The sequence below is a fragment of the uncultured Acinetobacter sp. genome, from assembly GCF_947624825.1.
Lineage (GTDB): Bacteria > Pseudomonadota > Gammaproteobacteria > Pseudomonadales > Moraxellaceae > Acinetobacter.
Map to the genome: position 1 here is coordinate 1 of NZ_CANQLZ010000020.1, position 45,292 is coordinate 45,292.

Here is a 45,292-nt window from a genome sequence, read left to right on the forward strand (position 1 = left end):
AATATGCTTTCAACTCAAATGATGAATATTTGCCAGTGGAAAGTGATTAAGCTTTCCACCACTTATTCCGTAGAGCCTGAATAAATAAGGGATATAGACCCAAGCTTGCATTATTTAAATAGATATGTTGGTTCACTCGCGCCACATGCACTTGACTCATGTGACCTTGGGCAATCACATGGGCTGCTTCCATTAAATCTAAAGGGATATTTAACACACGCGCTACATAATTAAAGGTGCCTAAAGGCAAAATACCCATCGGAATGGAGGTATGAATCAGATAAGACGCCACTGCATTTAAAGTACCATCTCCACCTGCGGCAACCACTACGCCATGTGATATGCTTTGATGACGGCTTAATACCTGTGCCATCATTTGGTGAAAATCCACCTCATGATTCATGGCAAAACTTTGAACGTTAAAGCCAGCTTCTGACCATAAGCTTATCAGCTGTTTGTAGAGGGCATCTTGTTGGTTGGCATGAAAGCCTGACTTAGGATTATAGATGATCGAAAGTGGTACGCTGGCATCTGGCATTGGTTTTTCCACCCATTTTTGCTTGACTTTTAAGCAATTAAACCTTAAAAAAAAGTGGCTTTATGTAAAATTTAAATCAGCATCATTTATTTAATCAATCATGAAATTGATTAAATAAATGACTGTAAATCACTGTTTTTTAAAAAAATAATATAAATAAATACCAAGCATAAAAAAGTAAAATTCACCTTAATTAGTGCCTTTAAAATTGTAAGCAATTGTTTTATAAAGCAATTAATGAATAAATCCTGCGTATGCAAAATATTTCAGGTCTATGCTTTAGTCTTATTTTTTTCGCCATTTTGTGCTTTAATAGCGCCACTTTTTTTCATATTGAGTTCAATTTGTGTGCTAGCACAGATTCGAACTGTAATTTTTGTACACTTTGTACATATTTGAGATAGGCCTCACCATGACCCAAGTGAACGCACCAGCATTCGTTCGTCACCCTAAGCTTATTGCATGGGTAGAAGAAATTGCACAATTAACCAAACCTGCAAAAATCGAATGGTGTGACGGTAGCCCAGAAGAGTATCAACGTTATATCGACTTGATGATCGCTAACGGCACCATGCAAGCACTTAACCAAGAAACACACCCTGGTTCTTACCTTGCAAACTCTGACCCTTCTGACGTTGCTCGTGTTGAAGGTCGTACTTACATCTGTTCAGAAAACAAAGAAGATGCCGGCGCAACCAACAACTGGGAAGCTCCAGCTGAAATGCGTGCGCGTCTTAACGGTTTATTTGACGGTTCAATGAAAGGTCGTACTTTGTACGTTGTGCCTTTCTCTATGGGTCCTTTAGGTTCTCATATTGCGCATATTGGTATTGAGTTAACTGACTCTCCTTATGTGGCTGTGAGCATGTCTAAAATGGCACGTATGGGTAAAGCAGTATATGACGTTTTAGGTACTGACGGTGACTATGTACCTTGCGTACACACTGTTGGCGCGCCTTTAGCAGAAGGTCAAAAAGACGTTGCTTGGCCTTGTAACCCAGACAAATGGATCGTTCATTATCCAGAAACGCGTGAAATTTGGTCTTACGGTTCAGGTTATGGCGGTAACGCATTGTTGGGTAAAAAATGCCTAGCATTACGTATTGCATCTTACATGGGTCGTGAGCAAGGTTGGTTAGCTGAACACATGCTGATCCTTGGCGTAACAAACCCACAAGGCGAAAAACACTACATCGCAGCGGCATTCCCATCTGCGTGTGGTAAAACAAACTTCGCAATGTTGATTCCACCAGCAGGTTACGAAGGTTGGAAGATTGAAACTGTAGGTGACGATATTGCTTGGATCAAACCAGGTGAAGATGGTCGTTTATATGCAATCAACCCAGAAGCTGGTTTCTTCGGTGTAGCGCCTGGTACAAATACCAAGACCAACCCGAACTGTATGGCGACATTAACAAAAGATGTGATCTATACCAACGTTGCAGTATCTGACAACGGTGAAGTTTGGTGGGAAGGTCTTACTAAAGAAGCACCTGCTAACCTTACAAACTGGAAAGGTCAACCACACACTGGCGAAGAAAAAGCTGCGCATCCAAACGCTCGTTTCACAGTTGCTGCGGGTCAATGTCCGTCAATTGACGCTGACTGGGAAAATCCAGCAGGTGTTCCAATTTCTGCGTTCATCTTCGGTGGTCGCCGTGCAGACACAGTGCCTCTAATTTCAGAAGCGTTTGACTGGGTTGATGGTGTTTACAAAGCTGCGACTATGGGCTCTGAAACTACTGCTGCTGCTGTTGGTCAACAAGGTATCGTTCGTCGTGACCCGTTTGCAATGCTTCCATTTGCTGGTTACAACATGGCAGATTACTTCACGCATTGGCTAGAAATGGGCGAGCAAGTTGGCGCGAAAGCTGCTGCAGCTGGCAACAAGCTTCCTGGTATCTATAACGTGAACTGGTTCCGTCGTGATGCTGAAGGCAACTTCGTATGGCCAGGTTTTGGTCAAAACATGCGTGTTCTTGAGTGGATCATTGACCGTTGTGAAGGTCGTGCAACTGCTGTTGAAACGCCAATTGGTTTAGTTCCAACTTACGAACAGTTGAACTGGACTGGTTCTGATTTCACTAAAGAACAGTTTGACCTTGTAACTTCTCAAGACAAAGATCAATGGATCAAAGAACTTGAAAGCCACACTGAATTGTTTGAAAAATTAGGTGATCGTATGCCTGAAGCGTTAAAAGCGCGTCAAGCAGAATTGATTGCTGCGGTTAAATCTGCTTAATTGCACATTTAATTCAAAAAAAGGTCGCGTAAGCGGCCTTTTTTTATAGCCGCACTAAAATAAAGCTACACCTTTAAGATCTATCCTCAGCTGCGCTAAAACAATACCACTTCATTAATAAAGACAATAAAACTTGGACTTTTACTCAGTTTTAATCATTTTATTGATTTTAATTTAAGGTTTAAGCTCATTTTTAACGGATGCCCTGTTTTTCATCAGCACAATAATTTCATCACATCATAATAACTTTATTAATGGTCGTATCAGGGGCATAGACCATTGATTTTAATCATTAAGGATAATCTATGAGCCAAGCTACGCCTGATTCAACACCCGTTACCATTGATCGTAAAACCCGGGTCAAATCCATTATTGGTGGTTCTGCAGGCAACTTAGTTGAATGGTACGACTGGTATGTGTATGCCGCTTTCACTTTATATTTTGCACCACGTTTTTTCCCTGAAGGCGATGACACGGTTAAATTACTACAAGCAGCTGCAGTGTTTGCTTTAGGCTTTTTAATGCGTCCAATTGGGGCTTGGGTCATGGGCATTTATGCCGACCGTAAAGGACGAAAAGCGGGCTTGTCACTTTCAGTGTCTTTAATGTGTTTAGGCTCATTGATGATTGCCTGTGCACCAACCTATGACAGCGCTGGCATGCTTGCTCCTGCCATTTTATTGTTGGCGCGTTTATTACAAGGTTTAAGTGTTGGGGGCGAATACGGCTCGAGTGCCACATATTTAAGTGAAATGGCAGGTAAAAATCATCGTGGCTTTTTTTCAAGTTTTCAATATGTGACCTTAATTTCTGGTCAGCTTTTAGCACTATGTACCTTAATTGTGTTGCAACGTACCATGAGCGAAGCTGCTTTAAGTGACTGGGGTTGGCGTATTCCATTTTTTATTGGTGCGATATTGGCAGTGGTGGTGTTTTGGATTCGTCGTGGTTTGGTGGAAAGTGAATCCTCTAAACAGGCACAAAAACAAGCCGCTGAGGGTGGCCCAAAATCAAGTGCGCTCGAATTATTTACCAAACATCCTAAAGCGGCATTTACGGTGATTTCATTGACCGCAGGTGGTACTCTTGCTTTTAATACCTTTACCACCTATTTACAAAAATACTTAGTCAATACTTCAGGCTTTGAAAAAACCACAGCAACTGAGATCACCACGGCAGCAATTTTTATTTTTATGCTGATTCAACCCGTGATTGGTGCATTGTCCGACCGTATTGGTCGTAAACCGATTATGATTGCCTTTGGGGTACTCGGTGTGGCCTTTACCATTCCTATTTTTAATGGACTTGCCAATACCTCAAGTGTATTTACTGCATTTATGTTGTGTATGAGTGGTATGTTGATTGTTTCAGGCTATACCGCCATTAATGCTGTAGTTAAGGCTGAATTATTCCCGGCACATATTCGTGCTCTTGGGGTGGCATTACCCTATGCCATTGCCAATACCTTATTTGGGGGTACGGCAGAACTGATTGCCCTGAGCTTTAAAAATGCCGGATACGAGCATTATTTCTTCTACTACATTACCTTTATGATTGGTATTTCACTCGTGACTTATATTTTTATGAAAGACACCAAAAAGCATTCCATGATTACCGACAACTGATATTTCTCAATCACATGCAAAAAAGCGCCACCTTATGGCGCTTTTTCTTTATGATGCAATGGCCCAATAATGATTGAATATGGAATAATATATGCACAATATTTATAAATTTTTAGCAGTGACTGGCGTACTGACGCTTGGTGCTTGTCAGAGCATACCGCAAAACTATAATGGCTCGACAGGTTATGAAATTGAATCTCAAACCGATCACACTGCGACATTGACTTATACCCTAGCAGGGCGTCAAAATCAGCAATTAGATGCCAATAAACTACAAGCAGCATGCCAAAAAGTGCTCGGTCATAAGCAACAATACCAAATCAAAGTCCTGAGTATTCAAGAAATTGCCAATCCTCAAAACCAAAATGACAGCTATGGTCGTCAAATTGGCAACACACGCACCACTTTTGGTTTGAGTAACACCAAAGACTTACACAGTGATCAAGACTATGCCACCCGACAGGCGCTAGAAGCGCGTCCAAGCACCTTGCACGTGGTACGTTATAGCTGTACGCGCTAAAGACGCTTACAAGGTCTTATAAAAGCTGACGTTGCGAAACTCAGGTGATTCATCTAAATCTGGCCATGTGGTGGCGCTACGTTCATCGAGCTTTTGATATTGCAGATGGCTAAAATTCTTTACACGGCTGTCTGCAACCCATACTTCGGGTGCAAATTTTAAAAATTCATCTAAGAAAAAACGGTTAGATTGGTCATACAGCACATCAGCGGCCAGCAACACATCCACTTGCTCGGCCTGATATAAATCCGCTAAATACTCAAGTTCAACCCCATTCAGCGCTGCATTGGCGCGGCAGGCACCTAAACTGATAGGGTCAATATCACAACAAATCACCCGTTTTGCACCTGCCATTTTTGCAGCAATTGCAACCACTCCTGAACCTGCACCAAAATCAAGTACCACTTTTTCTTTAACATGCTGTGGCTCTGTCAATAACCACTGTGCCATCGCCAAACCAGAGGCCCAACAAAAAATCCAATATGGTGTATCGTTCCAAATCCGTCGAATCACATCATCATCAAGTTTGTCTGTTGGAAATACCGGTGGAATCAGCCATAACGAGATGGGGGTGTTGGGCAATTGTTGGGCTTGCAACTGACACTGTGGAATCACGGCATGCAAGGCTTGAAGCAGATTTTTTGGGGCTTGAGGAAATTGCAAAGTACAGCTCATGGAAAAAGCCTTGATACAAAAATATCTGGATGAAACGCTATCCATCACATCGGATAGACTACCAAATCGGTGACAATGTACTGCGGGGAGGAAAAATTTAAAGATAAATAGATTTTACTCATGATCGTCATTTTGGCTGCTTTTGCCGTAACAAAAGCAACCAATCGGTCAATGTCATTGATCGTCACAACACTAAAACTAGGTGATGACGATTTAACTTTTAACCTAAAGCTTTTTCAGCGGCTTCTACAGTTTGACGAATCAAAGTTGTAATGGTCATTGGACCAACACCACCTGGCACTGGAGTATAAGCAGAGGCAATATCTTCAATACCTTGTAATTGAATATCACCTACACCACCACCATCACGTGGATGGAAACCAGCATCAACCACAACTGCACCTTGCTTAATCCAATCTTTTTGAATTAATTCAGCTTTACCTACTGCACCCACAATAATATCGGCTTGTTTAACAAAGCTTGCTAAATCTTGAGTACGTGAGTGGCAAATGGTCACTGTTGCATTGGCTTCAAGCAGCATTGCCGCCATTGGTTTACCCAAAATTGCAGAACGACCGACCACAACAGCATGTTTGCCTGCAATTTCAATGTTGTTTTCTTTTAAGATAGTCATAATGCCAGCCGGAGTTGCTGAACCATAAGCCGCTTCACCCATGGCCATACGACCATAACCTAAGCACGTTACGCCATCTACGTCTTTTGCCAATGAAATTGCATCAAAACACGCACGTTCATCAATTTGCGCTGGCACTGGATGTTGTAACAAAATGCCGTGAACATCTGGATTGGCATTTAATTTTTCAATTTCAGCCAATAATTGTTCCGTGGTGGTTTCCTTTGGAAGTTCAACTTTCAAAGAATCCATACCCACGCGGCGACATGCATTGCCTTTCATACGTACATAAGTGGCAGATGCGCCATCGTCACCCACTAAAATAGTGGCAAGGATTGGCGTACGACCTGATTTTGCTTTTAACGCTTCTACGCGTGTTAACAAGTCAGCTTCAATTTGCTTCGCTAATGCACGACCGTCTAAAACTAATGCCACGGCACTTCTCCCAAGTGTTGATATGAATCAATTTTGCACATAATACATGATATTTTTCAGTTTTTTTCGTTATATGTACGTTTTATAAGCATTCGTGCAATATCCCCTATTGCGTTTTTTTTCAGAGTTGCTAATATACGCATCAACAAGACGTGGCGGGGTGGCAGAGTGGTCATGCAGCGGACTGCAACTCCGTGTACGCCGGTTCGATTCCGACCTCCGCCTCCAATCTTGTTAAGCCCGAGTGGTGAAATCGGTAGACACAGGGGATTTAAAATCCCCCGCCCACAAAGCGTGCCAGTTCGAGTCTGGCCTCGGGCACCATTCTTCTACTACTGAAGATGGTGTAAATAAAGAACCCAGCGATAAGCTGGTTTTTTTATGCCTAAAATTTATAAACTCGATTATATTAGTTCTTATTTTTTGTTAGTTGGACACTATGCGGTCTACCCCCAACCCTTTGCATTATTTACAAGAACTGCAAAAAAAACACCCTCAAGCATTCCGTGCTCAATTTCTCCTCTATAGCGCAATTAAAACCAAAGGCATGTTAGATGAGCTTAAGGAACTGATTCCTTGGTTGCTCGGTGCACTCATTTTTATCCCCTTTTATATTTTAGTTAAAACCTATATCAGCAACTTAGGCTATGTACTACAAGCCGCGCATTTAGCAAGCTTAAGTCTGATGCTGTTGTTTATGCTGTATGTGCCTTTAATTTTAAAGCAAGCCAAACACAGCTCGCATTCGTTTTATCAGCAACAAAAACATGCACCAATTAAATTAACGGTATTGGTGCTGTTACAAGCACTCAATATGTTGTATCTCGATAGCATGCTCATGCTGTATCTCTTATTGTTCTTTGCCATAAGTTTTGGTTTTGTGCGGATCTATAAAGAAAACTTGTTTCGTGAACACACCACAAGCCAAGAGTACTATATTTTGCAGCAGATTCGTCGCGCCAGCTTTTGGAGTTATAAACAGACCCTATTGGCCAAATGGCGTTATCGCTTGCTCAAAAAAGGCTCTCAACAAGCCAAATTACAAAGTTTGCAAATGCAATATTATTTGAGCTTGCATTTAGAGCTGTATAAATACGAGCATGAGTTGTGCAAAAAATATAAACACATCGACATTGAAAAGTACTTAGATAGCTTAATGTAAGCTAAAATCGTGCTTTTATTAAACACAAACACATGATTTGCTTAAAAATATAGCAAATAACTCAAACAACGCTTGCCATATAAAAAATAGTTCTTTAATATGGCGCTCATGCCCGAGTGGTGAAATCGGTAGACACAGGGGATTTAAAATCCCCCGCCCACAAAGCGTGCCAGTTCGAGTCTGGCCTCGGGCACCATTTTAAAGTCGTTCATTAAAATGGTGCGCTAAGAGTTGAAAAATTCTTGCAAAAAAATTGAACGAAAAAAGCCCGAGTGGTGAAATCGGTAGACACAGGGGATTTAAAATCCCCCGCCCACAAAGCGTGCCAGTTCGAGTCTGGCCTCGGGCACCATTCTTCTTCTACTGAAGATGGTGTAAATAAAGAACCCAGCGATAAGCTGGTTTTTTTATGCCTATAAAAAAGCCCTGTTCATCACAGGGCAATCGCTAGACTACCATTCGCGATTAGACACCAGCTCTTCCATCTCAAGATCCATATAACCGTGATCTTGCGCCACCATCATCATGGCTTCGGCAATATAATCTGCGGCTGTATCATCTAAGCTTGAATCCAAATCCTCAAACTGGGGTTTCATTTTATTTAATTCCACCACAGTCAACTGTGCCAAAGCATACACTTCAGTTTCAGACAAATTACCTTTGGCAATTTTCTTGCCAAACTGTTCAACCAATTGCTTCACTTCAGCAACAAGGATATCTGGATAATATTCATCATCAAACATGGGGAGAAGTAAATCTGTAAACATACAGTACTCTATACACTCAATACTCTAAAGCGAGCTTGTATAACATAATTTGACCTAATCAACAAATCTGCATCATACGTTGCCAAACTTTAAGTGCGTCTACTGTGGCACGTACATCATGGGCACGTACTAACGATGCGCCTTGTTGCACACTAAGCAAATGCCCTGCCACTGAACCAACAACTCGCTGCTTGGCGTCTACCCCTCCTAAAGCTTCACCAATAAAACGTTTACGCGATAAGCCCGACAACATTGGATACCCCAAAGCATTTAAACGATATAATTCATTGAGTAGTTTAAAATTGTGTTCGGCATCTTTAGCAAAACCAAAGCCTGGGTCAATCATAATGTTGTGTGGCAATATCCCTGCAGCCAAAGCCACATCAATACGCTGCTGTAATTCTTGTATTACATCTTCAGTCACGTTGTTATAGTGCGCCAAATCATTCATAGTGGTCGGTTCACCACGCATATGCATAATAATGACAGGGATATTTAAAGCAGCAGCAGTTTGTAACGCTTGTGGGCGCGTTAAAGCACGTACATCATTCCAAATATGTGCACCTGCTTGCACAGCAGCTTGAATCACTTGAGGTTGTGAAGTATCAATTGATAACACCACAGGATATTGCGCCAAAGCTTCAACCACAGGTACGACGCGGTCAATCTCTTCTTGCAACTCCACCACACTTGCGCCAGGACGCGTAGACTCGCCACCAATATCAATGACTGTTGCACCCTCTTCAATCATCTGCAAAGCACGTTGTACAGCTGCTGCTTGAGCATGATGCTGACCACCATCACTAAATGAGTCTGGGGTAACGTTCAAAATCCCCATCACCTGTGGTTGCGACAAGTCTAATGTCAAATCACCAAAGGTCCATGTACGTTGTGGTAAAGGCATTAATTGCATAGCGCTCTCCTTATTTTCAGCGCCTTATTCTAACAGTGAGATATAAAAAAAGAGCCTCAATTGAGGCTCTTTTTCTTAGCTATTTGCACTTGGCAATGGCGGTGGTGTCGTTGGCGCCTCTGTTGGCGTTACATCGAGCACTGGATTCTCCGCAACATACACCTTTGGTGGCTGTGGCTCACGGCCTTCCATAATGTCACGAATTTGATCACGATCAATGGTTTCCCATTCAAGTAATGCTTTCACCATTGCATGCGCGATATCTTTATTGTTTTCTAAAATATCGCGTGCAACTTTATATTGGTCATCCAAAATGCGACGGATTTCACGGTCAATTTCAAGCTGAGTCGCTTCAGAAATGGTGCGACTGCCTAAACTGCCCATAAATGATTGTTGTGAATCATCTTCATAGACCATTACACCCATCTTGTCCGACATACCATATTTGGTGACCATCGCACGTGCCATTTTGGTTGCACGTTCAAAGTCATTTGAAGCACCCGTCGACATTTGGTTAATGAACACTTCTTCAGCAATACGACCGCCAAATAAAATTGAAAGTTCATTTAACATTTTGTCTTTGTAGTGACTGGTTTGGTCATGCTCTGGCAACTGCCAAGTCACACCCAATGCCCAACCGCGCGGCATGATTGTCACTTTATGTACAGGGTCAGTGCCCGGCAAAATTTCAGCCACAATGGCATGACCTGCTTCATGGTAAGCTGTAGCACGACGTTCTTCTTCACGAATCACCATCGATTTACGCTCAGGACCCATGTATAGCTTGTCTTTAGCATCTTCAAAGTCATGCATATCAACGGTGTTCTTGTTACGACGTGCAGCAAATAATGCAGCTTCGTTTACAAGGTTGGCTAATTGTGCACCTGAGAAGCCCGGTGTACCACGTGCAAGAACTTTAACATCTACACCTGTTGTAGAAGGTAACTTTCTTAAATGTACATTTAAGATTTGCTCACGACCTTTAATGTCGGGTAAACCCACCATCACTTGACGGTCAAAACGACCAGGACGTAATAAAGCTTTATCCAATACATCAGCACGGTTAGTGGCAGCAATGACAATAATACCTTCATTGCCTTCAAAGCCATCCATTTCAACCAGCATTTGGTTTAAAGTTTGCTCACGTTCATCGTTACCACCACCTGTACCTGAACCACGGTGACGACCAACAGCATCAATCTCATCAATAAAGATAATACATGGCGCATGGCGTTTGGCTTGTTCAAACATGTCACGTACACGAGATGCACCCACGCCGACAAACATCTCGACGAAGTCAGAACCTGAAATACTAAAAAACGGCACTTTGGCTTCGCCAGCAATCGCTTTAGCCAGTAAAGTTTTACCTGTACCTGGAGGACCAACCATCAGTACGCCTTTTGGAATCGTCGCACCTAAACGCTTAAATTTTGAAGGGTCTTTTAAGAAATCAACAATTTCAACCACTTCTTGTTTGGCTTCATCACAACCAGCCACATCGGTAAATGTTACTTTGATTTGGTCTTCGGTCAGCATTTTTGCTTTAGATTTACCAAAACTCATTGGGCCGTTTTTACCACCTGCACCACCACCCATGTTGCGCATAAAGAACATGAATAACAAAATGATTAAAAGTACAGGGAAACTTGCAATGAGAAGTTGCATCAATAAACCTTGACGTGCAGGCGCAGTACCTTCAACAATCACGTTTTTCTCAATCAGGCTTGGCATCAGTTCAGGGTCTTGGACCGCTGGGCGAATACTCTCAAACTGAGTACCATTGGTCTTTTCGCCACTAATTCTTTCGCCATCAATTGTCACTTGCTTAATTTGGCCAGCATCCACCGCAGCAACAAACTCTGAATAGTTCATCGCTGTCGGCTTGTCACTGCTACTGATATTACTAAAAATCAGAATCAGTACGCCAAGTATCACCAGCCACAATACGGCATTCTTGAAGAGATCGCTCAAAGCTTTATTCCCATATCAATCTAATTTGATCATGCCCGAAGCGGGTGTGATCCTAAAGGTTTCGCTGAAGATCAGCTGTCAAAGTTAAAAAAGTACAAAATGCACAATTTTTAACGGCTTGGCAAGTAGACTTTGTTTATTTAAACGCTTTCTTACGCCCTTGACCCAACAAGAAAACTTCTTTTGAGCGTGCGCGTGATGCCGCAGGTTTTGCCGTCTTTAATACATCAAAGTTATCGACAACTTGTTTACGGAACTCATCAAAACCTGAGCCTTGGAACACTTTAACCAAGAATTGTCCCTTAGGACCAAGTACTTTGGTGGCAAAGTCGAGTGCTAATTCGCATAAATAAATTTGACGGGGTTGATCAACAGCCTTGTTTCCTGATGTATTGGGGGCCATATCAGAAATTACAACGTCTACAGTACGACCATCTAAAATTTCTAACAATTTTTCAAATACTTCTTCTTCACGGAAATCACCTTGTAAGAAGGTCACATCAGGCAGTGCATCCATCGGTAAAATATCAGAGGCAATTAATAAACCCTTATCGCCTACTAATTTGCCCGCAATTTGTGACCAACTACCCGGCGCCGCGCCTAGATCAACCACGATCATACCCGGCTTGATCATTTTATATTTTTCTTGAATTTCAAGAAGTTTATACGCTGCGCGTGCACGATAACCTTCCTTTTGTGCTCGTTTGACAAAAGGATCATCAAGATGCTCTCGCATCCAATCACGACTACTTTTCGATAATTTTTGGTTGGTAATGCGCGTCGCCATAACTCTCTAAATACAAAAAACTTCTAATCTTTCATTGTACGTGAAAAACACGCTTTTTGCAGTAGACAAGTGTATCTAAATCGCGCCATTTGGCTGATTTTTCCTATTAACAAGATCGATTATTTATACAGTTTTTACAGCGTTTGATTGTGTAATTTGCTATACTAAGCCGTTTTTAAAATTAGGTTATATTTCATGGCGGCTTTATCTATTCAGGAACGCAAACGTTTACGTCAAATTGGTCACGCACTCAATCCAGTGGTGATGCTTGGCGGTCAAGGGTTAACTGAGAATGTCATTGAAGAAACAAACCGTGCTTTAAATGACCATGAACTGATCAAAGTTAAAATTGTTGCAGAAGATCGTGAAGCACGTGCAGCATTAATTGAAGAAATTGCGCAAGCAACTGAATCGCAAATTGTACAAACCATTGGTAAAATTGTGTTGCTTTATAAAAAAGCACCAAAACAAAACCAAAAATTATCTAATCTTGTGCGTCATGCACATTTGTCGAACTAATTTTTAACAGATGGCAAGTTACGAACTTTGCGCCTTTGAACGTCGTTTTGAAGCAATTTCGATTGTAGGTGCCATTGAGAGTTTAAGCCCATACACCTTAAATGTGGGTTTTTGGTTACGTGACCCAAATCAATGGATCATTTGGCCTACGCCTGTGGCAGGTTTGGTGCGTCAAGATTATCTTTGGCAAGACACTTGCTATGAGATTTTTATTGGGGTGAAAGGCGAAGATTATTACCGCGAAATTAATCTATCCCCAAGTGAAGCATGGCAAGCCTATCAATTTGAGGAATATCGTTATCCTGAAGATATGCCTCCTCAAGTTGCAACAGACATTGAGCTCAATAGCTTAAAGCGCACGCATTATGGCTTAAATGTGAGCTTGGACTTAACTGAATTTATGCTCAAACATAAACTCAAGTGGCAAGATCTCTTTATTGGTCTGACTGCAGTGATGCAGACCACGCAAGGTCAACAGCTTTATGCTATGCAACATAGCGGTGCACAAGCCGATTTCCACAACAAGCGCGATTGGTTACATGTATTTTAAAAAGTGAGCTTAACGCTCACTTTTTTTATGGCTTAAGCTTGAGGCTTACTGTCATCTTTAGCTTCAGATTTTGACGATTTACTCAAAGCCTCTAAAGTGTGTTCTTTAGAGCGCTTTAGAGTTTCGGTGAGTTGCTCTTTATGTTTAAGTGAAATTTCACTGACATCTTGTTTAAGCTCTTTACCCAATTTAGATAAGTCTTCAATCACAGCATTAAACTCAGCTTTTACAAATGCGCTAATCTCAGACAAGTCAGCCCCTTTTAAACCTTTAAGATCCTCCAAACGCTGTAATAGGTCTTGTTTAAGCTGAGCAATTTTCTCTTGCACTGTGGCAGGCTTTGCAACTTCTTCTTCTGCTATAGGCTCTAATGGTTGAGCTGATGCCGCTTGAGTTTCAACTTCTGCTTGTGTGGCTTTAGCAGTGACTTTATTGGCACTTGGCTCAACTTTGGTCGTGGTTTTTTCTTTGCCCTCTTGCAGCTTTTGATCAAGCTTTTCAGCAGTATCTTTCAGCACTGTTTTTGGTGTTGGGGTTTTGGCTGTATCGTTCATTTTTTGTTCCTGTTTTTTGTTTATGATGGGTGGAGCTTAATCCAAATTGATAAAATTTAAGTTTTGATTTGTTAGACAATTCTAAAATGCTTACATTTTTTTAAGCTTGTTCAACAAACAGACTTTTGAGTAAAAAGCAAGGCATTTATATTACATATTGCGCTAAAACAAAATAGACTTTAGCCTGTTTAGGGCGTATAATGCCGTGTTAAGTTCAAGCGAGCAGACAAGGGAGGGTAGGTTTAAAAAATAACCTTCCTTTTTTTTCGTCTTCTCGCTTTTTTACAGCCTAAATTTCAGGAGCTTTGGTTTGAGCACTCCCGCCATTTTAGCCCTTGCCGATGGTACGATCTTTAAAGGAACGTCTATTGGTGCATCGGGTAGTACGACTGGTGAAGTCGTTTTCAATACTGCCATGACTGGCTATCAAGAAATTTTGACTGACCCAAGTTATGCGCAACAACTTGTGACTTTAACTTACCCGCATATCGGTAACACAGGTTGTAATGAAGAAGACGCTGAGTCGGGTCGCATTCACAAAGTATGGGCCAACGGTTTAATTATCCGTGACCTTCCTTTATTACATAGCAACTTCCGTGCCGAGCAATCACTAGGTGATTACTTAAAAGCGCACAATGTCGTTGCCATTGCAGATATCGACACTCGACGCTTAACACGTATTTTACGTGACAAAGGCGCGCAAAACGGCTGTATCTTAGCTGGTGAAAATATCACAGAAGAACAAGCATTAGAAAAAGCACGTGCATTTGGTGGCTTAAACGGTTTAGACCTTGCAAAAGAGTGCTGTGATCCGACTGGTTTTGAATGGACGGAAGGTTCATGGGAACTTGGTCAAGGCTTTAAACAACCTGAACTTAAATTCCATGTTGTTGCATACGATTACGGTGTCAAAACCAACATCTTACGTATGCTTGCAGACCGCGGTTGTAAATTAATTGTTGTTCCTGCACAAACTCCTGCAGCTGACGTACTAGCGTTAAATCCAGATGGCGTGTTTTTATCAAACGGCCCTGGCGATCCTGCTGCATGTGACTACGCAATTGAAGCTGTAAAAACTATTGTAGAAGACGCTCGTAACGTACCTGTATTTGGTATTTGCTTGGGTCACCAAATTCTTGCGCTTGCAAGTGGCGCTAAGACCGTGAAAATGCCTCACGGTCACCACGGTGCTAACCATCCTGTACAGAACATCGAAACTGGCACAGTGATGATTACTTCACAAAACCACGGCTTCGCAGTGGATGCAGATAGTTTACCTGCTAACCTTAAAGCGACGCACAAGTCACTGTTCGACCAAACCCTTCAAGGGATTCATCGTACCGACAAGCCTGCGTTTAGTTTCCAAGGTCACCCAGAAGCAAGCCCGGGTCCTCATGACTGCGCACCATTGTTCGATCATTTCATCGAACTTATCGAAGCATCTAAGAAGTAATTAAGGAAGCATCATGGCTAAACGTACAGACATTAAAAGCATCTTAATTCTAGGTGCGGGTCCAATTGTGATTGGTCAGGCATGTGAGTTTGACTATTCAGGCGCGCAAGCATGTAAAGCCCTTCGTGAAGAAGGCTACCGTGTTATTTTGGTCAACTCTAACCCAGCGACCATTATGACCGACCCGACTATGGCAGATGCGACGTATATCGAACCGATTACGTGGCAAACTGTTGCAGCGATCATTGAAAAAGAACGCCCAGATGCAGTTCTTCCAACAATGGGTGGTCAAACAGCATTGAACTGTGCCCTTGCCCTTGATGAGCACGGCATTTTAGAAAAATACAATGTTGAATTGATTGGCGCGACCAAAGAAGCAATTGAAAAAGCGGAAGACCGTAAACTCTTTGACCAAGCGATGCGTAAAATTGGTCTTGAATGTCCAAAAGCTGACATTGCAGAGTCAATGGAAGAAGCTTTAGAAATTCAAGCACGCTTTGGTTTCCCTGTGATCATTCGTCCATCATTCACGATGGGTGGTTCAGGCGGCGGTATTGCTTACAACCGTGAAGAATTCATTGAAATTTGTGAACGTGGTTTCGATCTTTCTCCAACCAAACAATTATTGATTGATGAATCTTTAATTGGTTGGAAAGAATACGAGATGGAAGTTGTTCGTGATAAAAACGACAACTGTATCATTGTATGTACCATTGAAAACTTTGACCCAATGGGCGTGCACACTGGTGACTCAATCACTGTTGCTCCTGCACAAACCCTAACAGACAAAGAATTCCAACTTTTACGTAATGCATCTTTAGCTGTACTTCGTGAAATTGGTGTAGAAACTGGTGGTTCAAACGTACAGTTCGGTATTTGTCCGAAAACTGGCCGTATGGTTGTGATCGAGATGAACCCACGTGTTTCTCGTTCATCTGCACTTGCATCTAAAGCAACTGGTTTCCCAATTGCTAAAATTGCGGCGAAATTGGCTGTAGGTTACACGCTTGATGAGTTGAAAAACGACATCACTGGCGGTACAACACCTGCATCATTTGAACCAGCGATTGACTATGTTGTAACTAAGATTCCTCGCTTTAACTTCGAGAAATTCCCACAAGCGGATGCAACTTTAACCACACAGATGAAATCTGTGGGTGAAGTGATGGCGATTGGTCGTAACTTCCAAGAGTCTATGCAAAAGGCACTTCGTGGTTTAGAAGTCGGTGCTTCTGGCTTTGACGAAAAAATTGAAGTGGGTACTGAAGGCGCGCGTGAGAAAATCTTACAAGAGCTTAAAGTTCCAGGTCCTGAGCGTATTTGGTTTGTAGGCGATGCATTCCGTCATGGTTTTACCCTAGACGAAGTATTTGCTGCAACAAATATCGACAAATGGTTCTTGATCCAAATCGAAGACATCATCAAAACTGAAAACCAAATCAAAACTTTAGGTTTTGGTGATTTAAATGCCGACAACATCCGTGCATTTAAACGTAAAGGTTTATCAGATCTTCGTATTGCAGACTTGATGGGCATTTCACAAAAACAATTCCGTAAACACCGTTGGAACTTAGGCGTAATGCCAGTTTACAAACGTGTCGATACATGTGCTGCAGAATTCGAATCTGATACAGCTTACATGTACTCAACTTACGATGAAGAATGTGAAGCGAACCCATCGACTCGTGACAAGATTATGGTGATTGGTGGCGGTCCTAACCGTATTGGTCAAGGTATCGAATTCGATTACTGCTGTGTACATGCAGCCCTTGCTATGCGTGAAGACGGCTACGAAACCATCATGGTGAACTGTAACCCTGAAACGGTGTCTACAGATTACGATACATCAGATCGTTTGTACTTCGAACCAATTACACTAGAAGATGTGCTTGAAATCGTACGTATCGAGAAGCCTAAAGGCATTATCGTTCAGTACGGTGGTCAAACTCCTTTGAAATTGGCTCGTGCTTTAGAAGAAGCTGGTGCGCCAATCATTGGTACATCACCTGATGCGATTGACCGTGCAGAAGACCGTGAACGTTTCCAACAAATGATTCAACGTTTACAACTTCGTCAACCAAACAACAGCATCGTAAAATCTGCTGAAGAAGGTATGGCTGAAGCGTCTAAAGTAGGTTATCCGTTAGTTGTTCGTCCATCATACGTACTTGGTGGTCGTGCGATGGAAATCGTTTACAACGACGAAGAATTAAAACGCTACTTACGTGATGCGGTTCAAGCATCTAACGAAGCGCCTGTTCTTCTTGACCGTTTCCTAGATGATGCAATCGAAGTTGACGTAGACTGCGTATCTGACGGTAAAGACGTTGTGATTGGCGGCATTATGCAGCACATCGAACAAGCCGGTATTCACTCAGGTGACTCAGCATGTTCTATTCCTCCTTACTCTTTATCTAAAGAAGTTCAGGACGAAATGCGCCGTCAAACTGTTGCTATGGCAAAAGAGCTTGGCGTTATTGGTTTGATGAACGTTCAGTTTGCGGTTAAAGGCGATGACGTTTACATTTTAGAAGTGAACCCACGTGCATCACGTACTGTTCCATTCGTGTCTAAGTGTATCGGTGAATCTTTAGCAAAAGTAGCTGCACGTTGTATGGCGGGTCAATCTCTTGTGTCGCAAGGCTTTACTTCAGAGATTATCCCTGAACACTTCTCTGTAAAAGAAGCAGTGTTCCCATTCAACAAGTTCCCTGGCGTTGACCCAATCCTTGGCCCTGAGATGAAATCTACAGGCGAAGTGATGGGCGTGGGTAAAACTTTTGGTGAAGCATTCTATAAAGCAGTTTTAGGTGCTAACGAACGTTTACCAGGTTTACCAACTGCTGGTGAAGTGAAACACGCATTTATCTCAGTTCGTGACTCAGACAAGCCACGTGCAGCACGCATTGCGAAGCAACTAATCGACTTAGGCTTCAAGATTCTTGCAACTGGTGGTACATTTAAAGTCATCAGCGAAGCTGGTTTAGAATGTGAACGCGTAAATAAAGTGACTGAAGGCCGTCCAAACATTGTGGATCGTATTAAAAACGGTGATATCCATCTTGTGATTAACACGGTTGAAGGCAAAAAAGCGCAAGAAGATTCATTCTCGATCCGTCGTTCAGCGCTTCAAGGTAAAGTGTATAACACCACAACCTTGAATGGTGCAGAAGCAGTATGCCAAGCTTTAGCGATTAAATTACCAATGGATGTTTATCGTCTACAAGATTTAACTCAAGGTTAATTCGCTTCCAGGAAGTCCCGCCACCTTCTTGGTGGCGGGCTTTTTTTCATTTATAGATTTCACTTTTTGAGGGACAACATGATACGTTATCCTATGACTCCTGAAGGCAAAATTGCCTTAGAGAAAGAATTACATCAACTTAAAACAGTTGACCGTCCTCGTATTATTGCTGCAATTGCAGAAGCACGTGAACACGGCGACTTAAAAGAAAATGCTGAATACCATGCAGCGCGTGAGCAGCAAGGTTTCTGTGAAGGTCGTGTACAAGACATCGAAGGTAAATTGGGCGCTTGCCAAGTCATTGATGTCAAAGACCTTGAGCAAAATGGTCGTGTGGTTTTTGGTGTAACTGTGACCATTGAAAACTTAGACACAGAAGAGAAAAAGACCTATAAAATCGTAGGTGATGACGAAGCTGACTTTAAGATCAATAAGATCTCTGTCAACTCACCTATTGCACGCGGTTTGCTCGGCAAAAGCGAAGGCGATGATGTCAAAATCGTAACGCCACAAGGTGAAGTAGAATATGAAATCGTGAGTGTTGAATATCTCTAAATTTCAGTAAAACTGATCTAGCCCCTCATTTGAGGGGTTTTTTATGGGTATTTTGCATACACTCTGCCAGTTTTAACTCAGCACGTTGCTGTAAAGCCAATTGTACCCCTGCCTGATCTGATGCGGTTTTATCCTGACTGAGTTTAGAAATTGCGTGTATGGCACTGATCTGAATATTAAATACCACTAAATCCTCAAGCAGCGCCAAGAGATAATCACGTGGTGCATCTGCCATTTTCCAAGCTGCTTTGCCATAGGTTTTTCGTTCTTGTTGTTGCGTGAGTTGACCTAATGCAGCAAGTTTAGTTTTTTGATCATGAAAAAATTCAATTGTGCCATGCACATGTAGCGCTTGATAATTCCAAGTGGGTACTTTTTGATGATCAATTTGCTTACTTGGATAATCATTGGCAGAGATATAAGCATCTTCTCCTTTAAAAATACACAATACCTCTTGCCCTGCCTTGACTTGAGTAAACAACTCGTTGGCACACGCCATATGCCCCACCAAGCAAGTTTGATCTTTTAATAACATCGGCAAATGTGTAGCAATAAGACCTGATGTGGTGTGTGCCACAATACATGCCAAAGGATATTCAGCAATTAAACGCGCAATTTCGGTGGGTCTTGTTTCTTGAAATTCTTGAGGAATAGACATGCTGTTGCCTGATTTAATTATGACCTTGCAGCACTATAAAATAAATTTGTCAAAAACGCGCTGCCAATTTTTAAGCTATACTTTGGGCTTCGCTATTTGCCTTGAGTGTTTATGTCTGAGCCGTTAATTAATTCGCCCGTAAAACATTGGTGTGAGTTTGAGTTTATTTCTAAAACCGTTCGCAACCCCAACATTCATATCAAAGGCAATTACAGTTACTACTCGGCGTATTGGGATCAAGGTTTTGAGCGTTGTGTGGTGCGCTATTTACATGACAAACCATCAACCCCTGATAAACCGATTGATCAGCTTTATATTGGCAACTTTGTCTGTTTTGGCGCAGAGTGCGTCATTATGATGGGCGGCAACCAATTACACCGTACCGATTGGATTTCAGCTTTTCCATTTGATACACGTAGTTTTGTGCCCGCAGGCGACACCGTGATTGGCGATGGCTGTTGGATTGGTTCTCGTGCCATGATCATGCAAGGCGTGACTTTAGGCGAAGGCGCTGTGGTAGCCACAGGTGCTGTGGTGACTAAAGACGTACCACCTTATGCTGTTGTAGGTGGTGTACCTGCTCAAATTATTAAATATCGCTTTCCTGAAGATGACATCAAAAAACTGCTTTCTCTAAAACTTTATAATTTAGACGAAAAACAGTTTTTAAAGATGCGTGAGCAGTTGCAGACGGATGATGTAAATAAATTAGTTCGAAATTTATAATTTTTCCAAAATCTTGTTTTCATAACCTTTTAAAAAAGCAATTCTTTGAGGACAATCCTCCATGATAGTTAATTGAATTGCTGCATATAAAGACCAATTATCCTCCTCAAGTTCTTTTTTCTCAAACTTTCCCTCTTTAAAAACATCGCATCTAAGTTTAAAGAGCCGATAAACCTCATCATTGACAATGTTAGATTTCAGTTCTTCTTTAAAGTATTTAATCCTTTTATTACCGTTATGGTCAAATGGATAAATAGAATTAATAATCGCTTCAAAAGCAACCCACATTAAGATAAAACGCTCATTAGGAAATCTTTGTTGGAAAGCCTTATCTAATAAAATTAAAGCCTCTACTGGTAGTTTACGTAATTGACAATACTCGATATCTTCATAAAAATTTAAATTCTGAGTATCGAATTTGGAAGCATATCCCAATTCAGAGCTTATGCTAACGTCTGAAAATTTTTCAGTTGCAGCCAATGATGTAAACATCAATTCACGAGCTATAGGGACTCCAAATATAATTCTTAAACTATTGATTATATAGAGTGTCTTATCCTGACATTCTTGATCTTTTAATTCACTTTGTAGCCCAACAGTTAGTTTTAAATTATTACTATTCATTGGAATTGAAATGCCATAATTTGTACTAAAACACTGACCATCTACATGGTAGTGTGTTTTAAACTTCATTCTTTCCGTCGAATCATCTGGTGGTCTTACAATACTAATATCGACATAGAGAAAATGATTCACCTTCAAAAACTCTCTAATTCGAGACAAATCTTTTTGTTGTATTGAAGAGCTCCAAATAGACTCCTCTATATGATTAATTCCGTAGTTTTTCCAATCTTCTACTAATTTTTTACGTGTAATCTGAATCATTAAAGCTATTTCCAGTTTTAAAAATTTAGGGGCAACAAAATATGTGTAATCTTGCAACCTTTGATCATGTAGCACCACATTACAAACGATCAACATAACTGGTGAGCTGCTCACCTAAACGCTGACAAAGCAAAGATCGCCCTCCCAAGCTGTAAAATTATTTTCAAAATTATCGCGTTGCCAATTGAGTTGTTGTGTCATTTTATGATTCATCAAAAAAATTCCCCTTAGCTTAAAGCATCTTTATCACTCACCATTCGTCTATATATGCCCCGACTTTGGTGGTAAATCCCCTTGTATCATCACAATTTTCTGTTAGCTTAAATTCAGCCAAAGCTTAAATTATCTAGATGAATTTACTTGGTTTTATTCAAAGAAATTTTACGTTACTATGTCTATATAAACATTAAAACCTAACAATAAGGAACAACAACATGGCTTACCAACATATCCTTGTGCCAGTCGATGGCTCAGCAACTTCACTTGCCGCTGTGGAAAAAGCTGCTGATTTTGCCAAAGCATTTAACGCTAAAATTACCGTGGTACAGGTATTGGCACTTGACCCATATATTGCAGCTGAATATATCTCTGCATCTCAAACCAATGACATGATTGAACGTGCCCGTGGCGCGATCTTAAGCGATTTAACCAGCGCAAAAGAAAAATTTGCTGAGTTAGGCGTAGAAGTAGATACCAAATTGGTTGAAGGTCAAGTGGTGCATCGCGAATTAGTGAAAGCTGCAGAAGAGTTAAATGTTGATCTGATTATTATTGGCTCACATGGTCGCACGGGTCTTAAAAAACTATTTTTAGGCAGTGTTGCGCAAAATGTACTGACAGAAATCAGTATTCCTGTGCTTGTGGTACGTCATCCTTAAAGAAAATAAACTCCCCACACTGTGTGGGGAGTTTTACATCTGCCATCTATATTGGCGCATGTTGACACGCTGCTGATTAACCACAATACCTTCACGCGCTAACAAGAGTGCCTGTAAATTCTCGCCATTGCTTAAGTTTTGTGTACAAATATTCCCTTGAGCATTGACCACGCGATGCCAAGGTAAATCACTATCTTGATCAATGGATTGCAATACACGTCCCACTAAACGTGCATGTTGAGCTAAACCTGCAAGCTGTGCCACTTGTCCATAACTTGCCACATAACCATACGGAATTTGCGCCACCACAGCTAAAATAATGGGCGCGAGTTCATGTTGTATAGACTTTGTCATATTCATCAAGCATTAGAAATTATCAGGACTTTCCAAGCGTTTTACTTCTTGGACTTTTTCAGGGTTATGCACGGCGGCAATCCCATCATCACTGCGCAAATCAATCAACTCATCGGCTTTATACACTGTAATCACTTCATGCCCTTGCGCATCTTCACTCACCCGATATTGAAAGCCTTTACGATTCATTTTATGGCACATACGCTGATACCAGCCTTTAAAGCCTGTGGTTTCTTGGTGCGGATTATAGTAAAAGGCATTCATCACCGCAGGTAAACCTAGACCACATACCACACCTGACAACAACACCACAATAAAGGTATAACCAATCAAGATACTACTATACTCTGCCAACTGCGGAATATTGGCGACCGCCAAAATCAGTGCCAATGAGATGCCACCGCGTACCCCACCCCAAGACAAAATGGTTAAACTACCGTTATAACTTTTTTTACGCACACTTGGGAAAAAGGCAAAGGATAGATAATTGGCAGCAAAACGTGAGGCATGCAAAATCATAAAGGCCACAATGCCACCTAAAATTAAATGAAAGCTTAAATCTAAAATAAATAGCTCTAACCCAATTAAGGTAAACAAGAACGAATTGATAATCCCTTCAACTGTATGCCAAAAATGATTCACTTCACGAATCTCACGCTCTTGTAAAATTTCTTTCCATTTATTACCCACAATTAAGCCTCCAATCACACAAGCAATCGGGGCAGAGGCATGTGCAAATAAAGCCACCAAATATGAACCACAAGCCAACAATGCTGTGGTTAAAATTAAGGACTCCATTTCATGTTTACCGCGTAATAACCGTAAAATCCCATGACCAAAGGCCACGCCAATCACTACAGCCACCACAATTTCATAGAGTAAGGTTTCTAACACACCCAGTACGGTAAAATTTTCGCCCTTTAACACATTGAGCAAAGTCATAAACACCGCAATACACATAGCATCATTAAATAAAGATTCTCCCTCTAGCTTGACCATGAGGTGATGAGGCGCACGTACTGAACTGAGTACCCCCTTAATCCCTATTGGGTCAGTTGCGCCTAATGCCGCACCCAAAAGCAATAGCACCAATAAATCAACATGCTGCCCCATTAAAAATTGATAGCCGTACAACACCACACCAAAAAATCCGGCACATAACACCAAAGCAAGGCTGGCTAAAATTCCAATCGGTTTCCAATGGCTTTGTAAATCGGAGACCTTAAATTTCAATGCCGATGACGTTAAAATAAAACAGATCACGCCATTAATTAAAAAGTCATAAAAATCAATATTTCTAACTGCTTCTTCAATGTTGTTTAAATTAATCACAATAAAGGGATTACCATTGAATAAGCTTGCCGCCCATTGCAAAATAAACACAAAAATTGCCGACACAATCGGTACACCAATTGCCTGTGGAAAGCCAAGTACGCGCTTGTTAAAAATCGTGGTTGCAATCGACAGTGCAAAAATCACGGTGAATACTTGTAGAAAAAAATAATTTCCCATCGGCTTTCCATGTATGGCGGTGAATCTTATATTTTGAATAAAAATGCTTTGGTTTTTTGCATTTTTTAATGTGATTATTGTAGCGTGTTTTATGGTTAAGCTGCCTGCAAAATTATATTAGCCCAATGCAATATGCTTGGGCTTTATCCAACAACTAACTACAATGACAGCATTCGTTGGATAGTTGAACAAAACAAGAAAATAGCAGCGTATTGTTTTAAGTGTGCCACTTCCTTAGCCTTAATTCATTTAAATGGGTTGATTAAAAGTGTCGCATTGATTAATTTGTCCGCCTTTCCAGCCAATATCAAACCATTTCATGCGCTGTGCACTCGTACCGTGGGTAAAACTATCAGGGACTGCATAACCTTGCGCTTTTTTCTGTAAGTAATCATCACCAATTTTATGCGCAGCATCCATCGCTTCGGCAATATCGCCTTGCTCTAAAAATTGCGTACGTTGATGGTTATGATACGCCCACACCCCCGCCAAGCAATCGGCTTGTAATTCTTGACGTACCGACAATGCATTGCTTTGTGCTTTAGTGGCCTGACTACGCGCCTGCTGAACTTGGCTTGAAACACCTAAAACAGTTTGAATATGGTGGCCAACCTCATGTGCAATCACATAGGCTTGGGCAAAGTCACCCGCTTGATCATTACGCGACAATTGCGTGGCATTTTGCTCACCTGTAATGCCCATTTGGCTACGCATATCTTTAAAAAATCCGGTGTCGATATACACTTTTTGGTCGGCAGGACAATAAAATGGCCCCATGGCCGATTGTGCTGTACCACAGGCAGAATTCACCACACCATTAAAAATAACCAGTTTCGGGGGTGGATAACTTTGCCCCAATTGCTGTTGAAACACTTGCGCCCATGTATCTTCGGTGTCGGCTAAAACCACACTCACAAACTCCATCGCTTCTTGCTGATCAGGCGTGGGGTTTTCTAAACCAATCGCTTGAGTGACTTGGCCTTGGGTGACTTGCTTGGTGGTTTGATAAGCCTGTTGCGGGTCAACACCAAAAAATTTCCATGCCACAAAAGCCACCACTAAACCTAAAATACTTACCCCACCAGCTTTGGCAGCCCCACCACCACGACGATCTTCAACATTTTGACTACTGCGACGCCCTTTCCATTGCATAGTTATTATCCTTGTTTAGTTTTGGGTTGATTGTAGCGAGCTTTAAGAGATTTTTGTACGTGGCCATAATTTTTTGATGAGTGTAACCACCAATACCACAAGCAAACCGGCCACAATCCCAATCACAAAATTAATCAACGTTGGGGTCAAGGTACTAATAATACTACCTAGAGTTGGGATATGTTCAAGATGATCAACAGCATCTTCAGTAAAGTGATGCAATAAAGGAATTGCGTGATTAATAATCCCGCCGCCCACCAAAAACATCGCAAGCGTGCCCACAATGGTCAAAGTTTTCATTAAAATGGGCGCAAAGGCCAATAAAGCATGTCCCATTTTTTGTTGTGCAGCTGAAGTTTTTTCTGTCAGGTATAAACCCATATCATCAATTTTCACAATTAATGCCACCAAGCCATACACCCCACCGTCATCGCAATGGCAATCACCGTTAAAACACTCACCTTGGTCACAAAAGCTGCCGCAGCGACTGTGCCTAATGAAATCACAATAATTTCTGCCGATAAAATAAAGTCAGTACGAATAGCACCTTTAATTTTGTCTTTTTCCATACTGTGCAATTGTGCTTCAGTCAGTGCCAATTGTGTGGCTGCCTCTTGGGCAGTTTTAGCTTTTTTATGTTGAATGCTATGCATGACTTTTTCAACGCCCTCATAGCATAAGAATAAGCCACCAAGCATTAACAAAGGATTAATCAACCATGGCGCAAAAACACTAATTGCTAAAGCCAAGGGCACTAAAATCACTTTGTTTACAAACGAGCCTTTGGCCACGCTCCACACCACAGGCAGCTCACGTTCAGCACGCACCCCACTCACCTGCTGTGCGTTTAAGGCTAAATCATCACCCAATACCCCTGCGGTTTTTTTGGCGGCCATTTTACTCATAACTGCCACGTCATCCATAATGGTGGCAATATCGTCTAATAATAAGAGTAAGCTGCTCATAATTTTAGTTCTCTGTTTTATTTTTCTTGAGTTTAAAACTACAATCTTAAAAACTCTGTACAGCATTTATTACCAGTAGGCTGACACATATAAAACTTATACCGTACAATGTCGCCATTCATCGTGATATTGATGTCATACAACGACTTGGAAGACAGCATGACTACTCCAGATAATCGTCCAGTAATCTTAACTGGCGACCGTCCGACCGGACAATTACACTTGGGCCATTTTGTAGGTTCGCTACGTTCACGCGTCGGTTTACAAGATTCTCATCATCAGCATTTATTGCTTGCCGATGCACAAGCCTTTACCGATAATGCCGATAACTTTGAAAAAGTTCGTCGCAATATTATTGAAGTGGCAACCGACTATTTAGCAGTAGGTATTGATCCCACCAAAACCACCATTTGTGTGCAATCGAGCTTACCTGCGCTTAATGAATTGACCATGTTGTATCTCAACTTTGTCAACGTATCACGCTTAGAACGTAACCCAACCATTAAGTCTGAAATTCAGATGCGCGGTTTTGAACGTGATATTCCAGCTGGTTTCTTATGCTATCCAGTGGCACAAGCAGCCGACATCACCGCATTTAAAGCAACCGTAGTACCGGTGGGCGAAGATCAAATTCCAATGATCGAGCAAACCAACGAAATTGTGCGTCGTTTAAATCGCCAAGTAGGTCGTGAGTTACTGCCTGAATGTAAAGCATTATTGTCTAATGTGGGGCGTTTACCGGGCTTTGATGGTAAAGCTAAAATGTCTAAATCTTTAGGCAACACCATTGTGTTAGATGCCACAGATAAAGACATCAAAAAAGCCGTGAATGCCATGTATACCGATCCAAATCATTTGCGTATTGAAGATCCAGGTCAAGTTGAAGGCAACGTAGTCTTTACCTATCTAGATGCATTTGACCCAAATAAAGAAGAAGTGGAAGAGTTAAAAGCGCATTATCGCCGTGGTGGTTTAGGTGATGGTACGGTTAAAAAGCGCCTTGAAGGAGTACTTAAAGAATTACTTGGTCCTATTCGTGAACGCCGTATCGAATTGGCTAAAGATCCAGATTACATTATGGATATACTTAAACACGGTACAGATAAATGCCGTGACATTACGCAACAAACTTTAGATGAAGTGAAAACCGCGCTTGGCGTGTTCCGTTTTTAATTCATTTTAAAAATCAAACCCTTCTTTTAAGAAGGGTTTTTTTATGCCTATTGCTTGTGTAAGTTCTAATTCACAATCAACGGGTTTTATTCACATTTTGTACCACATGTTCACGCAACATGACACTTTATTACCTGAATACTGCTGAAACTCAAGCATGAACATCTTAATATAACTTCATAGCCAAACAGCTTCATTAGATTCTCCTCTATGAGCTTGAAGTTACCCCTGAACCTGTTGCTACAACAGATTCATTTTTATGCGTAATGAATACCCCAATCATTACGCATTTTTTTTTGCCTAAAATTCGCCCTTCATTGGGCGAGTTTTGTTGTTAGGTCAACGCAATAGCAGGATCGAGCAAACCTTTGTCTTCTAAAAGACTTAACATAGTTGAACCAAGTTCTGCAGGACTACGGGTACAGGCCATTCCTGCACGTTCAAAGGCGGTAAATTTCTCTTCTGCTGTGCCCTTGCCCCCTGAGATAATCGCACCTGCATGCCCCATACGTTTACCTTTAGGTGCAGTCACTCCCGCAATATAACCCACCACTGGTTTTGTGACATTCGACTGAATATATTCCGCGGCTTCTTCTTCGGCTGTTCCGCCAATTTCACCAATCATAATAATGGCTTCAGTTTGCGGATCTTCTTCAAATAGTTTTAAGCAATCAATTTGATTCATACCCGGAATTGGGTCACCGCCAATTCCAATACAAGTTGATTGTCCTAGACCCAACTTGGTGGTTTGCGATACAGCTTCATAGGTCAGCGTACCTGAACGCGAGATAATGCCAATTTTACCCGCTTTGTGGATATGACCCGGCATAATGCCAATTTTACATTCGCCTGGGGTAATAATCCCAGGGCAGTTTGGACCAATTAAACGTGCATGATTACCATAAGTTTCTAAGTAGCGTTTGGCTTTGAGCATATCTAAAGTGGGGACACCTTCTGTGATCACCACAATTAACTCTAACCCAGCATCAATTGATTCAATAATGGAATCCAGTACAAAAGGTGCAGGCACATAAATAGACGTAGCATTGGCACCTGTTTCACGCACAGCGTCTTTAACAGTGTTAAAGACAGGTCGGTCTAAATGGCGTTGTCCGCCTTTGCCAGGGGTTACACCACCTACCACTTGCGTGCCATAGGCAATCGATTGCTCTGAGTGAAAAGTACCATTCTTACCGGTAAAGCCTTGTACAATCACTTGAGTATTTTTATTGACGAGTACGCTCATTATTTTTCTCCTTATGCGTCTACAGCAGCGACAACTTTTTGTGCAGCGTCTGCCAAACCTTGCGCTGAAATCAAGGTTAAACCCGATTCATCCAACAACTTTGCCCCTAATTCGGCATTATTACCTTCTAAACGTACCACCACAGGAATTGCCACATGCACCTCACGTACTGCTGCAATAATAGCTTCGGCAATCATGTCACAGCGGACAATACCACCAAAAATATTAATCAAAACCGCTTGTACTGAACCATCTGTAAGAATGATTTTAAAAGCTTCAATCACACGCTCTTTGGTTGCACCGCCACCGACATCAAGGAAATTCGCTGGTTGACCACCGTACAGCTTAATAATGTCCATGGTTGCCATGGCAAGGCCTGCACCATTGACCATACAACCAATATTGCCTTCTAAAGCCACATAATTCAGATCATGTTCAGAAGCGCGTAATTCGCGTTCATTTTCTTGCGATTTATCCCGTAAAGCGGCAATGTGCGGCAAACGGTATAAGGCATTTGAATCAATGCCAATTTTGGCATCTACACATAGAATGTCACCATTTTCACGTACCGACAAAGGGTTAATTTCAAATAATGCAAAATCATTTTCTATAAAAGCACGATAAGCTGCGCTCATAATCGTAACAAATTGGGCTATCTGTTCTGAATTTAAACCCAGCGCAAAACCAACTTCACGTGCTTGAAAAGGTTGCAAACCAACCAATGGGTCTACTTCTACCTTAATAATTTTTTCAGGGCTGTCTTCTGCAACTTTCTCAATATCAACACCACCTTCGGTAGATGCCATAAAAGTGACTCGACGACTAGAACGATCCACCACTGCACCCAAATACAACTCACGTTCTACAGGATAAACATCTTCACAGACTAAGATTTGATTAACGGGTTGACCCAAACTGTCGGTTTGATAGGTGACTAAACGGCTACCTAATAAATTTTTGGCATATTCAGCAGCTTCATCACTTGATTTGACCACTTTCACCCCACCTGCTTTACCACGGCCTCCTGCATGCACTTGAGCTTTCATCACCGCAAATTTGCCACCCAATTGTTCAAAGGCTTGACGTGCTGCTTGCTCGCTTTCAATCACAATGCCTTCTTGAATCGGCATTCCGTATTGTTTTAATAATGCTTTGGCTTGGTACTCATGTAAATTCATACAACAACCTTTAATTTATTGGTTTTATCTTGTGGCTTTATAGGGCAAACATCCGTCGAACTGACTATAAAGCATATTGTGCTTTGTTATTTTTAGAGGATAAAGCATACAAATACAACCTTTTTTGCATAAAAAAAGAGCAGCGATTGCTGCTCTTTTTGTTAATCTTTCACAGATTATTTGCGTTTACGCTGAATCGCGTGAATCGCACGGCCATCCACCGCTAAAGCTGCTTCATGCACCACTTCAGAGAATGTTGGGTGACCAAAAGTCATCAATTGAAGATCTTCAACAGATGATACAAATTCAAGTGCAATCATACCTTGGTGAACGATGTCAGACGCAGCAGGTCCAATCACGTGCATACCCAATAAACGATCGGTTTTTGCATCAGCAACAAACTTCACGAAACCAGCGTTTTCACCAGCTGCCATTGCACGACCATTTGCAGCAAAGCCAAATTGACCGGTTTTCACTTCATGGCCTTTGTCGATTGCTTGCTGTTCTGTTAAACCAACCCACGCCGCTTCTGGGTGTGTGTAGATCACAGAAATAATCGTGTCGTAGTTGACTTGTGCAGCATGACCGTGAATACGTTCAACTGCCATTACGCCTTCTTCCATTGCTTTATGTGCAAGCATTGGACCACGTACCAAGTCACCAATTGCGTATACGCCGTCTACAGACGTTGCACACCAATCGTTTACTTCAACCAAACCACGTTCAGTCAGTTTAATACCACAGTCTTCTGCCAATAGGCCTTCAGCATAAGCGCGACGACCTACACAAACGATCAACTTGTCAAAAGTCTGAGTTTTGTCTTCGCCACCTTGTGTGTATTGAACAGTTACTTCACGACCGTTCACTTCAGTACCAGCAACTTTAGCGCCAACACGAATGTCTAGACCTTGCTTACCAAGTACTTTTTGGTAGTCTTTTGCCAATGCTTTATCAGCCATTGGTAAGAATGCATCCATTGCTTCAAATACAACAACTTCAGCACCCAAACGACGCCATACAGAACCAAGTTCAAGACCGATTACGCCTGCACCGATTACGCCTAAACGCTTAGGTACTTCTTGGAATTCTAAAGCGCCAGTAGAGTCAACAATAATGTCTTGATCTACAGGAGCAACTGGAATATTTACAGGTACAGAACCCGTCGCAAGAATCACGTATTTAGGTTCTAAAATTTGAGTTTCGCCTTCGTGCGATACAAACTCAACTTTTTTACCTGCAAGTAATTTACCTGTACCTTTTAACCATTCAATACCGTTACCTTTTAATAGGCCGTCGATACCTTTAGTGAGTTGGTTAACAATTTTATCTTTACGTGCAAGTAATTTTGCAAGATCAAACTTCACTTCACCAGTCGTGATACCGTGATCATCTAAGTGATGCACTGTATCTTCATAACGGTGAGATGAATCAAGCAATGCTTTAGATGGGATACAACCCACGTTTAAGCATGTACCACCTAAAGATGGTTCGCCTTTATGAATACGTTTTTCGATACATGCAACTTTAAAACCAAGTTGTGCTGCACGAATTGCTGCTTCGTAGCCACCTGGGCCACCACCAATTACAACTAAATCAAATTGAGACATCTTTATCTCCAAAAGGCGAGTTCAAAGGATCTCTCTGAACTCGCCTAGGTTATTCTTAAGAATTAATAATTAAAGATCTAAGATCAGGCGAGCTGGCTCTTCTAACAATTCTTTGATTGTTACTAAGAAACCTACTGCTTCTTTACCATCAATTAAACGGTGGTCGTAAGAAAGTGCCAAGTACATCATCGGCAAGATTTCTACCTGACCATTTACAGCCATTGGGCGCTCTTGGATTTTATGCATACCCAAAATCGCAGTTTGTGGCGTATTTAAAATAGGTGTAGAAAGAAGTGAACCGAAAGTACCACCATTAGTAATAGTGAACGTACCGCCAGTCATGTCTTCGATGCCTAATTTGCCATCACGCGCTTTGTATGCATAGTCACGGATACCGTTTTCAACTTCAGCATAGTTCATGCGATCTGTATCACGAAGTACAGGAACCACTAAGCCACGCTCAGAAGATACCGCTACACCGATATCATAGAAACCATGATATACGATATCGTCGCCATCAATAGACGCATTTACCGCAGGATAACGCTTAAGTGCTTCAGTTGCTGCTTTAACAAAGAATGACATAAAGCCTAAACGTGCACCATGACGCTTCTCGAACGCATCTTTGTATTGCGCACGCATTTCCATGATTGGCTTCATGTTCACTTCGTTAAACGTGGTTAACATTGCTGTTTCTTGGGTTGCAGCAAGTAAACGTTCAGCTACACGCTTACGTAGACGTGTCATTGGAACACGTTTTTCAACACGCTCGCCCACTGCAACGCTTAATGGTTGCGCAGCAGGTTTAGCTTGATGATTTGCAACGTCTTCTTTAGTAATACGACCACCGCGACCAGAACCTGCAACATCACTTGCAGCAATACCAGTTTCAGTTAACGCTTTACGTACCGCAGGTGCTTGATCAGCAACTTGCGCACGCTCAACGATTGGTGCATTGCCTGCTTGAGTTTGTGAAGATGCTTGTTCTACTTTCTCTTCAGACTGAACTGCTTGAGTTTGAGCCGCGCCAGATACAGCACCTGCTTCAAAATGAGCAATCACTTCAGATGAAAGGACTGTGTCGCCTTCATTTTTGATGATTTGCGCAATCGTACCGTCAGCAGGAGCAACAACTTCTAATACAACTTTATCCGTTTCAATATCACAGATTACTTCGTCGCGTGCTACTGCTTCGCCTGGTTGTTTGTGCCAAGTTGCGATTGTGCCGTCTGCAACTGATTCTGGAAATACAGGTGCTTTAATTTCGGTTGCCATGATTTTAGAATCTCCTGATTATTCTACGATCGCTAAAGCGTCATTTACGAGCTGAGCTTGTTGTTTTGCATGTAAGTATGGTGAACCACATGCCGGTGCAGCAGAAGCTTCACGGCCTGCGTAGCTTAACTTGATTTGTTTACCTGAAGCCATTAAGCCTTCATATAAACGTGGCGCGATGAACAACCAAGCACCTTGGTTTTTCGGTTCTTCTTGCGCCCATACCAATTCAGTCACGTTTGGATACTGAGCAAGAACTTCAGCTAAACGTGCTTCTGGGTATGGATATAACTGTTCAATACGTACAATAACAGTATTGTTTAATTCTTTTTCACGACGTTTTTCAAGTAAATCGTAGTAAACTTTACCACCACAAAGTACAACGCGAGTCACGTCAGCTTTGTTGATGTTATCCACTTCATCGATTACTGTTTGGAATGTACCCGTTGCAAGCTCATCTAAAGTAGAAGTCGCTAACTTGTGACGAAGTAAAGACTTCGGTGAAGTTACGATTAATGGCTTACGAATTGGACGAACCGCTTGACGACGTAATGCATGGAAGATCTGTGCAGGTGTTGTTGGTGTAATTACTTGCATGTTTTCTTCAGCACATAACTGTAAGAAACGCTCTAGACGTGCAGATGAATGCTCTGGACCTTGACCTTCAAAACCATGTGGAAGAAGCATAGTTAAGCCACATACACGTTCCCATTTGGTTTCGCCAGATGAGATAAATTGGTCAATCACAACCTGTGCACAGTTTGCGAAGTCACCAAATTGTGCTTCCCAAATAATTAAACCGTGTGGAATAGTAGTTGCATAACCATATTCAAATGCAAGAACGGCCATTTCTGAAAGAAGTGAGTCGTATAATGCAAAACGTGGTTGGTTGTCTTTTACATTACAAAGTGGAATGTAAGTTTCGCCATCTACTTGGTTATGAAGTTTTGCATGACGGTGTGAGAATGTACCACGACCAACGTCTTCACCCGTAATACGAACCAAGTAACCATCATCTAGTAATGTTGCATAAGCTAAAGTTTCTGCAGCACCCCAGTTTAAAGGCATCTCGCCCGTTTGCATTTTCAAACGATCGTCAATTACTTTAGCAACCTGACGCTGCATTACGAAACCTTCTGGAAGTTTACGCATGCCTTCGCCAAGCTCTTTTAAGCGCTCAACTGGGAAAGTCGTATCCCAAACGTCTGTATAATCGTGACCTAAATACGGTGTCCAATCAACAAACATTTTCTTGTTTGGTTCTAAGACAAGTGCATTGGCAACGTGATTACCTGCTTCTAAATCAGCACGGTAGTCTTCGATCATTTGATCTGCTGAGGCACGATCAAGTACACCTTCTTGAACCAACTTGTCTGCATATAATGTACGTGTTGTGGTCTTTTTATTGATCACTTGATACATCATTGGCTGAGTTGCAGCAGGCTCATCGGCTTCGTTATGACCACGACGACGGTAGCAGAACATGTCAATCACAACGTCTTTACGGAATGTATGACGGAAGTCATGTGCAAGCTGTGCTACAAACAATACCGCTTCAGGATCATCACCATTTACATGGAAGATTGGTGCTTGGATCATTTTTGCAATGTCGGTACAGTATTCTGTAGAACGCGCATCACGTGGATCAGACGTTGTAAAGCCTACTTGGTTGTTGACAACAATATGAACCGTACCACCAACCGTGTAACCACGCGTTTGTGACATTTGGAAGGTTTCTTGGTTTACACCTTGACCTGCAAATGCAGCATCACCGTGAACGATGACTGGTAATACATCATCACCGCCAATGTCTTTACGACGTACTTGACGTGCACGTACCGAACCTTCAACCACAGGGCCGACGATTTCTAAGTGCGATGGGTTAAACGCAAGCGCTAAGTGAACTTCGCCACCAGCCGTCATCACGTTTGATGAAAAACCTTGGTGGTACTTAACGTCACCAGAACCTTTTTTATGTAGTGATTTACCTTCGAATTCACCAAACAATTCAGCTGGGTTTTTACCCATAATGTTGACAAGAAGGTTTAAACGGCCGCGGTGAGGCATACCGATCACAACTTCTTTACAACCCACTGAACCTGCACGTTGAATTACCGCATCAACCATAGGGATGAAAGACTCACCACCCTCTACACCAAAGCGTTTTGCACCAACGTATTTATTACCAAGGAATTTTTCTAGTCCCTCAGCTGCAGTTAAACGTTCTAAAACGTGTTTTTTCTCATCAGCAGTAAAGCTAAATTGACCACGTGCACTTTCAAGACGTTGTTGAATCCAACGTTTCTCTTTGGTATCAACAATGTGCATGTATTCAGTACCTACTGTTTCACAGTAAGTCGCTTCTAATGCAGCAATAATTTCAGCAAGGGTTGCTTCTTCTTTACCAATCGCAAGGTTACCCGTGTGGAATACGGTATCCAAATCAGATTTAGTTAAGCCGTGTGCATCTAATTCTAAGTCAAATGCTTGTTCACGCTTTGCCAAACCTAATGGATCAAGTTTTGCTTTTTGATGACCACGGTTACGATATGCCGCGATTAATTGTAATACACCGATTTGACGACGCTCATGTTCAGAGCTAACAGTTGCTTGAACTACAGGCTGAACACGGTTTGAATTACGACCTAAAAGTAGGAATTGCTCACGTACATTGCTATGTGGTTGATCACCTTTAGGGAATTTATCGAAATAATCACGCCAGTCAGCACCAACTGAATCTGGTGACGCTAAATAATGTTCGTAAAGTTCTTCAATATACGCTGCACTGTCAGCGGAAAGTTCAGTGTCAAGACGCAGAGCGTCAGCAACTTCTTGCATTTGTGGACCCATTTCCTATTGCAAAAACATTTCAGGATGCTTAGTTTTAAGCAAACCCATGATTGATAATGTCAAATTGGTGACATGACATTAGTCCCCATTGGACATCAGCCATGAGGCGTTATCTCTACATTAAAATAACGTAGATAATGAATCATAACGCCCCTCAGCGGCATCATCACTCATCACATACTCGGCCAAAACCGAGCAATTTTTTGCAAATCGACTTAGAAAAATAAATCGAAGCGATTTACTTTTCTAAAACGATTTGACGCATTTAGTTATACGCAATTTTAACAGGCTTCGTGTAGAAAAAATGTATGCACAAACATAAAATTTCCTATATCTAACAGATCATTGATCCTAACATGAAGCAGCTAAAATCAAACATTTAAATGTTCGCACTATTGTAACCTATGCTGCTTGATCTCAGGTGAAGATTCAATTTAGACCAAAGTCCAAAGGCTAGATAACAAAAAAGAGCATCTTATTTCAATCTGCCCTTTGTACCATTGTTACATGATAACATTTTAATCTCAGATGTGTAGCGTGTCGGCGTGCTTTGTGGCATCAAAAAAACAAATTAGCGCAATTAAATGAGAGTCAGATTAAAAAATCACCAATTTTTAAAGCTCGCATTTTCACTTATAGGTCACAGCAACAAAGTCATAGAAAATAGCGATACTTTTGACTTTTCTATTGTCATAAAAAAAGCACACCATGGGGTGTGCTTTTTTTTGATAGACAGAAATTAACCTGCGTTATCAAACATCATGCTACGGATGTGACCGATTGCCTTCGTTGGATTTAAACCCTTAGGACATACAGACACACAGTTCATGATCCCTTTACAACGGAACAAAGAGAATGGGTCGTCAAGACGAGCCAAACGCTCTTGTGTTGCAGAGTCACGCGAGTCAATGATGAAACGGTATGCATTTAACAATGCTGATGGACCCAAGAACTTGTCTGGGTTCCACCAAAATGATGGACATGAAGTTGAACAACATGCACATAAAATACATTCATACAAACCATCTAAGTGTTCACGCTCTTCAGGTGACTGCAAACGCTCTTTTGGTGGTGCAGGCTGATTATTGATCAAGAACGGATGGATTTTGTTGTATTGATCGTAGAACTGATTCATATCTACAACCAAGTCTTTCACTACAGGCAGACCTGGAAGTGGACGAATTGTGATGACATCTGGTAAATCGTTTAGGTTCCAAAGACACGCTAAACCGTTTTTACCATTGATGTTAACACCATCAGAACCACAAATACCTTCACGGCATGAACGACGGAACGTTAAGGTTTCGTCTTGTACTTTTAATGCAAGTAAAACATCTAGCAACATACGGTGCTTTTCAGTTAACTCAAGCTTAAAAGTTTGCATGTACGGTGCTTTATCCTTATCAGGATCGTAGCGGTAGATATTAAATGTACGAGTACCTCTACTCATCTCAACTCTCCTAATTAGAATGTACGTGGTTTAGGTGGAATTGCATCAACCGTTAACGGACGGTAACGCACAGGCTTATACTCTAAACGGTTATCACTTGAGAACCATAAAGTATGCTTCATCCACACATCATCACGACGACCGTACGGGTAAGACGGGTGATCTGGTGGTAACTCAAAGTCTACAACCGTATGCGCACCACGACATTCTTTACGTGCAGCAGCAGAAATTAATGTAGCTTTTGCTACTTCGTATAAGTTTTCCACTTCTAAAGCTTCAACACGTGCGGTGTTAAACACTTTAGATTTGTCTTTTAAGTGGATATTACGAATACGTGGTTCAAGCGCAAGAATTTCTTTTACGCCTTTTTCAAGCAATGCAGTTGTACGGAATACACCAGCATGGTCTTGAACGATGTCACGAATCGCATCCGCTACGTCTTGTGCGTTTTCACCTGTTGTTGATTCGTCTAATGTACGAATACGTGCAACAGTTTGCTCAAGTACAGTCGTAGGAAGCGGTTCGTACGCACCATCATGTTGCTTAGTTACATATTCGATGATGTGCTGACCTGCAGCTTTACCAAATACAACCAAGTCAAGCAATGAGTTGGTACCTAAACGGTTTGCACCGTGTACAGATACACATGAACATTCACCGATTGCATAGAAGCCTTTGATTGGCTTAGAGAAATCACGTTCACCGGCATTGGTTGAGTACACATCATTGTCTTTGTTGTAGTTGGCATCTAGCGGTTGAGTTTCGCGAGATTCAGGTACAACAACTTGACCATGAATGTTTGTTGGAATACCACCCATTTGGTAATGGATTGTTGGTACTACAGGAATTGGTTCTTTGGTGATGTCAACGTTTGCAAACTTCTTACCAATCTCAAATACAGATGGAAGACGTTTCATAATCGTTTCAGCACCTAAGTGTGTCATATCAAGTAAGATATAATCACCTTTAGGACCACAACCACGACCTTCTTTAATTTCTTGGTCCATAGAACGTGATACGAAGTCACGCGGCGCCAAGTCTTTTAAAGTTGGAGCATAACGTTCCATGAACGGTTCGCCGTCTTTGTTACGAAGGATTGCACCTTCACCACGACAACCTTCAGTTAACAATACGCCGGCACCCGCCACACCCGTTGGGTGGAACTGCCAGAATTCCATATCTTGTAATGGAATACCTGCACGAGCTGCCATACCAAGACCGTCACCAGTGTTGATATAAGCGTTTGTAGATGCGCGGTAAACACGACCAGCACCACCGGTTGCAAACAAAGTAGCTTTACCTTGGAATACTGCAATTTTACCTGTTTCTTGGTCAATTGCGGTTACGCCAAGTACGTCGCCTGCTTCATTACGAATAAGATCAAGTGCGATCCATTCTACGAAGAATTGCGTACCCATTTTCACGTTGCTTTGGTAAAGCGTGTGAAGAAGTGCGTGACCTGTACGGTCGGCAGCAGCACATGCACGAGGAACCGCTTTTTCACCGTAGTTTGCAGAGTGACCACCAAACGGACGTTGGTAAATCGTACCGTCTGCGTTACGGTCAAATGGCATACCTAAGTGTTCAAGTTCATAAACTACTTGTGGCGCTTCACGCGTCATAAACTCAATGGCGTCTTGGTCGCCTAACCAGTCCGAACCCTTAACCGTGTCGTAGAAATGGTAATGCCAGTTATCTTCTTGCATGTTACCAAGTGACGCACCGATACCACCTTGTGCTGCCACAGTGTGCGAACGTGTTGGGAATACTTTGGTCAATACAGCAACTTTTAAACCCGCTTGAGCAAGCTGGTAAGATGCGCGCATACCAGAACCACCACCACCTACGATGACGGCATCGAAAGTTTCGTGTGGAATATTTGTGTAATCTTCTTTAGGGTTTATAGCGCCCATGATTGCTTCCTATCAATTCGCCCAAAAAATCTGGATTGCCCAGATTGCGTATGCCAATACAGCAATAATCACTGATGTAGTGAGTACCATACGCAAACCATTTGCTGAAGGACCCATTTGACGAGTCGTCACGTAATCCGTGAAAACTTGCCACATTCCGATCCAAGCATGTGCAACTAAAGATAAGACTGACAACAAAGATAAAATCTTCATTGGTGTTGTCATCATAAAACCGTACCACTGTTCAAAATTGAATCCGCTATTACACAAAATCCAACCGAATACCACTACGGTATAAACAGCTAATACAACAGCACTTACGCGTTGGATAAACCAATCACGAGAACCTGAACCCGTAAAACCTGTAGCACTTTTCATTAGAGTACGATCCATACAAATGACGCAACGATACCAATTGCAGACAAGATTAATGCGATAGTAGCTGCTGTGCGACCGCTTTGCAGTTCCTCTGCAATGCCTTGGTCAGCAAGTAAATGCTTAACACCTGCAATGAAGTGGTAAATTAAGCCGGCTACGAATACCCATACGATAAAGCGCACCACGAAACCACTCATGATTTCTTGAACTTGCGCAAAACCTTCAGGAGAAGACAATGACTTGTCTAAGATCCATAGAAGTACCGGGACGAGTAAAAATACGATGACACCAGAAAGACGGTGTAGAATTGATGCAATAGCCACAGGGGATTTTAAGTTTACGTCTAAAACTTGACCCATGGACAAATTGACAGGTCTGTTGCTTTTCACAGCGGGCATCCTGTAGTTAAAAACTCCATCCGGAGTTTGTTGGAATTAATTCGAAGGAAAGCTGGCATTGTTAGGCAGTTTGCATGCCTAAACTTAAAACGACATCGAATTATAAAACGTCAACTATTAAAATACAAACAGTGCTACTCGGCTTTTAGCCAAAAAAACCATAAATAAGAATCATTAACATACACACAAATAGTTAAAACCAATTGCACGCGCTCTTAAATATCGCTATATCATTGGTTTTAAAGTAATCCCTTGATATTTCATTAATCGCTTTTCCCTTTAGCATAGCGAAATGACATTTAGACTAAAGATAGAGAAATTTTCCTAATGAGCGTTTTTCATGGCGTAGATTGTCGTGCTTTTCTACCCCAAGTTGCTCTTTTTTCAAAAAATATCGTCATGGTGAAAAAAATTCATCTTAAAATACTCAATACAACAGCAAAATCTGAGCCTCAATTTTTATATGCCAGCTCTACCACCGCATACAGTTTTGCACAGTTTTCAAATGCCTCATCTGTTTTCAAATCGCTCAATACGTTATTTTTTAGCCAAACGGTTATTATATCTCACATTATAAATAGATTTTTTTGTGGCTGATTTTCTGCATGATGACACAGCTATATTCAAGCTAAGTGGTGAAATATGCATTGTTTTCAACAAAAAATACAGCGATGGATATTTCTAAATTTAAATTTTTCAAGGTTAAAAATCGTCTAGTTTTAAGCCATTAGCGTTATTTTTTTCTACATAATGCTTCAATTTGACTTATTATACTGCTGCGGTGTAAAAGCACTTTTTGTCAGATGCATAATTTTTGGCTCTATTCTTGATTTAGATGTCAGCTTTTATCCATAAGTATAATTGACAAAACTTGTACACCCTCTAATCTTATAGCAATTTTTTGACCGATCTGATTCAACTATTAATTAAAAATGTTTAGGGATCAGATCCAACATTCACCAGGACAGGAGATCAATTGAATGTCTGAAGTAACTGGCAAGAAAGCCGTATTACAGCTTGATGGCAAAGAAATTGAATTACCGATTTACAGCGGCACTTTAGGCCCTGACGTAATCGACGTTAAAGATGTATTGGCAGCAGGTCATTTTACTTTTGATCCTGGTTTTATGGCTACAGCGTCTTGCGAGTCTAAAATCACGTTCATCGATGGTAATAAAGGTATTCTTTTACACCGCGGCTACCCAATTGATCAATTGGCGACTAAAGCTGACTACTTAGAAACTTGCTACTTATTGTTAAATGGCGAGCTTCCAACAGCTGAGCAAAAAGAAGAATTTGACGCTAAAGTACGTAACCATACAATGGTTCACGACCAAGTGAGCCGTTTCTACAACGGTTTCCGTCGTGATGCGCATCCTATGGCGATCATGGTTGGTGTTGTTGGTGCGTTATCTGCGTTCTACCACAACAACTTAGACATTGAAAATGTTGATCACCGTGAAATCACAGCGATTCGTTTAATCGCGAAGATTCCTACTTTAGCGGCTTGGAGCTACAAGTACACAATCGGTCAACCGTTTGTTTACCCACGTAACGACTTAGGCTACGCTGAAAACTTCCTTCACATGATGTTTGCAACGCCTGCTGATCGTGATTACAAAGTTGATCCTATCCTTGCTAAAGCAATGGACCGTATCTTCACACTTCACGCAGACCACGAACAAAACGCGTCTACCTCTACTGTACGTTTAGCTGGTTCTACTGGTGCTAACCCGTATGCATGTATTGCTGCTGGTATCTCTGCACTTTGGGGTCCTGCTCACGGTGGCGCGAACGAAGCTGTTCTTAAGATGCTTGATGAAATCGGCTCTGTAGAAAACGTTGCGGGCTTCATGGAAAAAGTGAAGACTAAAGAAGTTAAACTTATGGGCTTCGGTCACCGAGTTTACAAAAACTTCGATCCACGTGCAAAAGTAATGAAAGAAACTTGTGACGAAGTTCTTGGTGCGCTTGGCATCAACGATCCACAACTTGCGCTTGCTATGGAACTTGAACGTATTGCGTTATCTGATGAATACTTCATCAAACGTAACCTTTACCCGAACGTAGATTTCTACTCAGGTATCATCTTAAAAGCGATTGGTATCCCAACAGAAATGTTCACGGTAATCTTCGCGCTTGCACGTACAGTTGGTTGGATCAGCCACTGGTTAGAAATGCACAGCGGTCCGTACAAGATCGGTCGTCCTCGTCAGCTTTACACTGGCGAAGTTCAACGCGACATCGTTCGTTAATTGAACATGCGTTGACAGATAAAAAAACCGTCTATCTAGGCGGTTTTTTTATGGGTTTAAGTTTTTAAAAATGGAATACATTGTTCATACGCCCGACAATCTTGACCTTGGGCACGCTTTATAAAATAATCTTGTACCATACTGGCTTGTTGTTCAATGCCGTATTTAAAGAAGGTTTTGCCCTCTTTTAAAATATAGCGATATTTACGATTCAACAGTGCCCTTAACACCACTTGCATACCTTGCTGTATTTGCCACACATGAGTGAGTTCATGAATTAACCAACTTTGCTTGGCTAAGGAGGTTTTTGAAAAATCCTCACACCAATTATATACATTAAAGTAGACATGCCCATTGGGGCTAATGGCATAATTTTTAAGCACCCAACGATGCGCGACAATACGAATCTGCTCGAGTTGTAAAGCTTCACCAAATACCGAGTAGGCCAGCTTTTTTTCACCTTCACTTAAATAGCGCTCACGTAAAACCAAATACGATCTAAAGCTTAATTTTCTTGTGACTTGTCTCATATTGCACCTATACATCGTTTTGCTTGCGTTACAAGAGCTATTATGGAAATAAAGCCTGTCTTTTTTAAGGCGATTCAAGTTTTTTTTTATGATTTGATAACGCAGTGTTATGCAATTCGTATATAGTAGATGCTGCAAATTACTTATTTTAAGACTTTATTTTGCTGTTCAACTTTGACATAACATTGGACTTATAGCGATAACAAACTCAAGTTATGTACATATCCTGATAGGTATAGGATTTTATTGTAAATGAAAAATTTTAACATTGCCCTTGCACAATTCTCTCCACATATTGGCAATATCGAAGCCAATACGCAAAAAATGCTGGAACAAATTGATGCTGCGAAACAAAAAAAAGCGGATTTAATTGTTTTCCCTGAGTTAGCAGTCATCGGTTATGGCGCAGAAGATTTATTGCTGCGCCCAAGCTTAGCCAAACGTACAGAACAAGCTTTTGCTGCTTTACGTGAAGTCAAAGACATTGTGTTGGTGTTTGGTTTTGTTCATCAAACCGAAGATGGTCAACGCTATAACTCAGCAGCAGTGATGAAAGATGGTCAAGTACTTGGCGTCTACAACAAGCAAAATTTACCTAATTACAGCGTATTTGATGAAAAACGTTATTTTAACGAAGGTCATCAACACCTTGTGTTTGAGTATTTGGGTCATAAATTTGGCGTCTTGATTTGTGAAGATCTTTGGGCGTTACCAACCGTACAACAAGTGGCACAGCTCAATGTTGAAACTGTGTTGGTTCTCAATGCATCACCATACGAAGTGGGTAAGCCACAACATCGTGTTTTGACCATGAAAGAGCTTGCTAAGCAACTGCAGCTTAACTTGGTATATGTGAACCAAGTCGGTGGTCAAGACGATGTAATTTTTGATGGCACAAGCTTCTTAATTAATAAAGATGGCTCCGTTGTAGTACAAGCTGCAAGTTATCAAGAACAGCTGTATATGGCTCAATATGATGCCACGCAACAAGCATATACCACTGCTGAGATTGTCCCTGCTTTAGATACCATGGCTGAGATCTATCAAGGCTTGGTCATGGCAACACGTGACTATGTTCAGCGCTCAGGTTTTCCGGGTGTGATTTTAGGCTTATCTGGTGGTATTGATTCTGCTTTGACCTTAGCCATTGCAGTCGATGCCATTGGGGCAGATAAAGTCCAAGCGGTGATGATGCCGTATACCTATACTGCACAAATCAGCGTTGAAGATGCAGCTTTACAAGCCAAAACCATGGGCGTGACTTTTGGTATTGCTGAAATAAATCCTATTGTAAATAGCTTTATGCAAACCCTGTTCCCATTCTTTGGTGAAGCCAAAGCCGACACCACCGAAGAGAACTTACAAGCGCGCTCGCGTGGCACTTTGCTTATGGCCTTGTCCAACAAGTTTGGGAATTTGGTGCTCAGCACAGGCAATAAATCAGAGCTGTCGGTGGGCTATTGCACGCTATACGGTGATATGGTGGGCGGTTATGCGGTACTTAAAGATGTGTATAAGACCATTGTATTTGAATTGGCCAAATACCGTAATACTTTAAGTGAAACGCCGGTGATTCCTGAACGTGTAATTACTCGTCCACCTTCGGCAGAACTGAGTCCTGATCAAAAAGACCAAGATACGCTACCACCTTATGACATCCTTGATGCCATTTTATATGCCTATATTGAAGAAGACTTAAGCCAAGATGATATCATCGCCAAAGGTTTTGCACCTGATGTAGTGGAAAAAGTCATTCGTTTGACTGATCGTAGTGAATATAAACGTCGTCAAGGCGCGATTGGTCCACGTATTTCATCACGTGCCTATAGCCGTGAGCGTCGTTATCCTATTGTAAATGGTTGGAAAGCTGGCATTTAATTAAGCCTAATTCATGCTATACAAATCGCTTGATCTTAGGATCAGGCGATTTTTTTATACACCCACTCAAGTTGCAGGTTTTTTCAAGCACAAAAAAAGAGACCAAGCTGAGAGCTTGGTCTTTAAAATGGTGGCTATGACGAGACTTGAACTTGTGACCCCCGCATTATGAGTGCGGTGCTCTAACCAACTGAGCTACATAGCCGTAAACTGTGAGCGCATTATGTAAATATTTAAGCGATAGGTCAAGTATTTTTTGTTACAAATGCTCACACTTTAAGCAAAATCATTATTTTTGCTACTTTTTTATGCAAAAATAATATAATTTCATTCCCCTCACTTTAAATATGTACTTCACAATATGCTGAAATTTTTAATCTTAAATAGTTTAATACTCATGGCATTGCCAGCTTGCCAACTCATTTCCCCTATCGTCACTGACTATAACGGTGTCCGAATGGATGTTGCTCACTACATTAATCATTCCTGGCGTTTTAGCTTAAAAGAGCGCGATACATTGGTGGCTTATGCCAAACAACAGCAAAAAATTACTGCTTGGCAACGCTTAAATCCTACGGAGCAACACAATCTTGCACAACAGCGCTTAATGGGACGTTATTGTGCAACACAAAAAATGAGCCCTAAAAAGTTAGATTTAGTCGATGCACAGATCTTTGCTGATGTCGGTGCACAACGTAACTTGGCAGCTATGCATCAGCTACAACACAATCTTCAACTCAATTTGGACACAATTGATTGCGACAATAAAATTTAGGCAAAAAAAAGACCACATTAGTGAATGTGGTCTTAAAAATGGTGGCTATGACGAGACTTGAACTTGTGACCCCCGCATTATGAGTGCGGTGCTCTAACCAACTGAGCTACAT

At 41.5% G+C, this 45,292-nt stretch carries 37 protein-coding genes, 5 tRNA genes and 3 pseudogenes; 19 read left to right on the forward strand and 26 right to left on the reverse strand.

The window, feature by feature from the left end; translation table 11 throughout:
• Nucleotides 1-79: 79 nt before the first annotated feature.
• Nucleotides 80-538, reverse strand: a pseudogene (locus tag Q0017_RS06250) (diacylglycerol kinase family protein); the annotation flags it as partial.
• Nucleotides 539-950: 412 nt separating this feature from the next.
• Between Q0017_RS06250 and Q0017_RS06255 the strand changes: the two are divergent.
• The 3 genes from Q0017_RS06255 (at nucleotide 951) to Q0017_RS06265 (ending at nucleotide 4,925) form a co-directional block, all read left to right on the forward strand.
• Complete coding sequence (locus Q0017_RS06255; RefSeq protein ID WP_298144160.1) at nucleotides 951-2,780, forward strand: phosphoenolpyruvate carboxykinase (GTP); 1,830 nt, start codon at nucleotides 951-953, stop codon at nucleotides 2,778-2,780.
• A 305-nt stretch (nucleotides 2,781-3,085) separates the two neighbouring features.
• A complete protein-coding gene (locus Q0017_RS06260) occupies nucleotides 3,086-4,405 on the forward strand; it encodes an MFS transporter (protein ID WP_298144162.1) in 1,320 nt (439 codons plus the stop codon).
• 91 nt (nucleotides 4,406-4,496) lie between these two features.
• Nucleotides 4,497-4,925 carry a hypothetical protein gene (locus Q0017_RS06265; protein WP_298144164.1) on the forward strand — a complete coding sequence of 143 codons (429 nt, stop codon included), beginning with the start codon at nucleotides 4,497-4,499 and terminating at the stop codon, nucleotides 4,923-4,925.
• A 6-nt stretch (nucleotides 4,926-4,931) separates the two neighbouring features.
• Here the strand turns inward: Q0017_RS06265 and Q0017_RS06270 are convergent, their stop codons facing one another.
• Nucleotides 4,932-5,600: a methyltransferase gene (locus tag Q0017_RS06270; RefSeq protein ID WP_298144166.1), complete on the reverse strand. Its 669-nt coding sequence runs from the start codon at nucleotides 5,598-5,600 to the stop codon at nucleotides 4,932-4,934.
• A 220-nt stretch (nucleotides 5,601-5,820) separates the two neighbouring features.
• Nucleotides 5,821-6,669, reverse strand: a complete 849-nt coding sequence (gene folD / locus Q0017_RS06275) for a bifunctional methylenetetrahydrofolate dehydrogenase/methenyltetrahydrofolate cyclohydrolase FolD (protein WP_298144168.1) — start codon at nucleotides 6,667-6,669, stop codon at nucleotides 5,821-5,823.
• Nucleotides 6,670-6,823: 154 nt separating this feature from the next.
• Between folD and Q0017_RS06280 the strand changes: the two genes are divergently transcribed.
• The 5 genes from Q0017_RS06280 (at nucleotide 6,824) to Q0017_RS06300 (ending at nucleotide 8,183) form a co-directional block, all read left to right on the forward strand.
• A tRNA-Cys gene (locus Q0017_RS06280) sits at nucleotides 6,824-6,897 on the forward strand.
• 10 nt (nucleotides 6,898-6,907) lie between these two features.
• Nucleotides 6,908-6,993 (forward strand) — tRNA-Leu (locus Q0017_RS06285).
• A gap of 115 nt (nucleotides 6,994-7,108) precedes the next feature.
• On the forward strand, nucleotides 7,109-7,831 hold the full coding sequence (locus tag Q0017_RS06290; protein ID WP_298144171.1) for a hypothetical protein: 723 nt from the start codon (nucleotides 7,109-7,111) through the stop codon (nucleotides 7,829-7,831).
• Nucleotides 7,832-7,941: 110 nt separating this feature from the next.
• A tRNA-Leu gene (locus Q0017_RS06295) sits at nucleotides 7,942-8,027 on the forward strand.
• Between the two features lie 70 nt (nucleotides 8,028-8,097).
• Nucleotides 8,098-8,183: transfer RNA gene (locus Q0017_RS06300), tRNA-Leu, on the forward strand.
• A gap of 100 nt (nucleotides 8,184-8,283) precedes the next feature.
• Here Q0017_RS06300 and Q0017_RS06305 read toward each other — a convergent pair.
• From Q0017_RS06305 to rlmE, 4 genes are all read right to left on the reverse strand, one after another.
• Nucleotides 8,284-8,598, reverse strand: a complete 315-nt coding sequence (locus tag Q0017_RS06305) for a DUF5713 family protein (RefSeq protein WP_298144174.1) — start codon at nucleotides 8,596-8,598, stop codon at nucleotides 8,284-8,286.
• A gap of 58 nt (nucleotides 8,599-8,656) precedes the next feature.
• Complete coding sequence (folP, locus tag Q0017_RS06310; RefSeq protein ID WP_298144177.1) at nucleotides 8,657-9,511, reverse strand: dihydropteroate synthase; 855 nt, start codon at nucleotides 9,509-9,511, stop codon at nucleotides 8,657-8,659.
• Between the two features lie 75 nt (nucleotides 9,512-9,586).
• On the reverse strand, nucleotides 9,587-11,482 hold the full coding sequence (gene ftsH, locus Q0017_RS06315) for an ATP-dependent zinc metalloprotease FtsH (protein WP_298144179.1): 1,896 nt from the start codon (nucleotides 11,480-11,482) through the stop codon (nucleotides 9,587-9,589).
• Nucleotides 11,483-11,618: 136 nt separating this feature from the next.
• The gene (rlmE, locus tag Q0017_RS06320; protein ID WP_297422525.1) at nucleotides 11,619-12,269 is read right to left on the reverse strand and encodes a 23S rRNA (uridine(2552)-2'-O)-methyltransferase RlmE; all 651 of its coding nucleotides are present in this window, start codon (nucleotides 12,267-12,269) and stop codon (nucleotides 11,619-11,621) included.
• A gap of 195 nt (nucleotides 12,270-12,464) precedes the next feature.
• Here rlmE and yhbY point away from each other — a divergent pair, with 195 nt between their 5' ends.
• Nucleotides 12,465-12,788, forward strand: a complete 324-nt coding sequence (gene yhbY, locus Q0017_RS06325) for a ribosome assembly RNA-binding protein YhbY (protein ID WP_298144183.1) — start codon at nucleotides 12,465-12,467, stop codon at nucleotides 12,786-12,788.
• 10 nt (nucleotides 12,789-12,798) lie between these two features.
• Complete coding sequence (locus Q0017_RS06330) at nucleotides 12,799-13,338, forward strand: DOMON-like domain-containing protein (protein ID WP_298144185.1); 540 nt, start codon at nucleotides 12,799-12,801, stop codon at nucleotides 13,336-13,338.
• 32 nt (nucleotides 13,339-13,370) lie between these two features.
• Here Q0017_RS06330 and Q0017_RS06335 read toward each other — a convergent pair whose 3' ends face one another.
• A complete protein-coding gene (locus Q0017_RS06335) occupies nucleotides 13,371-13,892 on the reverse strand; it encodes a hypothetical protein (protein WP_298144188.1) in 522 nt (173 codons plus the stop codon).
• A gap of 310 nt (nucleotides 13,893-14,202) precedes the next feature.
• Here Q0017_RS06335 and carA point away from each other — a divergent pair, with 310 nt between their 5' ends.
• From carA to greA, 3 genes are all read left to right on the forward strand, one after another.
• Nucleotides 14,203-15,345: a glutamine-hydrolyzing carbamoyl-phosphate synthase small subunit gene (carA, locus tag Q0017_RS06340; RefSeq protein WP_298144191.1), complete on the forward strand. Its 1,143-nt coding sequence runs from the start codon at nucleotides 14,203-14,205 to the stop codon at nucleotides 15,343-15,345.
• Nucleotides 15,346-15,358: 13 nt separating this feature from the next.
• Nucleotides 15,359-18,589: a carbamoyl-phosphate synthase large subunit gene (carB, locus tag Q0017_RS06345; RefSeq protein ID WP_298144194.1), complete on the forward strand. Its 3,231-nt coding sequence runs from the start codon at nucleotides 15,359-15,361 to the stop codon at nucleotides 18,587-18,589.
• Nucleotides 18,590-18,667: 78 nt separating this feature from the next.
• On the forward strand, nucleotides 18,668-19,144 hold the full coding sequence (gene greA / locus Q0017_RS06350; protein WP_298144197.1) for a transcription elongation factor GreA: 477 nt from the start codon (nucleotides 18,668-18,670) through the stop codon (nucleotides 19,142-19,144).
• Nucleotides 19,145-19,169: 25 nt separating this feature from the next.
• Here the strand turns inward: greA and Q0017_RS06355 are convergent, their stop codons facing one another.
• Nucleotides 19,170-19,802: an FMN-binding negative transcriptional regulator gene (locus Q0017_RS06355; protein WP_298144199.1), complete on the reverse strand. Its 633-nt coding sequence runs from the start codon at nucleotides 19,800-19,802 to the stop codon at nucleotides 19,170-19,172.
• 111 nt (nucleotides 19,803-19,913) lie between these two features.
• On the opposite strand from Q0017_RS06355, the gene Q0017_RS06360 reads away from it, so the two are divergent.
• Complete coding sequence (locus tag Q0017_RS06360) at nucleotides 19,914-20,528, forward strand: CatB-related O-acetyltransferase (RefSeq protein ID WP_298144201.1); 615 nt, start codon at nucleotides 19,914-19,916, stop codon at nucleotides 20,526-20,528.
• Here the strand turns inward: Q0017_RS06360 and Q0017_RS06365 are convergent.
• Nucleotides 20,523-21,509, reverse strand: a complete 987-nt coding sequence (locus tag Q0017_RS06365; RefSeq protein WP_298144204.1) for a hypothetical protein — start codon at nucleotides 21,507-21,509, stop codon at nucleotides 20,523-20,525. The two genes, Q0017_RS06360 and Q0017_RS06365, sit on opposite strands and share 6 nt — an antisense overlap.
• 338 nt (nucleotides 21,510-21,847) lie before the next feature.
• Here Q0017_RS06365 and Q0017_RS06370 point away from each other — a divergent pair, with 338 nt between their 5' ends.
• Nucleotides 21,848-22,291 carry a universal stress protein gene (locus tag Q0017_RS06370; protein WP_298144206.1) on the forward strand — a complete coding sequence of 148 codons (444 nt, stop codon included), beginning with the start codon at nucleotides 21,848-21,850 and terminating at the stop codon, nucleotides 22,289-22,291.
• A 33-nt stretch (nucleotides 22,292-22,324) separates the two neighbouring features.
• On the opposite strand, the gene Q0017_RS06375 is transcribed toward Q0017_RS06370, so the two are convergent.
• The 4 genes and pseudogenes from Q0017_RS06375 to Q0017_RS06390 form a co-directional block, all read right to left on the reverse strand.
• Nucleotides 22,325-22,645, reverse strand: coding sequence for an MGMT family protein (locus Q0017_RS06375; RefSeq protein WP_298144208.1), 321 nt, complete (start codon nucleotides 22,643-22,645; stop codon nucleotides 22,325-22,327).
• Nucleotides 22,646-22,657: 12 nt separating this feature from the next.
• On the reverse strand, nucleotides 22,658-24,157 hold the full coding sequence (locus Q0017_RS06380) for a cation:proton antiporter (RefSeq protein ID WP_298144211.1): 1,500 nt from the start codon (nucleotides 24,155-24,157) through the stop codon (nucleotides 22,658-22,660).
• 249 nt (nucleotides 24,158-24,406) lie between these two features.
• Entirely contained in the window at nucleotides 24,407-25,309 is a 903-nt protein-coding gene (locus tag Q0017_RS06385; RefSeq protein WP_298144213.1) for a neutral zinc metallopeptidase, read from the reverse strand.
• 42 nt (nucleotides 25,310-25,351) lie between these two features.
• Nucleotides 25,352-26,277, reverse strand: a pseudogene (locus Q0017_RS06390) (DUF808 domain-containing protein).
• Between the two features lie 156 nt (nucleotides 26,278-26,433).
• Here Q0017_RS06390 and trpS point away from each other — a divergent pair.
• Nucleotides 26,434-27,447 (forward strand): tryptophan--tRNA ligase, encoded by a 1,014-nt coding sequence (gene trpS, locus Q0017_RS06395; protein WP_298144215.1) that lies wholly within the window; start codon nucleotides 26,434-26,436, stop codon nucleotides 27,445-27,447.
• Between the two features lie 334 nt (nucleotides 27,448-27,781).
• On the opposite strand, the gene sucD is transcribed toward trpS, so the two are convergent.
• The 10 genes and pseudogenes from sucD to sdhC form a co-directional block, all read right to left on the reverse strand.
• Entirely contained in the window at nucleotides 27,782-28,693 is a 912-nt protein-coding gene (gene sucD, locus Q0017_RS06400; RefSeq protein ID WP_298144216.1) for a succinate--CoA ligase subunit alpha, read from the reverse strand.
• An 11-nt stretch (nucleotides 28,694-28,704) separates the two neighbouring features.
• Complete coding sequence (gene sucC / locus Q0017_RS06405; protein WP_298144218.1) at nucleotides 28,705-29,871, reverse strand: ADP-forming succinate--CoA ligase subunit beta; 1,167 nt, start codon at nucleotides 29,869-29,871, stop codon at nucleotides 28,705-28,707.
• 176 nt (nucleotides 29,872-30,047) lie between these two features.
• Nucleotides 30,048-31,478, reverse strand: coding sequence for a dihydrolipoyl dehydrogenase (gene lpdA, locus Q0017_RS06410; protein ID WP_298144220.1), 1,431 nt, complete (start codon nucleotides 31,476-31,478; stop codon nucleotides 30,048-30,050).
• 69 nt (nucleotides 31,479-31,547) lie between these two features.
• Nucleotides 31,548-32,753 (reverse strand): 2-oxoglutarate dehydrogenase complex dihydrolipoyllysine-residue succinyltransferase, encoded by a 1,206-nt coding sequence (gene odhB, locus Q0017_RS06415; RefSeq protein WP_298144223.1) that lies wholly within the window; start codon nucleotides 32,751-32,753, stop codon nucleotides 31,548-31,550.
• An 18-nt stretch (nucleotides 32,754-32,771) separates the two neighbouring features.
• Nucleotides 32,772-35,591 (reverse strand): 2-oxoglutarate dehydrogenase E1 component, encoded by a 2,820-nt coding sequence (locus Q0017_RS06420; RefSeq protein ID WP_298144226.1) that lies wholly within the window; start codon nucleotides 35,589-35,591, stop codon nucleotides 32,772-32,774.
• A gap of 132 nt (nucleotides 35,592-35,723) precedes the next feature.
• Nucleotides 35,724-35,837: pseudogene (locus Q0017_RS06425) on the reverse strand (hypothetical protein); the annotation flags it as partial.
• 505 nt (nucleotides 35,838-36,342) lie between these two features.
• Complete coding sequence (locus Q0017_RS06430) at nucleotides 36,343-37,053, reverse strand: succinate dehydrogenase iron-sulfur subunit (protein WP_298144229.1); 711 nt, start codon at nucleotides 37,051-37,053, stop codon at nucleotides 36,343-36,345.
• Between the two features lie 14 nt (nucleotides 37,054-37,067).
• Nucleotides 37,068-38,966, reverse strand: a complete 1,899-nt coding sequence (gene sdhA / locus Q0017_RS06435) for a succinate dehydrogenase flavoprotein subunit (protein ID WP_298144232.1) — start codon at nucleotides 38,964-38,966, stop codon at nucleotides 37,068-37,070.
• Between the two features lie 12 nt (nucleotides 38,967-38,978).
• Entirely contained in the window at nucleotides 38,979-39,344 is a 366-nt protein-coding gene (gene sdhD / locus Q0017_RS06440; protein WP_298144245.1) for a succinate dehydrogenase, hydrophobic membrane anchor protein, read from the reverse strand.
• Nucleotides 39,344-39,742, reverse strand: coding sequence for a succinate dehydrogenase, cytochrome b556 subunit (gene sdhC / locus Q0017_RS06445; protein ID WP_297422459.1), 399 nt, complete (start codon nucleotides 39,740-39,742; stop codon nucleotides 39,344-39,346). Before sdhC ends, sdhD begins: the two co-directional genes overlap by 1 nt.
• Nucleotides 39,743-40,722: 980 nt before the next feature.
• Between sdhC and gltA the strand changes: the two genes are divergently transcribed.
• Entirely contained in the window at nucleotides 40,723-41,997 is a 1,275-nt protein-coding gene (gene gltA, locus Q0017_RS06450; RefSeq protein WP_298144233.1) for a citrate synthase, read from the forward strand.
• A gap of 56 nt (nucleotides 41,998-42,053) precedes the next feature.
• Here the strand turns inward: gltA and Q0017_RS06455 are convergent, their stop codons facing one another.
• Nucleotides 42,054-42,527, reverse strand: coding sequence for a type IV secretion protein Rhs (locus Q0017_RS06455; protein WP_298144236.1), 474 nt, complete (start codon nucleotides 42,525-42,527; stop codon nucleotides 42,054-42,056).
• 252 nt (nucleotides 42,528-42,779) lie between these two features.
• Here Q0017_RS06455 and Q0017_RS06460 point away from each other — a divergent pair, with 252 nt between their 5' ends.
• Nucleotides 42,780-44,405, forward strand: coding sequence for an NAD+ synthase (locus Q0017_RS06460; RefSeq protein WP_298144239.1), 1,626 nt, complete (start codon nucleotides 42,780-42,782; stop codon nucleotides 44,403-44,405).
• Between the two features lie 128 nt (nucleotides 44,406-44,533).
• Here the strand turns inward: Q0017_RS06460 and Q0017_RS06465 are convergent.
• Nucleotides 44,534-44,610, reverse strand: a tRNA-Met gene (locus tag Q0017_RS06465).
• 156 nt (nucleotides 44,611-44,766) lie between these two features.
• Between Q0017_RS06465 and Q0017_RS06470 the strand changes: the two genes are divergently transcribed.
• Entirely contained in the window at nucleotides 44,767-45,180 is a 414-nt protein-coding gene (locus tag Q0017_RS06470) for a hypothetical protein (RefSeq protein WP_298144242.1), read from the forward strand.
• The last annotated feature ends 112 nt before the right edge of the window (nucleotides 45,181-45,292 follow it).

Bases quoted from the DNA above. Each gene is read 5' to 3' on its own strand.
- Q0017_RS06255 (WP_298144160.1), top strand. From the start codon at position 951: ATGACCCAAGTGAACGCACCAGCATTCGTTCGTCACCCTAAGCTTATT.
- Q0017_RS06260 (WP_298144162.1), top strand. From the start codon at position 3,086: ATGAGCCAAGCTACGCCTGATTCAACACCCGTTACCATTGATCGTAAA.
- Q0017_RS06265 (WP_298144164.1), top strand. From the start codon at position 4,497: ATGCACAATATTTATAAATTTTTAGCAGTGACTGGCGTACTGACGCTT.
- Q0017_RS06270 (WP_298144166.1), bottom strand. From the start codon at position 5,600: ATGAGCTGTACTTTGCAATTTCCTCAAGCCCCAAAAAATCTGCTTCAA.
- Q0017_RS06290 (WP_298144171.1), top strand. From the start codon at position 7,109: ATGCGGTCTACCCCCAACCCTTTGCATTATTTACAAGAACTGCAAAAA.
- Q0017_RS06305 (WP_298144174.1), bottom strand. From the start codon at position 8,598: ATGTTTACAGATTTACTTCTCCCCATGTTTGATGATGAATATTATCCA.
- folP (WP_298144177.1), bottom strand. From the start codon at position 9,511: ATGCAATTAATGCCTTTACCACAACGTACATGGACCTTTGGTGATTTG.
- rlmE (WP_297422525.1), bottom strand. From the start codon at position 12,269: ATGGCGACGCGCATTACCAACCAAAAATTATCGAAAAGTAGTCGTGAT.
- yhbY (WP_298144183.1), top strand. From the start codon at position 12,465: ATGGCGGCTTTATCTATTCAGGAACGCAAACGTTTACGTCAAATTGGT.
- Q0017_RS06330 (WP_298144185.1), top strand. From the start codon at position 12,799: ATGGCAAGTTACGAACTTTGCGCCTTTGAACGTCGTTTTGAAGCAATT.
- Q0017_RS06335 (WP_298144188.1), bottom strand. From the start codon at position 13,892: ATGAACGATACAGCCAAAACCCCAACACCAAAAACAGTGCTGAAAGAT.
- carB (WP_298144194.1), top strand. From the start codon at position 15,359: ATGGCTAAACGTACAGACATTAAAAGCATCTTAATTCTAGGTGCGGGT.
- greA (WP_298144197.1), top strand. From the start codon at position 18,668: ATGATACGTTATCCTATGACTCCTGAAGGCAAAATTGCCTTAGAGAAA.
- Q0017_RS06355 (WP_298144199.1), bottom strand. From the start codon at position 19,802: ATGTCTATTCCTCAAGAATTTCAAGAAACAAGACCCACCGAAATTGCG.
- Q0017_RS06360 (WP_298144201.1), top strand. From the start codon at position 19,914: ATGTCTGAGCCGTTAATTAATTCGCCCGTAAAACATTGGTGTGAGTTT.
- Q0017_RS06365 (WP_298144204.1), bottom strand. From the start codon at position 21,509: ATGTTGATCGTTTGTAATGTGGTGCTACATGATCAAAGGTTGCAAGAT.
- Q0017_RS06370 (WP_298144206.1), top strand. From the start codon at position 21,848: ATGGCTTACCAACATATCCTTGTGCCAGTCGATGGCTCAGCAACTTCA.
- Q0017_RS06375 (WP_298144208.1), bottom strand. From the start codon at position 22,645: ATGACAAAGTCTATACAACATGAACTCGCGCCCATTATTTTAGCTGTG.
- Q0017_RS06380 (WP_298144211.1), bottom strand. From the start codon at position 24,157: ATGGGAAATTATTTTTTTCTACAAGTATTCACCGTGATTTTTGCACTG.
- Q0017_RS06385 (WP_298144213.1), bottom strand. From the start codon at position 25,309: ATGCAATGGAAAGGGCGTCGCAGTAGTCAAAATGTTGAAGATCGTCGT.
- trpS (WP_298144215.1), top strand. From the start codon at position 26,434: ATGACTACTCCAGATAATCGTCCAGTAATCTTAACTGGCGACCGTCCG.
- sucD (WP_298144216.1), bottom strand. From the start codon at position 28,693: ATGAGCGTACTCGTCAATAAAAATACTCAAGTGATTGTACAAGGCTTT.
- sucC (WP_298144218.1), bottom strand. From the start codon at position 29,871: ATGAATTTACATGAGTACCAAGCCAAAGCATTATTAAAACAATACGGA.
- lpdA (WP_298144220.1), bottom strand. From the start codon at position 31,478: ATGTCTCAATTTGATTTAGTTGTAATTGGTGGTGGCCCAGGTGGCTAC.
- odhB (WP_298144223.1), bottom strand. From the start codon at position 32,753: ATGGCAACCGAAATTAAAGCACCTGTATTTCCAGAATCAGTTGCAGAC.
- Q0017_RS06420 (WP_298144226.1), bottom strand. From the start codon at position 35,591: ATGCAAGAAGTTGCTGACGCTCTGCGTCTTGACACTGAACTTTCCGCT.
- Q0017_RS06430 (WP_298144229.1), bottom strand. From the start codon at position 37,053: ATGAGTAGAGGTACTCGTACATTTAATATCTACCGCTACGATCCTGAT.
- sdhA (WP_298144232.1), bottom strand. From the start codon at position 38,966: ATGGGCGCTATAAACCCTAAAGAAGATTACACAAATATTCCACACGAA.
- sdhD (WP_298144245.1), bottom strand. From the start codon at position 39,344: ATGAAAAGTGCTACAGGTTTTACGGGTTCAGGTTCTCGTGATTGGTTT.
- sdhC (WP_297422459.1), bottom strand. From the start codon at position 39,742: ATGCCCGCTGTGAAAAGCAACAGACCTGTCAATTTGTCCATGGGTCAA.
- gltA (WP_298144233.1), top strand. From the start codon at position 40,723: ATGTCTGAAGTAACTGGCAAGAAAGCCGTATTACAGCTTGATGGCAAA.
- Q0017_RS06455 (WP_298144236.1), bottom strand. From the start codon at position 42,527: ATGAGACAAGTCACAAGAAAATTAAGCTTTAGATCGTATTTGGTTTTA.
- Q0017_RS06460 (WP_298144239.1), top strand. From the start codon at position 42,780: ATGAAAAATTTTAACATTGCCCTTGCACAATTCTCTCCACATATTGGC.
- Q0017_RS06470 (WP_298144242.1), top strand. From the start codon at position 44,767: ATGCTGAAATTTTTAATCTTAAATAGTTTAATACTCATGGCATTGCCA.